Genomic DNA, 53783 nt, shown 5'->3' on the forward strand with positions numbered 1-53783 from the left:
CGAGTTCGGCTGCGCCGCGATACATCCGGGTGCTCGCCAGCCGGCCCGCCGCCACCACTCGGGTGAGCGATCCCGACCGGCGCAGCGCCCGGGCGATGTCCATATCCTCGACCGGGCTGCCCGCCACCGAGGCGTGCCCCCCGATCTCCCGATAGGCCCGCGCGTCGAACACCAGGAACTGCCCGCAGGACACCACCGTGCTCGGCCGCCGGTTCCGATTGCCCAGCAGCACAGGCAGACTCGCGGCCCACGACCAGCACAGCAACGGCTGCACCAGCGCTTCGGCGAGCGACCCCGCCCGCTGCCACGGCCACGGCGCGACCATCGCCGCACCGCTGTGACGCAGATCCGCCACCGCCGCCGCGACCGCCTGCGGCGCCAGCCGGACGTCGGCGTCGAGAAAGACCACCACGGACGGCCTCGGCACGGATTCCGCGTGGGACTCGGCGGCGCAAGCGCGGCATTCGCCGGATGCGGTGCCGACGGGCTCGCCGACAGGGGTGGAGAGTCGTTCGCTCACAACGGAATCGATCCGGCCCTCGGAGGCGGAGTCGGGCCGATCCCCGGTTCGGGGACCGGGCCGGCCGCCGTCGCTGCCGGGGTGGGTGGCCACGTCGGAGGCGTGATCGCCGGCGAGCGCGTGGGGCAGGGCGTCGGTGACCCCGGCACGGACGGCCAGACGCGCGCAGGCGGCGGCTTTGCCCGTCCAGCCGGGCGGCGGCGGAATCTCCGAGCGCAGCACCGTGATCCGCGGATCATCGCCCGCGGCGGCCCGGGCGACCTCGGCGGTGCCGTCGGAGGACCCGTCGTCGAGGATCAGCACGCGCAGCCGGGGAACGCCGACCTGGGCACGCAGATCACCGATCAGGTCGGGCAGCGTGCCCGCCTCGTCGCGGGCCGGAACACACACCGTGACCGGTTCGAGCACCGCCAGGCTCGGCGGCAACCGGGGCATGGTCAGCCGGTTGAGCAAGGCGACGGCACAGCCGGCCAGGGCCAGACCCGTGCCCAGCCGGGTCGTGGCGGTCACCGCCGGGTTCAGCGGAACTGCTTGACCGAGCGCCACCAGCGCCGCCAGGAGAACTGATGATCGGGAACCTCGGGCGTGGGATTGCGGTTCAGGTACGCCATTCCGGCCACGATGGCGGCGACCGCGAGGGTGACGCCGCCGACGATGCCGGCCCAGCCCGCGAAGGAGCGGGTGTTCGGGTCGGGATAGCTCACCTCGGCGCGCAGCGTCGAGACCTCGCCGGCCGGAAGCTTCCAGGACACCGTGTTGTCGCCCTCGCGGGTGCCGTTGGTCTTGGCGACCCGGGACGGGAAGGCGATGGTGAACTGCACGTCGGAGCCGTGCGGCGGCACCGATTTCAGGTCGACACGCCCGTTCAGCGACACCAGGTCGCCCGCGCGCTGGAACTGCAGCTGGATCATGCCCTGGGCCTGCTCGTTGAGCTGGGACAGCTGCTGCACGTCACCGAAGGACAGGTCATCGAAGAACACCTTGCTGCCGACATAGCCGTCCTGCTTGTACGGCTCCACGCGCACCTTGGAGGCCAGCGACTCCGGTGCGGTCAGCTGGGGGCCGGTGTCCTCCTCGGAGGCGGGCACCACGGCCGCGACGATCCGCCCGGACACGCGGTCGTTGGAGGAGACCCCCATCGAGACCTGCACCCGTAGACATCCGGCCAGCATCGGCACCAGCAGGGCCGCGAGCAGGACGGCGGCCGCGACGCGGACCCGCGCCGTCGGCCGCGAAACGACGGCGGATGGGGTGGCTGCACTGGATCGCACGGGTCACATCGTGCCAGGCCCGCCGCCGGCGGCGCCAAAGGGCAGCCGCGGACACGGTGATTCGGTGCGCTACCCCGGTAGACGCAGCACGTTCGAGGCCCGCCGCCGAGCCAGTACGACCAGCAGCGGGACGCCGAGCACCCCCATGCCGACGAAGCCGTAGCCCGCCGAGACGGGCAGCCCGAGGAAGGCCAGGTGCGCCAGCGCCGAGCCCAGCCAGGTCCACAGGAAGACCACCACCGGCACGGTGTAGTCCATGTCCCGGCGTTGCCCGGACGGCGGCGGCGCGGCTCGCTCCCACACCGTGAGCAGCAGGGCCATGCACAGCGCGACCACCAGCCAGCCGAGATAGTTGGTCAGCGGGATCTCGGGGAGGCCCGGCAACCCGGAATCGGTGTCGCACCAGGTCCAGCGGTCGTCGGTGACCATCTGCGGATCCAGGAACAGATCCCAGCCCAGTGCGCCCACCACGGTCAGCGCGATGCGCGCGGGCTCGCGGACCGCGCCCGCGCGTTCGGTCACCAGGGTGGCCACCATCCACACCGGGTACAGCCCGCCGGTCCAGGCCAGCGGGATCAGCAGCGGTACTTCGGCGAAGGACGGGCCGAGCGGGCCGAGGGCGTATTCGTAGCAGCCGTAGGGCAGGCCGGTCGCCACGCCGAGGATCTCCGAGGACAACCCGAGCCCGGAGATGATGACGAGCACGCCCGCGGCGTAGCGGAATCCGCGGGTCGTCGTGGCGTGCGCGAGCGCGGTCGCCGCCGACAGCAGCACGACGGCGATGGTCACCTGGTCGCGCGCCGAACCGGAGGCCAGCGGATAGGTGATCTGGGTGAGCACCAGCAGCACCGTGAGCAGCATCGGCAGCCGCCGCGCCCACCGCGCGGGGATCGAGGGCGATTCGCTCATCGGCGCCGCAGGAACGGGATGCGGGACCGGCGGTGATCACGCAGGAACAGCCGCGCCGCGCTGCGTCCGCTCGCGCCGCTGACCCCGCCGCCGGGATGGGTCGAGGCGCCGGTGAGATACAGGCCGGGCGCGCCGGGCACCCGCTGCCCGGACAGTTCCGGCAGCGGCCGCCACATCATCATCTGATCCAGCGACATCTCCACGTGCATGATATTGCCGCCGAGCAGTCCCATCTCCCGTTCCAGGTCCACCGGGGTCTGCACATACCGTTGCCGCACCGACCCGGCGAATCCCGGTGCGAGCGCCTCCACTTCGGCGATGATCCGGTCGGCTTCGCGTTCGGCGTGCGCGGCCCACTCGCTGCCGTCGGCCAGGCGATACGGATGCCATTGCGCCCACAGCGAGAGCTGGTGCTCGCCGGGCGGGGCGATGCTCGGATCCAGTGCGCTGAAACTCATGGCCAGCACCGCGGGCCGCGGCGGCAGGTCGCCCGCCATGGCCGCGCCGTGCGCGCGGTAGAGCTGCGCGCGGTCGGAGACCAGCAGTTGCAGTCCGTGCGCGGATTCCCGCGCGGTCGCGCCGGGATAGGCGGGCAGCGCGTCGGCGGCCACGCGCACCATCATCCCGATGCCCGGGCCGACCCGGATACGGGCACGCCAGTCCTCGATCACCGCGGCGTCGAATCCGCCGGCCGCCAGCAGATCCAGCGTGGTCAGCACGTGCGCGCCGGCGATCACCGCCGCCGCGCGGATCTCCCGGCCCGCCTCGGTGCGCACCCGCCAGCCATCGCCCTCGCGGCGCAGCGAGGTCACCGCCTCACCGGTGCTGATCGTGGCGCCGTCGGCGCGCAGCCGGGCTGCCAGTGCCTCGGTCAGCGCGCCGCTGCCGCCTATCGCGCGGCCCGGCGGCAGGGTGTGCATGAGCGCGGCGAACCCGACCATCGGCGCGGTCCCCGGCTCCGACATCGGCGGCCCGGACTGCGCGCCGAACCAGGCCAGCGCCGCCTTCAGTCGTTCGCTGTGGAAAAAGCTGTCCAGCAGCGCGTCCCCGGACTGCAGGAACTCCCGCGACAGCGCGCTGCCGCCCGCCCCGGTGTCCAGCCCCCAGAACGAGCGCAGCAGGTGCGGCGCCTGCGGCGCGGCCCCGAACGCGCGCATCACCCGGACGGTGCGCGGACCCCAGAGGCCGACGAAGCGGCGGTACGCGTCGGCGTCACGGGAGCCACAAGCACGCTCGATCGAGGCGCAGGTGGCGTCGAGATCGCGATGGAACACGATCGGCGGGGCATCCGCGGCGGGCGCGAAACCCCACGGATCGCAGTCGAGATAGCGCAGCCCGAAGCGAGCCAGCTCGAGATCCTCGACGATGCCGGTGTGCCGGATCATGATGTGCGCCGAGGAACCGCGATCGACCCGGTGCCCGGGGAAGCGCTCCACCGTGGACACCGCCCCGCCGAGCACCTCGTCGCGTTCGAGCACCTCCACGGGGTGTCCCGCCCTGGCCAGATAGGCCGCGGCGACCAGCGCGTTGTGGCCGCCGCCGACCACGACGACGCTCACAGCGGCAACCGCCTGCCCAGGATGGCGAACGGCCTGCTGTCGCCGGAGAACACGAAATCGCGGATCACGTCGTCGAATCCCTCGCGCCGGTACAACCGCCACGCCCGGTTCTGCTCCGCGGGCACCTCGGGCGTGGACAGCAGAACGGCCCGCTCCGAACGGCCGGTGAGCAGCCTGCGCAGCAGCGTCTGCCCGATTCCCAGTCCCTGCGCGCTCGGGTGCACATGCAGTTCGGTGAGCTCGAAATAATCCGAAAGCAGTTCGTGGGCGGACTGTTCGGGCCAGCCGCAGCGACGCATGCCGACGTGCACCTGCTGGTGCCACCACTGGTTCGGCGCGCCGTGGTAGCCGTAGGCGATCCCCAGCATGCGGGAGGTGCGCAGGTCGACGTAGCCGTTGTCGTCGGGCAGCAGCGCCGCGACGGCCTGCCAGCCCGCCCGGGTGGTGTGCTCGGTCCACATGGGTGCGCGGTGGTTCTCGGTGCCACGGGGGTACGCCATGGCAGCCACGTACACCGACAGCGCGTCGTGCAGCCGGTAGCGCAGGTCGGCGACCGAGAGGTCGACGACGGCGGGGGCGGGGGTGTGGTGTGGCGTGACGGCGGTCATGGCTCTCGTCGATGTCGCGCGGGGGCGGCGGGGGCGGAAGTTCGTTCGGCGGAACTTGTCGGTGGGTGTCCCTATATTCAAGCTCAATTCAAACGTTCGAATATCTGTTCGGTCCGCGCGGTGCGCGGAGCGGGGAGCGCGAGCGGTGGTGCCGGTGTCGTCCGCGGGGCCGGCGGCGGCGCCGCGCCGGTTCGGAAGGGGACGGCTGATGAGTCGCAACGCAGCACGGGAACGGCCGGGCAAGGCGGGCATGCTGCTCGACAAGGCCGACGGCCTGCTCCTGCAGGCGGCGGGTGAGCGCGACCCGCGCGAACGGTTCCGCACGGCGTACCTGGCGGCGCTGCGCGGGGCGGGCGCGGTGCTGGCCTGCACCGGAGCCGATGCCGCGCCGCGGGCCAGGTCGCGCAACGCCTGGGTGCTGCTGCAGCGCGCCGCGCCGGAATTCGTGATGTGGGCGGACTACTTCGCCGCTCGCTCGGAGTTGCGGGCCGCGCTGGAGGCCGGGCTCGACCGCGACGTCGGCGACGCCGAGGCCGACGAGTTCGGTTCGCGGGTGGGCGCATTCCTGCACGACGTGGCCGACCTGCTGCAGTCGGCGGCCCGGTTGCGCCTCGCGCCGGGCATGAGCGCGTAGCGGCTCGGCGACAGTTTCGTTCCACAGTGGCCATTGGGTGGTATGGCCCTGATCGAACTCGTATCATTGGGGGAGATGGCCGCCAAGGTCGGCTATCTGTCGTCGACCCGGAGGCGACAGTCACGCCTAGTGCCGGGGGAGGTACCGTGCCACTCTCCGAGCACGAGCAGCGCATGCTCGAACAGATCGAGAGCGCTCTCTATGCTGAGGACCCGAAGTTCGCCTCGTCCGTTCGAGGCGGACGACTTCGCACCACCACGAGTCGTCGTCGACTCCAGGCTGCCGCCCTGTTCGCCCTCGGCCTGCTGTTGCTGGTCGCGGGTATCGCCGGGCCCAAGCCGGGTGGTTTCCCGATCATCAGCCTGATCGGGTTCGTGATCATGTTCGGCGCCGGTGTGCTGCTGCTGGTCGGCGGCCCCAAGGCGACCGGCCCCGGTGGCGATGCGCACACCGGTCGAGGGGGCTCCGGTCGAAGTACCGGCGGCGGCCGTGGCCCGGGCGGACGTCAGCGCAAGTCGGGCGGGTTCTCCGATCGCATGGAGGACCGCTTCCGCCGTAGGTTCGAACAGGACTGACCCCGCGCGGGTGTGTTTCGCCACACCCGACAGCCTCATACGACAGGCGGCGCCGACCCTCACGGGTGCGGCGTCGCCTTCTCGCGTTCGCCGGACGATCGCCGGCTCGACCGGCGTGCGAGTCCGCTGACCGTGCCCGGCGGCGGACGGCCGCGCCGGGCCGTCCGCCCGGGCAGCGGCTCCCGGCCCGGCGCCGCGCGACACGCCGGAGCCGCCGACTTCGTTCACCGTGCGCCGACAGCATTCGGAGGCGGTCGGGCGGGGCCCGTCCGATGCTCCCCACAACCCTCCACCACGCACCCCCTCGCGCCCTCTCCGTGCCCGTAGCGCGGCGGGTTTGCTGACAGTTTCCGGGCCCTCGCCGGATGCCCCTCGCGTGTCGTCGGGACATGCGCAAAGCCCCCCACATCAGTGATAGCTGGAATGACCTGCGGAATCGTCGGCGCGGGGAGCCAGATCACCTCTTGTTTCGATTGAAAGTGGGGGAAAGTGGGGTAATGTGGAGCGCGCACTACAGGAGAGACCATGCAGGCGCGGTGATCCGGTAGAGAGGTGACGAGAGATGTTTCTCGGTACCTACACACCACGCCTGGATGACAAGGGGCGACTCACGTTGCCTGCGAAGTTTCGAGACGAGCTGGCGGGAGGGTTGATGGTCACGAAGAGTCAGGACCACAGCCTTGCCGTATATCCCAAAGAGGAATTCACCGCGCTCGCTCGCCGAGCCGCGGCCGCGTCTCGCACCAATCCGCAGGCACGGGCTTTCGTCCGGGCGCTGGCAGCCGGTACGGACGAACAGCGTCCGGACGCGCAGGGCCGGATCACGTTGTCGGCGGATCACCGTCGCTACGCCAACCTGTCACGGGAGTGTGTGGTGATCGGCTCGGTCGACTTCCTCGAAATCTGGGACAAGCAGGCGTGGGAGTCCTACCTCGCCGAGCACGAGGAGGATTACGCGCAAGCGAGAGACGAGTCGCTGGGCGGGATCTTCTAGCCGGGCGAGCGAGTGCCGCGCGGTCTCTGTCCGAGCACGGACCCTGGCGTACTTCCCCGACGCCAGGTGCCGGTTCGGACAGGGACCACGGGGCACTCGCCCTCGGCGATCACGACCGACACGGCCGGCCCCATCAGCATTCGATTCAGCATCCGAGGCGTGACATCCCCGACGAGAACGGCCCGAGTGGACCGCCCGGCGCCGCGTCTCCCGGCTCGCACGGATGCACAGGCAGGCGAAAACACAAGTGGAACAGGGCGACCCGTGTGCGCCGGCCGGAGATCACTCCACCGGATGCCCGTCACGGTACCGACGAACGCGAGGCAGAATCCGGGAGGTCGAGGTGAACCGTGAACAACGCGGCGCCCGTCATGTCCCGGTCCTGTTGCATCGTGCCGACGAATTGCTCGGCCCGGCGCTCACCGAACCGGGCGCGGTATACGTCGACGCCACACTGGGTTTGGGCGGTCACGCCGAGCACTTTCTGAGCACCTATCCCGAGCTGCGCCTGGTCGGCCTCGATCGCGACACCGAGGCGCTGCGCCTTGCCGGTGAGCGCCTGGCGCGGTTCGCGGACCGGATCACCCTGGTGCACACGCGCTATGACGGGATCGCCGACGCGCTGGAACAGGCCGGGCTCGATCCGGTCGGTTCGGTCGCGGGCATCCTGATGGACCTCGGGGTCTCCTCGATGCAGCTCGACGAGGCCGACCGCGGATTCGCCTACTCGGTGGACGCGCCGCTGGACATGCGGATGGATCCCACCACCGGCATCACCGCCGCCGACGTCCTGAACACCTACAGCCACGGCGATCTCGCCCGGGTGCTGAAGAACTACGGCGAGGAGCGCTTCGCGGGCAAGATCGCCTCCGAAGTGCTGCGCAGGCGCGCCCAGAAACCTTTCACCAGCAGCGGGGAACTCGTCGAACTGCTCTACGCGACGATCCCGGCCGCCGCCCGCCGCACCGGCGGGCATCCAGCCAAGCGCACCTTCCAGGCGCTGCGGGTGGAGGTCAACGGCGAGCTCGATTCGCTGCGGGCCGCGCTGCCCGCCGCGCTGGACTCCCTGCGGGTGGGCGGGCGGATCGTGGTCATGTCCTACCAGTCGCTCGAGGATCGGGTCGTCAAGCACGAGCTGGCGGCGCGCACGACCTCGCGCACGCCGGTGGACCTGCCGGTCGAATTGCCGGGCATGGGACCGGAATTCCGGCTGCTGACGCGCGGCGCCGAGAAGGCGACCGAGCAGGAGATCGAGGAGAATCCGCGCGCCGCGCCGGTGCGGATGCGGGCGGCCGAGCGGATCGAGATGCCCTCGTGAGCGGGTGGCCGGAGTCGACGGGGTGGGGATGTCCATGCGGAGCAGAGGAGACGACGACGCCATGAGTATTCGGACGCGCACGGTCCCTTCGCCGGGTCGTATCGCCCGCCGGGTGCAGGCCGCCGATCGGGTCAAATCCGGTGCCGCTCAACGCGCCTACGCCAAGCGGCGACTGCGCGTCGAACAACTCACCGACACTGCGCGCCTGCCGCGCACGACCTCGGCGATGTCGGGCCGGATCCCGTTCGTCGCCGCGATCATCGCGATGCTCGGCTGCGGTCTCGCGCTGACGCTGCTGCTCACCACCCGCGCCGCCGAGGACAGCTACCAGCTCAGCGACGCCAGGCAGCTCAATCGCACCCTGGCCGAGGAGCGCGCGGCGCTGCAGCGCGAGGTCGAGGCGGCCGACTCGGCGCCCGAACTGGCCGCGCGCGCACGCGAACTCGGCATGATCCCGGCCGACGACCCGGCTCGACTGTTGATCGCGCCGGACGGCGCGGTGATCGTGATCGGCAATCCGACTCCGGTCCAGGGCGCGCCCGCGCCGCCGCTGAACACCACCCCGCGGGATCCGTCGAACCCCGCCGCCCAAGGCGAACAGGTGGTTCCGCTGACCGCGGCGCTCACCCCGGTCCGCACCCCGGATCCGGCGACCGGCCCGCAACCCGCGCCCGCACCGCCCGCGCCCGCTCCGGCGCCGCCCGGTGATCCCGCCGCGCCTGCCGCGGGACAGCCCGCTCCGCCGGTCGCGGACGGTCAGCCCGTCCCGCCTGCCGAAGGACCGCCGGCCGAAGGACAGCCCGTCGAAGGGCAGCCCGTCGAAGGGCAGCCGCCCGCCGGGGAGCTGCCCGCCCCCGAGCCCGCCGTCGCGGCACCGGCTCCCGCGGTCGCGGAGGGTGTTCCGGCGCCGCCCACGCCGGTCGGAGCGCCCCGGTGACCCAGTCCAGGCCCGCACCGCCCCGGCGGCGCGGGCCGTCGGCATCCGGTAAACGTGCGCGCGCCGCCGGAGCGGATCATCCGATGCGCCTGCGGCTCGGCGTCGGCCGGATCGTCATGCTCGTCGCGTTGGTGATGGTCGCGCTCCAATTGCTGTGGGTGCAGAGCGTTTCCGCGCCGGGACTGTCCGCGCAGGCGGCCAGCCAGCGCACCACCCGGCTCATCGACGAGGCCACCCGCGGACCCATCGTCGACCGCAACGGCAAGTCGCTGGCATTCACGGTCTCGGCGAAGGCGCTGACCTTCCAGCCGGTGGCCGAGCGCGCGAATCTGCTGGAGGCGCGGGAGAAGGACGAGAAGGCTCCCGACCCCGAGCAGCGACTGCGTGATATCGCCAGGACCATTCACGAGAAGCTGGGCCCCGGCGGGCCCAAGGAATCGGAGCTGCTCGACAAGCTCAACAGCGACGAGTCCTTCGTGTATCTGGCACGCAGCGTCGATCCCCGGATCGCCACCGAGATCATGGTCGAGTTTCCGGAGGTCGGCTCGGAGCGCCAGGACATCCGCGAGTATCCCGGCGGCGCGCTGGCCGCCAATGTCGTCGGCGCGACCGGCTGGGACGGGCACGGGCTGATCGGCCTGGAATCGGCGCTGGACTCGGTGCTCGCCGGCACCGACGGCTCGCACACCTACGACCGCGGCTCCGACGGGGCGGTCATCCCCGGCAGCTGGCGCGACAAGCAGCCCGCCGTCGACGGCAACCGGGTCGAGCTGACCCTGGACTCGGATCTGCAGTACTACGTGCAGCAGCAGGTGCAGCTGGCCAAGCAGCGCTCCGGCGCGGCGGGAGCCTCCGCGGTGGTGCTCGACGCCAGGACCGGGCAGGTGCTCGCGATGGCCAACGACAGCACCTTCAATCCCATGCTGGAGTCCAAGGATTGGACCGCCACCGGCAATCCGTCGGTGAGCGACCCGTTCGAACCCGGCTCGGTGAACAAGATCGTCACCGCCGCCGCGGCCATCGAATACGGCCTGACCACCCCCGACGAGGTGCACCAGGTGCCCGGTTCGATCCGGATGTCCGGGGTCACCGTCAGCGACGCCTGGACCCACGGCGTCGCGCCCTACACCACCACCGGCATCTTCGGTAAGTCCTCGAACGTGGGCACGCTGATGCTGGCCCAGCGCGTCGGCGAGGATCGCTTCGCGGATATGCTCTCGCGCTTCGGCCTCGGCCAGCGCACCGGTGTCGGCCTGCCCGGCGAGACCGCGGGACAGGTCCCCGCGAGGGATCAGTGGTCCGGCGGCACCTTCGCCAATCTGCCCATCGGCCAGGGCCTGTCGATGTCGACCCTGCAGATGACCGGGATGTACCAGGCCATCGCCAACGACGGCGTGCGCATCCCACCGCGCATCGTGAAATCCATCGTCGCGCCGGACGGCTCGCGCACCGACGAACCGCAGCCCGAGGGCGTGCGGGTGGTCAGCGCGGAGACCGCGCGCACGCTGCGCACCATGTTCGAGTCGGTCACCCAGCACGATCCGATGGACGCCGATCAGAACGGCACCGGCATGCAGGCCGCGGTGGAGGGCTACCGGATCGCGGGCAAGACCGGAACCGCGCAGCAGATCGATCCGCGCTGCCAGTGCTATTCGTCGTCGAGCTACTGGATCACCTTCGCCGGGATGGCACCCGCCGACGACCCGCGCTACGTGATCGGGCTGATGCTGGACAATCCGCAGCGCAGTTCCGATGGCAGCGGCGGGCAGTCCGCGGCTCCGCTGTTCCATTCCATCGCCTCCTGGGCGCTGCAGCGCGATCGCATTCCGCCCACCGCGGAGCCCGCCAGAAGGTTCGTGTTGCAGGCCGGTGCGTAGCGGTCCGTGGGAGGATTCCGGCACGGTGGCGCGGGCGTCGGACCGTGCTCACGCGGGCGTGGGTGCGGGGAAGGTCGAGCCGCGTTGCCCGCCGATGGGCGCACGTCGGTAACCTGACTTGCCGCGACCTTCGCGGTGTCCGCTGAAATCCGCCCCCTCGGAGAGGAGCAAGGTGCCCCAGCAGTCCAGCCGGCCCGTGCTGCGGCCGGTCGATCCACCGACCACGCCGCTGTCCACGGTGTCGGCGCTGACCGGCGCCGAACCGGCCACGCCCGGCGTGCCGGTCGACGAAGTGAGTATCACCGGTATCGAGCAACGCTCCGATGCGGTGTTACCCGGCGATCTGTTCGCCGCGCTGCCCGGCGCCCGCGCGCACGGCGCCCGATTCGCCCGGGCGGCCGTCGAGCGCGGCGCGGTGGCGGTGTTCACCGACGCCGAGGGCGCCGCGCAGCTCGGCGAGCTACCTGTTCCGGTGCTGGTGCGTGAGCGCCCGCGCGAGGTGCTCGGCGAGCTCTCCGCCGCGCTGTACGGGCATCCGTCGCGGCGACTGCGGCTGGTGGGCATCACCGGCACCTCCGGCAAGACCACCACCTCCTATCTGGTGGAGGCCGCGCTGGCCGCCGCCGGACTGTCCACGGCGTTGATCGGCACCATCGAGACCCGCATCGGCGGAGCACGGGTGCCCAGCGCGCTGACCACCCCGGAAGCCCCGCAGTTGCACGCGATGTTCGCGCTGATGGTGGAGCAGGGCGTGCAGGCGGTGGTGATGGAGGTGTCCAGCCACGCGCTGGCCCTGGGGCGCGTCGACGGCGTGCGCTTCGACGTGGGCGCGTTCACGAACCTGTCCCAGGACCACCTGGATTTCCACGCCGACTTCGAGGACTACTTCGCGGCCAAGCGCAGGCTCTTCGAGGTGTCCTCGCCGGTGGCCGCGCGCACCGCGGTGATCTGCGTCGACGACGCGTGGGGCAGGCGGCTGGCCGACAGCCTTCCCGGCCCGGTGCGGGTCGCGGCGTCGGCGGGCGAGGAGATCGCCGCCGACTGGCGGGTCGCGGGTCCGGTCCGGACCAGGGGCGGCGAGCAGGAGTTCACCGCCACCGGGCCCGCCGGTGAGTTCCCGATGCGGTTGCGGCTGCCCGGCCGCTACAACGTCGCCAACGGGCTGCTCGCCCTGGCCGTGTGCGCGGCCGCGGGCGTCGATCCGGCGGTCGCCGCGCCCGCGCTGGGCGAGGTGGACGTGCCGGGCCGGATGCAACGGGTGGAGGCAGGCCAGGATTTCCTGGCCGTGGTCGACTACGCGCACAAGCCCGCCGCGCTGGAATCGGTCATCGCGACCCTGCGTGAGCACCTGGCCGCCGGTGATCCGGCCGCGCCGGGCAGACTGGCCGTGGTCGTCGGCGCGGGCGGGGACCGGGACGCGGGCAAGCGGGCCCTGATGGGCGCGGCCGCGGCGCGCGGCGCCGACCTGCTCGTCATCACCGACGACAATCCGCGCAGCGAGGACCCGGCCGCCATCCGGGCCGCGCTGCGGGCGGGCGCGCTCGACGTGCCCGCGCAGGTGCGTGGCGAGGTGCTCGAGGTCGGTGACCGGGCCGAGGCGATCGAGGCCGCCGTACGCTGGGCGCGCCGCGGTGACGCGGTGCTGATCGCGGGCAAGGGCCACGAGGCGGGGCAGGAGATCGAGGGGGTCAAGTACCCGTTCGACGATCGCGAGGTGCTGGCGGCGGCCCTGGCGCGCAAGACGGGCGCGGAGGCACACACGTGAACGGTGAAGCGGTACAGCATGTTCGGCACGATGGGTCCGAAAGTGGCCCGGGAGATGCCCGTTCGGATCGGACGGGCACGGAGGACTTGACGGTTTCATGATCGAGATGACACTGCGGGAGATCGCGGAGGTCGTGGGCGGCACGCTGCACGACGTCGCAGACCCGGAGGTGCGGGTGACCGGTACGGCCGAATTCGATTCGCGCCGTATCGGTGCGGGGGATCTGTTCCTGGCGCTGCCGGGTGAACGGGCCGACGGACACGATTACGCGCAGGCCGCCGTCGCCGCGGGTGCGGCGGCGGTGCTGGCCGCGCGACCGGTCGGCGTGCCCGCGATCGTGGTGACGCCGAGCCCGGGCACGGTGCCCGCGGGTGCGCTCGCGGTCGCCCACGACCCGGACGGTTCGGGCGCGGCGGTGCTGGCCGCCTTGGCGGCGCTGGCCCGGTACAGCGTCGAGAAGCTCACCGCGACAAGCGGTCTGGACGTGATCGGGGTGACCGGTTCCTCCGGTAAGACCTCCACGAAGGATCTGCTGGCCGCGGCGCTCGCGCCACTGGGCCCGGTGGTCGCGCCGCCCGGTTCGTTCAACAACGAACTCGGTCATCCCTGGACGGCCCTGCGCGCCGGCGCCGACACCCGGTTCCTGGTGCTGGAGCTGTCAGCGCGCGGACCCGGCCACATCGCCGCGCTGGCGCGGGTGGCGCCGCCGCGCATCGGCGTGGTGCTCAATGTCGGCACCGCGCATCTCGGCGAGTTCGGCAGCCGCGAGGCCATCGCCCGCACCAAGGGCGAGCTGGTCGAGGCGCTGCCCGAGCACGGTCTGGCAGTGCTCAACGCCGACGACCCGCAGGTCGCCGCGATGGCCACCCGCACGAAGGCCAGGGTGGTCACCTTCGGTCAGGCCGCGGGCGCGGACTTCCGGGCGAGCGAGGTGAGCCTCGACGCCGAGGCGCGCGCCTCCTTCACCCTGCACACCCCGGCCGGATCCACCGCGGTCCGGCTGGCCGTGCACGGCGAGCATCAGGTCGGCAACGCGCTGGCCGTCGCCGCCGTGGCCGCCGAGTGCGGCGCCGATCTGGACACCATCGCCGCCGCGCTGTCGGGGGCCCGCGCGGCGTCCGCGCGCCGGATGGATGTGCGCACGACTCCCGTGGGCGTGACGGTGGTCAACGACTCCTACAACGCCAACCCCGATTCGGTCCGCGCCGCGCTCAAGGCACTGGTCACCATGGCCAGGGCCGGCGGCACCCGGCGCCGCAGCTGGGCGGTGCTCGGCGAGATGGCCGAGCTGGGCGAAGAATCGGTGGTCGAGCACGACGCCATCGGCAGGCTCGCGGTGCGCCTGGATGTCGACCGGCTGGTCGTCGTGGGCACCGGACGCCCCTCCCGGGGAATGCACCAGGGCGCGGTGATGGAAGGCTCGTGGGGCGAGGAGTCGGTGCTGGTGCCCGACATCGACGCCGCGCTGGCCCTGCTCGACGAGGAAGTCGAGCCGGGTGACGTGGTGCTGGTGAAGGCATCGCAGTCGGTGGGCCTGTGGCGGGTCGCCGAGCATCTGACCCGCGCGGCGGGCAGCGACACGGAGGCAGCGCAGTGAGACAGATCCTATTCGCGGCGGCGATCGCGCTGACGGTGTCGATTCTGTTGACCCCGTTGCTGATCAAGTTCTTCGCCAAACAGGGCTTCGGACAGGAGATCCGGGTCGACGGCCCCGCCAGCCATCAGGCCAAGCGCGGTACGCCGACCATGGGCGGCGTCGCCATCCTCATCGGCATGTGGGCCGGTTACCTCGGCTCGCACCTGATCGGCATCGGCTACGACGCCGAAGGCCCCTCGGCCTCGGCGCTGCTGGTGCTCGGCCTGGCCACCGCGCTGGGCGCGGTCGGCTTCCTCGACGATTTCATCAAGCTGCGCAAGGGCCGCAATCTCGGTCTCACCGCCGCGGGCAAGTACATCGGCCAGCTCACCGCCGCCATCGTGTTCGGCATCCTGGCGCTGCAGTTCAAGGGCGAGAACGGACTCACCCCCGCCAGCACGCACCTGTCGTATGTCCGCGACATCACCACGGTGTCGATGGGCGTGATCGTGTTCGTCGCCTTCGTCTGCCTGGTCGTGGTCGCCTGGTCCAACGCGGTCAACCTGACCGACGGCCTCGACGGCCTGGCCGCGGGCTCGATGAGCCTGGTGCTCGGCGGCTACGTGATCATCACCTTCTGGCAGTACTACCACGCCTGCGCCATCAAGCCGGAAGCCGGTTGCTACAACGTGCGCGACCCGCTCGACCTCGCTCTGGTGTGCGCGGCGGGTACCGCGGCCTGCATCGGATTCCTGTGGTGGAACGCCGCTCCGGCCAAGATCTTCATGGGCGACACCGGTTCGCTCGCGCTCGGCGGTCTGATCGCCGGCCTGTCCATCACCACCCGCACCGAGCTGCTGATGGTCGTTATCGGCGCGTTGTTCGTCGCCGAGGCGGCGTCGGTGGTGCTGCAGGTGGCGGTGTTCCGCACCACGCGCAACCGGCTGTTCAAGATGGCGCCGTTCCACCACCACTTCGAACTCAGCAAGTGGGCGGAGACGACGGTCATCATTCGGTTCTGGCTGCTGGCCGCGATGGCCTCGGCGGTCGGACTCGGTCTGTTCTACAGCGAATACCTCTCCGCGGTCGGGTGATCCAGGATGGTCGAACATTCTCCGCGGGCCCTGCGCTCACCGGGGCCCATGCTGGAATTCCTGCGTGGCCGTGACGTTCTCGTCGCCGGCTGGGGCGTCTCCGGGCGCTCGCTGATCGAGCCGTTGCGCGATATCGGGGCGCACCCGGTGGTGACCGACAACGGCGCGGCCGCCCTGGCCGAAGCCGCCGGGCTGGGGCTGGAGGTCGCCACCGCCGTCGAGCTCGAATCGGCCGATCTGAGCCGGTTCGCGCTGGTCATCACCAGCCCCGGCTGGCGGCCCGACTCGCCGGTGCTGGTCTCGGCGGTCACCGAGGGCATCCCCGTCTGGGGCGACGTCGAATTCGCCTGGTGGGTCGATCAGGCCCGCATCTACGGGCCGGTGCGCAAGTGGCTGGTGATCACCGGCACCAACGGCAAGACCACCACCACCCAGATGACGCACTCGATCCTGCGCGCCGCGGGCATCCCCAGCGTGGCCTGCGGCAATATCGGCCTGCCGATCCTGGACGCGCTGCGCCGCAATCCCGGCCCGCAGGTGCTCGCGGTGGAGCTGTCCTCCTTCCAGCTGCACTGGGCGCCGTCGGTGCGTCCGGAGGCAGGCGTGGTGCTCAATGTCGCCGAGGACCATCTGGACTGGCACGGTGGGCTCGACGCCTACGCCGCCGCCAAGTCCAGGGCGTTGGTCGGACGGGTCGGCGTGGTCGGCCTCGACGATCCGGTGGCCGCCTCGCTGGCGCGGCGCTCGAAGGCCAAGCGCACGGTCGGCTTCAAGATCGGCGTGCCCGCCGACGGTGAACTCGGCGTGGTCGACGGCAAGCTCCTCGACCGGGCCTTCACCAAGGCCGCGATCCTGGCCGAGGTCGGCGACATCAGCCCGCCGGGACCGGCCGGGGTCGCCGACGCGCTCGCCGCGTCGGCGCTGACCAGGGCGATCGATGTGGCGCCGCAGTTCGTCAAGGAGGGCTTGCAGGAGCACAAGGTGGGCCCGCACCGGGCGGCGTTCGTGCGCGAACTCGGCGGCGTCGAATTCATCGACGACTCCAAGGCCACCAACCCGCACGCGGCGCGTTCGTCGATCCTGGCGCACCAGAGCGTGATCTGGATCGCGGGCGGGCTGCTCAAGGGCGCCGGTGTCGAGGACCTGATCGAAGAGGTCGCCGAACATCTGGTCGCCGCCGTGCTGATCGGGGCCGACGCACCGGTGATCGCCGACGCGCTCGCGCGACACGCGCCCGAAGTCCCCGTGGTCGAGGTCCGCACGGGTGACGATGCTGGGATGGCCGACGACCCGAACCGACCGAACCAGGCCGACGCCGTGATGGCGCACGCCGTGCGCACGGCCGCCGGGTTCGCCCGCAGCGGCGACACCGTGCTGCTGGCGCCGGCCGCCGCCTCGCTGGACATGTTCGCCGACTACACCCACCGTGGACGCAGCTTCGCCGATGCGGTGCACGCGCTGGAAGACGGTGACCTCGGGCGGGAGCCGTGACCGACCGGGGCCGGCGGGGACTGCGGCGCGCCAAGTCCGGTCCCGGTAAGGCCGGGCGCGCCGCCCGACCGGCCGGTGCGCGGGCACCGGCGGTCACCAAGTTCCTGACCTGGATGGCGCGCCCGCTCGCGTCGTTCCACCTGATCGTCACCATCGCCACCCTGCTCACGCTGCTCGGCCTGGTGATGGTGCTCTCGGCCTCCAGCGTCGAGGCCTACACCGCGGGCGGCTCGGCGTATTCGCTGTTCCGCCAGCAGATCCTGTTCGCCCTGATCGGCTGCGTGCTGTTCTACCTGGCGTTGCGCATCCCGATCCGCCGATTGCGGCAGTGGTCCTTCCCGGTGTTCGGGCTGTCGGTGGTGGCCCTGTTCCTGGTACTGATCCCGGGTATCGGCACCGAGGTGCAGGGTTCGCGGCGCTGGATCGACCTGGGCGTCGTCTCGGTGCAGCCCTCGGAGATCGTCAAGGTGACCCTGGTGGTCTGGGGCGCGCACCTGCTGGCCTCCCGGCGCAGCGAGCAGGCGCCGCTCAAGGACGTGCTGGTGCCGCTGGTGCCCGCGGGCATGCTGGTCTGTCTGCTCGTGGTGCTCGAGCCGAACCTGTCGACCACCATCGCGCTGGGCATCGTGCTCGCCGCCCTGCTGTGGTTCGGCGGCCTGCCGGTGCGGTTGTTCGTGACCATCGCGATCTCGGGCATCGTCGCCGCGGCGGTGCTCGCGCTGACCGCGGGCTACCGCTCCGACCGCATGCGCGCCTTCTTCAATCCCGGCGAGGACCCGCAGGGTATCGGCTATCAGGCCAGGCAGGCGATGTACTCGCTGGCCGACGGCGGGATCTGGGGCCGCGGCCTCGGCCAGAGCCGCGCCAAGTGGAGCTACCTGCCCAACTCGCACAACGACTTCATCTTCGCCATCATCGGCGAGGAACTCGGCTTCCTCGGCTGTGCGCTGGTGCTCGGCCTGTTCGCCCTGTTCGTCTACACCGGCCTGCGCATCGCCACACGTTCGGTCGATCCGTTCCTGCGCTTGCTGACGGCGACCGCCACGTCCTGGATCACCGCCCAGGCGCTGATCAATGTCGGCTATGTCGTCGGCCTGCTGCCGGTGACCGGTCTGCAGTTGCCGCTGGTCTCCGCGGGCGGTTCCTCGCTGGCCATCACGCTGTTCATGTTCGGCATCATCGCCAACGCGGCCCGACACGAACCCGAGGCGGTGGCCGCGCTGCAGGCCGGGCAGAACGGCAGGTTCAGCCGGCTGCTGCGACTACCCAAGCCCGAGCCGTATTCGCCCGCCCGAGCCGAGGCGGCCCGCGCCAGATCGGGACGAGCCGGTGACCGCGGGCGCGGCGGCGGTTCGCGCTCGCCGCAGCGCGCGGGTGCCAGACAGGCCAGGGGCGGCGGCCAGGGCAGGAGCGGTGTGCAGGGCAAGCCCGCCCCGCGCCGTCGGTCGGGGGAGAGCCGCGGCACCAGTTCGGCCAGGGCGACCAGGGCCTGGGAGCCGACCTATCCGATGCCGCACGCGAAGGAACGGGGAAGATACAGGTGAGTGACGGGCGACGTGCTCGACGGGCCCGGTGGAGGAGTATCAGGTGACCACGAAGGATTCCGGTTCGCTGCCCTCGTCCGCGAGGATCTCGGTGATCGTCGCAGGCGGTGGCACGGCAGGACATATCGAACCGGCTCTGGCGGTCGCCGACGCGCTGCGCAGGCTCGATCCCTCGATCCGGGTGACGGCGCTCGGCACGGAACGCGGGCTGGAGACCCGGCTGGTGCCCGAGCGCGGCTACCCGCTCGAGCTGATCCCGCCGGTTCCGTTGCCGCGCAAGCCGACTCCGGACCTGCTGAAGCTGCCCGCCCGGGTGCGGGCCTCGGTGCGGCGCACCCGCGCGGTGATCGACGCGGTCGAGGCGGACGTGATCATCGGCTTCGGCGGCTATGTCGCCCTGCCCGCCTATCTCGCGGCCGGGCCGGGTCTGCTGCGGCGCAGGCGCGCGGTGCCGGTGATCGTGCACGAGGCGAACGCGAAGGCGGGTATCGCCAACAAGATCGGCGCCAGAGTGGCGGCGAAGGTGCTGGCCGCCGTGCCGGATTCGGGACTGCCCGGCGCGGAGGTGGTGGGCATTCCGGTGCGCGAATCGATCACCGCGCTGGACCGGGCCGGACTGCGCGGCGAGGCGCGCGCGCACTTCGGGCTGCCCGGTGAGGGGCCGGTGCTGCTCGTGTTCGGCGGTTCGCAGGGCGCGCGCAGCTTGAACGAGGCGATCTCCGCGGCCGCCCCGCAACTGGCCGCGGCGGGCATCTCGGTACTGCATGCGCACGGGCCGAAGAACACTCTGGAGGTGGCGCCCTCGGCCGGGCCCGCGCGTTATGTCGCGGTGCCGTACCTGTCCCGGATGGACCTGGCCTACGCGGCCGCCGACGCGGTGGTGTGCCGCTCGGGTGCCATGACGGTGGCGGAAGTCTCGGCGGTCGGGTTGCCCGCGTTCTACGTGCCGCTGCCACACGGCAACGGCGAGCAGGAATTCAACGCCCGCCCGATCGTCACCAAGGGCGGTGGCAGAATCGTTCCCGACCAGGAACTGACGCCGAAGTATGTGATCGACGAGGTGATTCCGCTGCTGCTCGACCGAACCCGGTTGACCGAGATGGGCCGCGCCGCCGCAGGCGCCGGACATCGCGACGCCGCCGACGAGGTGGCACGCATCGCCGTGCGGGCCGCGCTGTGAGCGCCGTGAACGGTGTGAACGGCACGAACGCCGCGGGCGGCGCGAGCGACCCGCGCTCCGCACTGCCCCCGGAGCTGCAACGGGTGCACATGGTCGGGATCGGCGGCGCCGGCATGTCCGGCATCGCGCGCATCCTGCTCTCGCGCGGCGGCGAGGTGTCGGGTTCGGACGCCAAGGAGAGCCGCGGCGTGCTCGCGTTGCGGGCCCGCGGCGCGCAGGTCCGCATCGGCCACGATGCGACCGCGCTCGATCTGCTGCCGGGCGGCCCGACCGCGGTGGTGACCACCTACGCGGCCATCCCCAAGAGCAATCCCGAACTGGTCGAGGCCGATCGCCGCGCGATCCCGGTGCTGCTGCGTCCCACGGTGCTGGCCTCGCTGATGCGCGGGCACCGCACCCTGCTGGTGTCGGGCACACACGGCAAGACCTCGACGACGTCGATGCTCATCGTGGCGCTGCAGCACTGTGGGCTCGATCCCTCCTTCGCGGTCGGCGGTGAACTCAACGAGGCGGGCACCAACGCCCATCACGGCACCGGCGAGACGTTCGTCGCCGAGGCCGACGAGAGCGACGGCTCGCTGCTGCAGTACGACCCGGATGTCGCGGTCGTCACCAACATCGAGTCCGATCACCTGGACTTCTTCGGCACCGACGCCGCCTACACCCAGGTCTTCGACGATTTCGCCGACCGGCTGACCGAAGGCGGCCTGCTGGTGGTCTGCCTCGACGATCCCGGCTCGCTGGCCCTGGCCGAGCGGGTGGGCCCGCGGCTGGCGCAGCGGGGCGTGCGCGTACTCGGCTACGGCTCCGGGGAACTCGACGACGCACCGGTCCCGGTCGGGGTCCGGCTGCACAGCTGGGAACCCCGCGATGTCGGGGGAGTGGCGCAGTTCCAACTCGGCGAGGAGAGCACCCCGCGCTCGCTGCGGCTGTCGGTGCCGGGCAGGCACATGGCGCTCAACGCCCTCGGCGCACTGCTGGCCGCGCGGGCCGCGGGGGCCGACATCGACGAGATCATCCAGGGGCTGGAGGGTTTCGGCGGCGTGCACCGGCGTTTCCAGTTCGTCGGCAGGGAGAACGGCGTGCGGGTCTTCGACGACTACGCCCACCACCCCACCGAGGTGCGTGCGGTGCTCGGTGCCGCGGCCGCACTGGTCGAGCAGGAGGCGCGCGACGGCGCCCGCTCGCGGCAGGGCCGGGTGATCGTGGTGTTCCAGCCGCATCTCTACAGCCGCACCGCCACGTTCGCCGCCGAGTTCGGCGCGGCGCTGAGCCTGGCCGACGAGGTCGTCGTGCTGGATGTCTACGGCGCGCGGGAGGAACCGCTGCCGGGGGTCAACGGCGCGCTGGTCGCCCAGGCCGTCACCGTGCCGGTGCACTACCAGCCGGACATGTCCCGGGTTGGTCGTCAGGTGGCCGGGTTGGCGCAGGCCGGTGACGTGGTGATCACCATGGGCGCAGGCGATGTCACCATGCTCGGCAGCCAGATCCTCGACGGCCTACGGGCACGGCCCCAGTACGGGCGGTGAGCCGCGTGCGCGCCGCGGGGGAGTTGCTCGGGCCCGGTGGTCTGCGGCGGGTGCGGTGGTGGGCGCTGGTCGCGGTGATCGTGCTCACCGCCCTGCTGTCGGTCGCATGGTTCACGCCCGCCCTGTCGGTGCGCACCATCGAGATCAACGGTATCTCCGCCATTTCCGAGGAACAGGTCCACGAGCAGCTCGACATCCCGGACGGGTTGTCGTTGATGCGGATCGACACCGTCGCGATGGCCGAGCGGGTGGCCTCGATCGCCAAGGTGCGCTCCGCGCGGGTGGAACGGGTGTACCCCTCGACGGTCCGCGTCACCGTGGACGAGCGCCGCGCGGTGCTCTGGTTCGACGCGCCCGAAGGCGCGCACCTGCTCGACCGCGACGCCGTCGAATTCGCCATCGAGGCACCGCCGATCGGATTGCCGCGGCTGGTCACCGACCGTCCGAGCGGAAGCGACCAGGTCACCCGCGCCGCGGTGGCGGTGGTCGACGCCATGCCGCCCGCCCTGAACATCCAGGTGGACGAGGTTCTGGCGCGGTCGATTTCGGACATCTCGTTGAAGCTGGCCGACGGTCGCACGGTAGTGTGGGGCGGAGCGGACGACGCCGAACGCAAGGCGGCGGTGGTGTTGCCGCTGTTGACGCGAGAGGGCACGGTGTTCGACGTTTCGAGTCCGAATCTGGTCACGGTGAAGTGATCGATTCCATCTGTGTCCAGGGAGATTCTGTTCTCCGTTTCGGCGCGCCTGCGCCCGTATCGCGGCAGCGGCGAATAGCGTTCCGCAGCAGTCGGATACTTGACATAACACTAACCCTATGGTTGAGGTTCAGGGTTTTCCGAAATGACAGGCTTGGATCGAAGGAAGGCGAGAGCCCATGACGCCCCCGCACAACTACCTTGCGGTGATCAAGGTCGTCGGTATCGGCGGCGGCGGCGTGAATGCCGTCAACCGGATGATCGAACAGGGACTCAAGGGAGTCGAGTTCATCGCGGTCAATACCGACGCGCAGGCGCTGCTGATGAGCGATGCCGACGTCAAGCTCGACGTCGGCCGTGAACTGACCCGGGGCCTCGGCGCTGGCGCCGACCCCGAGGTCGGCCGCAAAGCCGCCGAGGACCACAAGGACGAGATCGAAGAGGTGCTCAAGGGCGCCGACATGGTCTTCGTCACCGCGGGTGAGGGCGGCGGCACCGGCACCGGCGGCGCGCCCGTCGTCGCCAGCATCGCGCGCAAGCTCGGCGCCCTGACCATCGGTGTGGTCACCCGGCCGTTCTCCTTCGAGGGCAAGCGCCGCGGCAACCAGGCCGAAGTCGGCATCAACCAGTTGCGCGAGTCCTGCGACACTCTCATCGTCATCCCGAACGACCGGCTCCTACAGCTGGGCGACGCGGCGGTCAGCCTGATGGACGCCTTCCGCTCCGCCGACGAGGTGCTGCTCAACGGTGTCCAGGGCATCACCGACCTGATCACCACCCCGGGCCTGATCAACGTCGACTTCGCCGACGTCAAGAGCGTCATGTCCGGCGCGGGTAGCGCGCTCATGGGCATCGGTTCCTCGCGCGGCGAAGGGCGTTCGGTGAAAGCGGCCGAGGCGGCGATCAATTCGCCGCTGCTCGAAGCCTCGATGGACGGCGCGCACGGCGTGCTGCTGTCGATCGCGGGCGGATCCGACCTGGGCCTGTTCGAGATCAACGAGGCCGCTTCGCTGGTGCAGGAGGCCGCGCACATCGAGGCCAACATCATCTTCGGTACGGTCATCGACGATTCGCTCGGCGACGAGGTACGGGTCACCGTCATCGCCGCGGGCTTCGACGGCGGCGGCCCGGCCAGGCGCACCTTCGACGCACCGCACACCAGGGGCTCCATCGGCTCCGGCCGCGCGGGCGAGATCAGCAGCCGGGCAGGGGAGCTGTCCTCCTCGTCGAGGAGTCCCGAGCCGATGAGCGGTGCGACGGCCTCGTCCTCGTCGGGCTCGCTGGGTTCCGGCCGGGGCGCGGTGCCGAACTACCGCGACACCGAGCGCCCGCGGCCGACCGAACCGACGGTCGCACACAACAGCCGTTCGCACATCCAGGACGCCGACCCGGACGACGACGACGTCGACGTGCCGGACTTCATGCGTCGCTGATCCGAGCCGGACACCCGGGCGTGCTCGTAAACGATGGTGCGGGCACGCTCGCGCGCCTACTACGCTCGGACGTATGACTGCTCCCACGCTCACCGTCCGCCGGGTCACCACCACGCGCACCGGTGGCTTCTCCGCGCCGCCGTACGACTCGTTCAATCTCGGCGACCACGTGGGCGACGATCCGGAAGCCGTGCGGCGCAACCGGCTCCGGCTGGCCGAGGGGATCGGCCTGTCCCCGGACCGGCTGGTGTGGATGGAGCAGATCCACGGCCGCAATGTCGAGGTGGTCGACGGGCCGCGCGCGGAGCCGGTGCCGGCCACCGACGCGCTGGTGACCACCGAACCCGGTTTGGCGCTGGTCGTGCTGACCGCCGACTGCGTCCCCGTTCTGCTCTCCGACGACGAGGCCGGGGTGATCGCCGCCGTGCACGCCGGACGCATCGGCGCCCGCATCGGCATCGTGCCGCGGGTGCTCGAGGCGATGATCGCCCAGGGCGCGCGCCCCGAGCGTATCGGCGCTTTCCTCGGCCCGGCGGCCTCGGGACGTCGATACGAGGTGCCCGCCGCCATGCGCGCCGATGTCGAGGCCCACCTGCCCGGCAGCGCCACCACGACGGTGCGCGGCACTCCGGGCCTGGATCTGCGTGCGGGCATCCGCAGGCAGCTGACCGAGGCGGGCGTGGGCGGTATCGCCGAGGACCCGCGCTGCACCATCGAGGACACGACCCTCTTCAGCCACCGCCGCGGCGCGCCGACCGGTCGCATCGCCGGCGTGATCTGGATCGACACCCGCGACAGGGCCTGACCGGGCCGCGCAGTCGGGCGGGGTCCGCCGGGCCGGAAGTGAGGCCCGCAGCGGCCGGATGTGATCAGAGCGACAGGGCGTCGCGGGGGACGACGCGAGAACCGCGGGTATCCCGCGCTCGCCGGGGACAGGACACGGAGGACGAAGTGAACAGCGTGACGGGAGCGGCGCAGTCGCAGGCCGCCGCGGCGGAGCAGGCCCGCATCGCGGAACTGGCCGCGAATCTGGCGTCGCTGAACAAGCGGATCGACGAGGCCTGCCGCGCGAGCGGTCGCGACCGCGATTCGGTGCGGCTGCTGCCGGTGACGAAGTTCTTCCCGGCCTCCGATGTGGCCCTGCTGGCGGGCCTCGGGTCGAGTGAGTTCGGCGAGTCGAGAGAGCAGGAGGCCGCGGCCAAAGTGGCCGCCGTGCGCGAGCTCGGATTCGAGGGCATCCGCTGGCACATGATCGGCCGCTTGCAGCGCAACAAAGCCAATGCGGTGGCTCGCTGGGCGCACACGGTGCACTCGGTGGACAGCGAACGGTTGGCAACGGCCCTTGACCGCGGTGTGCGCGCCGCACTCGACGCGGGCGAGCGTGTCGCGCCGCTGAATGTGCTGATCCAGGTCAGCCTGGACGACGATCCGGCTCGCGGCGGGGTGCCCGCGGCGAGCCTGGAGGCGCTGGCCGACACGGTCGCCCGCGCCTCGAACCTGCGGCTCGCAGGGCTGATGGCCATCCCTCCGCTGGGTGTCGAGGCCGATAGCGCGTTCGAGCGACTTGCGAGCTTGCACACGCGTGTACGCGAGCGCCACCCCGGCGCGAGCGAACTTTCCGCAGGAATGTCGGGCGATCTGGAGTCGGCCATCGCACACGGTTCGACGTGTGTGCGTGTCGGTACCGCTCTGATGGGCGCTCGACCGATAACCTCTGGCTAGCAAAGAAACCTCATCAGTCACATATGACACATAAGATTGGGACGGACGAGGAGCTGAGCAAGTCTTCAACACCCGGCCGCCACCGGGGCCGAAGGAAGGTCGACCAGATGAGCACGCTGCACAAGTTCAAGGCGTACTTCGGCATGGTTCCGCTCGAGGATTACGAAGACGACTACGTCGACGATCGCGCCTCGCGCGCGAGCGAGCGCGGTGGCGCGCGCGGACCCCGTCCGTACTCGGAGCGGCCGGGCTACGGCGCCGACCGCTACGGCGAAGATCGTTACGGTGCCGACCGTTTCGGCGCGGAGCGTTTCGGTGCTGAGCGTTTCGGTGCCGATCGCTTCGACGACGAGGCCGACTACCCGGAGCCCGCCTACAAGTCCTACAAGCCGGCCTACCCCCCGCGCCGCGAGGAGTACCCGGAGGACAACTACGGCGAGGATCCCTACGAGCCGCCGCGTCGGCCCACCCGGATCGACGCCGCGCCCTCCTCGGGCCGGTTTCGCGCGGGCGGTGGCGCGTCGTCCCTGCGCGGAGCCACCCGGGGTGCGCTCGCCGTGGATCCCGCGGCCGAGGAGCGCCGCCTCGAGGAGCGGCTGCGTCCCGAGCCCGCGCCCGCTCGCCGGCCCGGGATCTTCGAGGACGGAGGTCCCTTGTCCAAGATCACCACCCTGCGCCCGCGCGATTACAGCGAGGCCAGGATCATCGGCGAGCGCTTCCGTGAGGGCAACCCGGTGATCATGGACCTGGTCGAGCTGAGCAACGCCGACGCCAAGCGCTTGGTGGACTTCGCCGCCGGGCTGGCCTTCGCGCTGCGTGGCTCGTTCGACAAAGTGGCCAGCAAGGTGTTCCTGCTCTCGCCCGCCGATGTGGACGTCTCCGCCGAGGAACGCCGCCGGATCGCGGAAACGGGCTTCTACAACCAGAAATAGCGACCTGCTTCCGGGGCGCCTCGACGGGGGCGGCGCCGAACGGGCAGGTCGGCGGGCAAGTCTTGCGGACATGATGTCCGGTTCGCGGCGGTGTGGCCATTTTGCACACCGCCGTTTTTCGGGCAGAGTGACATGGTGGCCTTGTTCGCGGTGTTGTACTTCGTGCTGTTCATCTTCTGGCTGTTGCTCATCAGCCGGGTGATCGTCGAGTTCATCCGTAGCTTCGCCCGGGACTGGCGCCCGACCGGAGTCGTGGTCGTGATCCTCGAAGTGATCTTCACGATCACCGATCCGCCGGTGAAACTGTTGAGGCGCTTGATTCCGCCGGTGTCATTGGGGGGAATCCGCCTGGATCTGTCGATAATGGTCCTGCTCTTCATCGTGTTCATCCTGATGTCCATCGTCAGCAGGCTCGGCCAGCCGGTCGGGCCGGTGTGACAGAATGGGTCGCGATACCTTGCAAGATCTGCTCGATCTCCAAAAGACGCGTGAAGGGATCCTTCCATGCCGCTGACTCCAGCCGATGTGCACAACGTCGCGTTCAGCAAACCGCCGATCGGGAAGCGCGGCTACAACGAGGACGAGGTCGACGCCTTCCTCGATCTGGTCGAGCAGGAACTGTCGCGGCTGATCGAGGAGAACGCGGATCTGCGTCAGCGGGTCGCGGAGCTGGACGCCGAGCTGGCCGACGCCAAGAAGAACCGCGGTAGCGGGCCCGCGGCGGTCAAGCCCCCGGTGCCGCAGCCGCAGCCGGATCCGATCAAACCGCCGGTGCCGGTCACACCACCCGCGCCTATCGCGGCCGCGCCGCCGGCCAAGGACAACTCCGCGGACGCGAACCTGCAGGCTGCCAAGGTCCTGAGCCTGGCCCAGGAGATGGCCGATCGTCTCACCAGCGACGCCAAGACCGAGTCGGAGAACCTGCTGTCCAACGCGCGGGCGAACTCCGAGCGTCTGGTCACCGATGCGCGCACCAGGTCGGAATCGATGGTCGCCGAGGCGCGCCAGAAGGCCGACGCCCTGCTGTCCGACGCACAATCCCGGTCCGACAGCCAGCTGCGGCAGGCCAAGGAGAAGGCCGACGCCCTGCAGGCCGACGCCGAGCGCAAGCACACCGAGATCATGGCCACCATCACCCAGCAGCGCAGCGTGCTGGAAAGCCGTATCGAGCAGCTCAAGACCTTCGAGCGTGAGTACCGGGTGCGGTTGAAGTCCTACCTGGAGTCGCAGCTCGAGGAACTGGAGAACCGTGGTTCGGCGGTTCCGGTGGACGGCGGCGAGCCCTTCGCCGACAGCGGTTCCACCGGCAGCCTGCCCGCAGCGTCGTTCGCCAAGGGCGGCAAGTAGGCCCCCCGCGGGCAGCAGGGCAACGGTCGCGCACGCACATCTGGCCTTGGGATACCTGAGGGGTCGGCATGCTCGTCCTGACGCTCGTTCTCGCCGCGGTCGGCTTCGCGCTGCTGGTGACCGCGTTGACCACCGGGTCGGTGCTGTGGGCCTGGGGGTGCATCGTGGTCTGTGTCGTCGGCGCGGTGCTGTTGCTGGTGAGCGCACTGTCCACCCGAAGACCCGACGGCGGGACTCCGCCGCCGGGCCGGCACATCCGGCGCTGAGCGGGGCCTGCCCGAACGAGACGTGGCCGAGCGGGATGTGGAAATAACCGCTCGACAGCGCCCGTTAGAATGGACACACAACAAGCGGCGACGATCCGGCCATCACCGGGGAGCCTTCGGAAGAACGGCCCATCCGCGCAGCGAGGCGGGGAGGCTCAGTAGAACCGAACGGGTGAGCCCGTCACAGCTCGCAACGAGAGGTCCGGTGCGTCCGACGCCGGACAAACGGGGTGGTACCGCGGTTTCGGCGCACCTGGCGCCGATGTCGTCCCCGTGCCCACATCGAAACGCGCTTTGCGGCGCGGTGGCACGAGGAGACGGATCCGCGATGGCGGACAACAACAGCGCATATCCCCGCGTCGACTACGGCGCGGGTTCCGGGGCGTCGTTCCCCGATCTGGAACGGCGCGTGCTCGACGCCTGGGAGGCCGACGACACCTTCCGCGCGAGCATCGAGAACCGTTCCGGCGCAGCGGAGTTCGTCTTCTACGACGGTCCGCCCTTCGCCAACGGCCTGCCGCACTACGGCCATCTGCTCACCGGCTATGTCAAAGACCTGATCCCCCGTTTCCAGACGATGCGCGGCAAACGCGTCGATCGGCGATTCGGCTGGGACTGTCACGGCCTGCCCGCGGAAATCGAGGCCGAGAAACAACTCGGTATCACGGACAAATCACAGATCGACGCGATGGGGCTGGCGGAATTCAACGCCGCTTGTAAGTCCTCGGTACTGCGATACACCGGGGAATGGCGCGACTATGTGACCCGCCAGGCGCGCTGGGTGGATTTCGACAACGATTACAAGACCCTCGATGTCGACTTCATGGAGTCGGTGATGTGGGCATTCAAGTCGTTGTACGACAAGGGTCTGATCTATCAGGGCTTCCGGGTGCTGCCCTACAGCTGGTACGAGCAGACGCCGCTGTCCAACCAGGAGACGCGCCTGGACGACGCCTACAAGATGCGCCAGGACCCGGCGGTCACCGTCGACATGCGGCTGCGGGTATCCGAGGACCATCCGCTGCGCGAACTCGACGGCGCCAACGCCCTGATCTGGACCACCACGCCGTGGACGCTGCCGTCGAACCTGGCGATCGCGGTGCACCCGGATGTGCGCTACGTCCACCTGAAGGCCGCCGACGGCAAGCGCTACGTGCTCGCCGCCGAACGGGTTTCGCACTATGCCCGTGAGTTCGGCGAGGACGTCGAGGTGCTCGGGGAGTTCGACGGCGCGGCACTGGCCGGGCTGTCCTACGCCCCGCCGTTCGACTTCTTCGTCGGCCACCCGAACGCGCACCGCGTGCTGAACGCCGACTACGTCACCACCGACTCGGGCACCGGCGTCGTGCACCTGGCGCCCGCCTTCGGTGAAGAGGACATGGACGTCTGCGCGGCCAACGGCATCGAACTGGTGCAGCCGCTGGATCCGGGCGGCAAGTTCACCTCGATGGTGCCGCCGTACGAGGGCCTGATGGTCTTCGACGCGAACCCGGTCATCATCAAGGATCTCAAGGCGGCGGGCCTGCTGCTGCGCCACGAGACCATCGAGCACTCCTACCCGCACAGCTGGCGTTCCGGCCAGCCGCTGATCTACATGGCGGTGCCGTCCTGGTTCGTCGCGGTCACCTCCTTCCGCGACCGGATGGTGGATCTGAACAAGCAGATCACCTGGGTGCCCGAGCACATCCGCGACGGCCAGTTCGGCAAGTGGCTGGAGGGCGCGCGCGACTGGAACATCAGCCGTAACCGGTACTGGGGCAGCCCGATCCCGGTCTGGGTGTCCGATGATCCGGCCTATCCGCGCGTGGACGTCTACGGTTCGCTCGACGAGCTCGAGCGCGACTTCGGCGTGCGTCCGGCCGATCTGCACCGGCCCGCCATCGATGAGCTGACCCGGCCGAATCCTGACGATCCGACCGGCAAGTCGACGATGCGCCGGGTGCCGGAGGTGCTGGACTGCTGGTTCGAGTCGGGTTCGATGCCCTACGCGCAGGTGCACTACCCGTTCGAGAACAAGGAGTGGTTCGACTCCCACTTCCCCGGCGATTTCATCGTCGAGTACAACGGGCAGACCCGCGGCTGGTTCTACACCCTGCACGTGCTCGCCACCGCGCTCTTCGACAGCCCCGCCTTCAAAACCGTTGCCGCGCACGGCATCGTGCTCGGCGACGACGGGCTGAAGATGAGCAAGTCGAAGGGCAACTACCCCGACGTCAACGAGGTCTTCGACCGCGACGGCTCCGACGCGATGCGCTGGTTCCTGATGAGCTCGCCGATCCTGCGCGGCGGCAATCTCATCGTCACCGAGCGCGGTATCCGCGAGGGCGTCAGCCACGCGCTGCGCCCGCTGTGGAACGCGTGGACGTTCCTGCAGCTGTACGCCTCGACTCCCGGTCAGTGGCGCACCGACTCGCAGAACGTGCTCGACCGCTACGTCCTGGCGAAGCTGGCGCAAACCCGCGACGTGATGACCGAGGCGCTCGAGGTCTACGACATCGCGGCCGCCTGCGAGGAACTGCGGTCCTTCGCCGACGCGCTCACCAATTGGTATGTGCGCCGGTCGCGTTCGCGGTTCTGGTCGGAGGAGCGCGATGCCGTCGACACCCTGCACACCGTGCTCGAGGTGGTCACCCGGCTGGCGGCGCCGCTGCTGCCGCTGATCAGCGAGGTGATCTGGCGCGGGCTCACCGGTGGCCGTTCGGTGCACCTGACCGACTGGCCCGCCGAGGGTGAGCTGCCCGCCGATCCGGAGCTGGTGGCCGCGATGGACGAGGCGCGGGTGGTCTGCTCCACGGTGCTGAGCCTGCGCAAGGCGAAGAACCTGCGCGTGCGGCTGCCGCTGGCCGAGGTCACCATCGCCGCGGCGGACGCGGATCGGCTGGCGCCCTACGCCGACATCATCGCCGACGAGGTCAACGTCAAGAAGGTCGATCTGACCTCCGATGTCGATGTGCACGGCCGTTTCGAGCTCGTCGTCAACGCCCGCGCGGCCGGCCCCCGGCTGGGCAAGGACGTGCAGACGGTGATCAAGGCGGTCAAGGCCGGGCAGTGGAGCGAGGACGCCGAGGGTGTGGTCAGCGCCGCGGGCATCACGCTGCTGCCGGAGGAGTACACCCAGCGTCTGGTTGCCGCCGAGCCCGAGTCGACCGCCGCGCTGCCCGGCAACGCCGGCCTGGTGGTGCTCGATTCGGTGGTCACCGAGGAACTGGAGGCCGAGGGCTGGGCCCGCGACCTGATCCGGGAACTGCAGGAGACCCGCAAGTCGATCGGCCTCGAGGTGTCCGACCGGATCTCGGTGGTGCTCGAGGTGCCCGAGCAGCAGCAGGGCTGGGCGCGTGCGCATCGCGACCTGATCGCCGGGGAGATCCTGGCGACCTCGCTGGAGTTCGGTGCGGCGGGGGCGGGCGCCGCCGAGTTGGCGGGTGGTGTGCGCGCCGCCGTCGCCAAGCAGTGACGGCCCGGCCGTGGCGGACCGGGGCATGCCCCCTTCCGCCACGGCCGCGCACGGTCCATTCCTGATCGTGTGTGATCCAAATCACATGCTGAATATTTGCTGAACCCTGGTTGTGGGGCCGGGCGGAACGGCAGAATCGCCGATGTTGTAGTTGGGGCACATGCTAACCGCTGGTGCCGGTGTGATTCGTCGACGAGTTCCACCTGACGTTCCCCGAGCCGTCCGAGAGCGACGGCGGCGGGAGTGAGCTGAGGGTCCGCTACGCCGCCCCACCGACGTGCCGACGTCGCGGACCGCCTGGCCGACAGGGAGGCCGCGTTCGCATGATCAGACGTTCTCGCGTTCGACATCGCTCGGCACGACACGACATCGCACGACACGGCGCCGCACGACAGCGTCGGCGGGCACGTCCGGCGGATCCCCGGACGCGGGTGCGGCGGCCGCTGCGGCGGATCGCCGCGGGCTTCCTGGCTACCACGGTCACCACGGTCGTCCTCGGCGGCATGGCCTGGGCCGATCCGGGCCCTGTGTTCGGCGGGCTGAGCAGTGGCTCCGGCTCGGGCAGCGGCTCCGGTTCGGGCACGGGCTCCGGGTCGGGATCAGGCCTCGGCTCCGGCAGTGCCAGCGGCTCCGCCGCGATCCCGGTGCCCAGCCTCGCCGGGCTCGGCGCACTGGCGGCGGCCACCACCCAGGTCGGCAAGCCCTACGAATGGGGCGCGACGGGACCGTACTCGTGGGACTGTTCGGCCCTGGTGCAGTGGGCGTTCCGGCAGGTGGGCGTCATGTTGCCGCGCACGACCTGGGAACAGGCCGAGGTGGGCGCCGCGGTGCCGATGTGGGCGCTCTCGCCCGGCGATGTGGTCGTCCTCAACGCCGACGGCTCGCACGTGGGCATCTACGCCGGATTCGGGCAGGTGCTCAATGCCTACGGCCGCGGTGTCCCCGTCGGACTGACCCCGCTGGACCAGTTCGCGATCTACACCATCCGCCGCTTCTAGCCGAGCCGGCCCACCGGACCCGAGTCGGCTACCGCCCCAGTCGACCGCTCAGCCCAGTTCGCCGGCCATCGAGCGCAGCAGCGGGCCGTACTGCGGATGGGCCAGCGCGGTCGCGAACTGCGCCACCAGGTAGTCCGCCGGATTGCCGGTGTCGTACCAGCGGCCGCGGATGACCTGGCCGAAGACCGGGTTCTCGGCGGCGTGGACGTTGATCGCGTCGGTGAGGTAGACCTCGCCGGTGCGGTGCTCGTACCACTCGTCGGTCTGGCGGCGTAGCTCGGCGATGATGCCGGGAGTGACCACGTAGCCGCCGATGGCCGCGTAGTTCGACGGCGCGTCCTCGGGCTTGGGCTTCTCCCGCAGGCCGGTGATGCGCAGCAGTCCGTCGCCCTGATCGTCGGTGACCACCGGGACGCCGTAGCGCTGTGAATCGGCCGGATCCATCGGCATGAGCGCCAGCACCGGTGCGCCGGTGCGCTCGTAGGCGTCGATGAGCTGCTGGGCGCGCGGGATCTCGGCGACGAACACGTCGTCGGGCCACAGCACCAGCATCGGCTCGTCGCCCATGCTGCGCGCGGCGTTGAGCACCGGGGTGCCGTTGCCGTAGGGGCCGTGCTGGTCGAGGTAGGTGATGTGGCCGAGCCTGGACAGCTCGCCGACCTCGGCCACCGCGTCGGCGTAGGCGGTCTTGCCGTCGGCGCGCAGCTGCTCGACGAGGGCCGGGTTGGGGCGGAAATGGTCCTGGATGACGTGCTTGCCGCCGCTGACCACGATGGTGATGTCGGTGATGCCGGAGGCGACCAGCTCGCGGACGGTGTGCTCGATGACCGGTTTGTCGCCGACCGGAAGCATCTCCTTGGGGATCGCCTTGGTCAGCGGAAGCAACCGGGAGCCGATACCTGCGGCCGGAATGACGGCCTTGCGGATCTTCATGCCTTCGATCATCACACATCGCGGCCGGGGAAACGGGCCAACCGGACCCGCGATCCGTGTCAGTCCTTCCGGCTATCACGGCTGGTGAATGCCGGTATACGTGGCGTTCGATGGCGCGAGAGGGCCCGTTCATCCACAGCTGCCGGACAGCAAGTCCACAGCCATCGCCCAGGGTGCGCTCGGTCGTCGGTGCGCGGGCGTAGATTCCGTTACGTGAGTACCGTGCGGGGATTGCCCGAGGCCGGGCGCACCGCGCGCCGGTGGGTGCTGCACATCGACATGGATGCCTTCTTCGCCTCGGCGGAGCAGCTCACCCGGCCCACCCTGCGCGGCAGGCCGGTGCTGGTCGGTGGAACCGGCGGTCGCGGCGTGGTCGCGGGCGCCAGCTACGAGGCGCGGGCGTTCGGCGCGCGTTCGGCCATGCCGATGCATCAGGCCAGGCGGCTCGTCGGGGCGGGCGCGGTGGTGGTTCCGCCGCGCGGGGCGGTCTACGCGCATCTCAGCGGGCGGGTCTTCGAGGCGCTGCGCGAGATCGTCCCGGTACTGGAGACGCTGTCGTTCGACGAGGCGTTCGGCGAACCGGCCGAGCTGGCCGGAGCGAGCGTGGCGCAGGTCCACGAGTTCTGCGCCCGGTTGCGGGCGGTGGTGCGCGAACGCACCGGACTGGTCGCTTCGGTCGGCGCGGGGACCGGCAAGCAACTCGCCAAGATCGCCTCCGGTCTGGCCAAACCCGACGGCATCCGGGTGATCGCGCCGGGCGAGCAGCAGGCCCTGCTGGCCGGGCTGCCCGTGCGCAAGCTCTGGGGGATCGGCCCGGTCGCCGAAAGCCGGCTGCGGTCGCTGGGGATCGAGACGGTCGGCGCCTTCGCGGCGCTGCCGGAATCGGAGGCGGTCTCGCTGCTCGGCGGCAGCGTCGGTGCGGCGCTGCACCGGCTCGCCCGCGGCATCGACGACCGGCCGGTCGCCGAACGCGCCGAGGCCAAGCAGATCAGCGCGGAGAACACCTACGAGACCGATATCGTCACCCTTTCCGACCTGCGCAGAGCCATCGCCGCCATGGCGGAGTCCGCGCACGCGCGGCTGCGCAGGGACGGCCGCGCGGCCCGCACGGTGGTGCTCAAGCTCAAACGCGCGGACATGAGCATCGTCACCCGCTCCTCCACCCTGCCGTATGCGACCGTCGACCCCGCCGTGCTCGCCGCCGCGGCCCAGCGCTCGGCCATCGATCCGGTCGAGCTCGGACCCATCCGGCTGGTCGGCGTGGGCTACGCCGGGCTGTCCACCGTGCAACAGGAGTCACTGTTCCCGGAACTCGATCGCGGACAGTTCGCTGACGAACCGGATCCCGTCGCCGACCCGATCGCGGCGGGGCAGGCGGTGATGGTCGCGGGCGGGGGCTCTGTCGGGCCGGGCGGCGCAGTCGCCGCCGCCGACCCGATTCGCGCCGGGAGCGGAGCGGATATCGGGGAAGCGGGCACCGGCGGCGCGGATGGGCGTGCGGGCGCGCCGGTCGGTGCGCCCGCATCGCCGACGGTGCGAACGTGGGTCGCGGGAATGGATGTGGCGCATCCGGATTACGGGCACGGCTGGGTGCAGGGGGCCGGTCACGGCGTGGTGACCGTGCGGTTCGAGACGAGTTCGACAGGACCCGGCCCGGCGCGTACTTTCAGCGCCGACGACATCAGTCTGTCCCGGGCGGATCCGCTCGGCAGTCTCGGCTGACCGGTAGCCTGGGTGACCGGGCAGCGCTGCCGGTTCGAGCGCGTGCTGTCCCGGTACCGACACCGACCCCTCACTCGAACGCAAAGGACGAGCAGTTGAAGCTTCGTACGACTGGACGCATCGCGATCGCCGGCTTCGCCGCCATCGCAGCCCTCACCCTCACCGCGTGCGGCGGTGACGACAGCGGGAACGAGGCCAAGTCGACCAGCACGACGACCAGCGCGGCGGCGGCCACCACCGCGGCGGACACGCCCGCGGTGCCGACGGCCGCGGAGCTGAACGCCCAGCTGCAGCGGGCGCTCGACCCCGCGGTGCCCAACTCCGAGAAACTGGAGATGGTCCAGGGCATCGAGGCCGATCCCGAGCTGCCCGGGCGTCTGGCCCAGGCCTACCAGCAGACCGGCGCGACCGTCACCGTCAACGATGTGACCGCGTTCGGCGACACCGTCAACGCCAAGGCGACGATCGTGCTCAACGGCCAGGAGAACATCGCCGACGTGCCGTTCGTCAGCGAGGACGGCAAGTGGAAGGTCCAGAAGGAATGGGCCTGCCTCATGCTGACCAACCTGGGCCAGCAGTCGCCCGCCTGCGTCTGATCACCGCGTGCTGAGCGTGCGCGGCCCGGCCCGGACCGGGTCGCGCACCTCTTGGCGTCCGTCCACGGCAGCCCTTCGCCGCCGCGCGCATCGGCCGTCACCGGTCCGAGCAGCGCCCGTTACTATCGGTCGCCGTGGCTGACACTTTGGTCCGCCCGCGGACGGCTTCCGCGGACGATTCGGAAACCCCACCGCCGCACCGAGATTCCCGGTCCGCGTGGGCGCGTCCGGTCGCTCTGCTCGCCGCGCTGATCGGTGTCGTGTGCGCGATCGCGGTGCCGTTGTTGCCCGTCCGGGTCGACGCCGCCACCCTGAACTGGCCGCAGAACGGTTCGGCCGAGAGCATCGAAGCGCCGCTGGTCGGCTACGCGCCGCTGACCTTCGAGGCGAGCGTGCCGTGCGCGGCCATCGCCCAGCTCGGCCCCGGCGGCGGCGTGCTCGTCGCCAGCGGGCCCACCGGCTCGCCCGATCTGGAACGCCACGGCTTCCTCGCCCGGGTGACCGCGGCCACCGACGAGGATCCGTCCCGTTTGGATGTGGTGCTGCGCAATCAGGCTCTCTTCAGCGTCCCGGTCACCGAGCTCGCGCCGGGCTGCGCATTGTCGGTGCGCGCCGACGTCACCGCCGCCACGGCCGAGCTCACCGGCTTCGACGGGGAGTCGACCGTCCGGCTCGACGGCGACTACCGCCCGCAGCTGGTCGGCATCTACAGCGATCTGGCCGCCGCCGACGGCACCGTGGTCACCGCCGAGATCGACAGCCGCTTCTCCTCCACCCCGACCCCGGTCAAGCGCGCGGCCATCTGGCTGGCGCTCATCGCCACCGCTGTGGCACTGGTCGCCCTGCACTTCATCGACCGCGAGGACGGCAGGCGCAATCGCCGCATCACCCCCCGTCTGCGCAGCGTGACCGTACTCGACGGCGTCGTGATCGGTGTGCTGGTGCTCTGGCATTTCATCGGCGCGACCACCTCCGACGACGGCTACCAGTTCGGTATGGCCCGCGCCTCCGGCGTCTCCGGCTACATGGCCAACTACTTCGCGTATTTCGGTGTGCCGGAGAACCCGATCGGCACCCCCTACTACGACCTGATCCGACTGATGTCCGAGGTGACCACGGCCAGTCCGTGGGTCCGGCTGCCCGCCCTGCTCGCGGGCATCCTGGTCTGGCTGTTGCTGAGCCGGGAAGTGGTGCCGCGACTGGGCGTCGCCGTGCGCAACAACCGGCTCGCGCTGTGGACCGGCGCGCTCGGCTTCCTCGCGGTGTGGCTGCCCTACAACAACGGCCTGCGCCCGGAACCGCCGGTCGCGCTCGGCCTGCTGCTCACCTGGGTCTCGGTGGAGCGCGCGATCGCCACCCGCAGGCTGCTGCCCGCGGCGGTGGCGATCCTGATCGCCGCGTTCACCATCACGGCCGGGCCCTCCGGCGTCATCTGCATCGCGGCACTGGTCGCGGGCATCCGCCCGGTGGCGCGGACGATGATGCGCCGGGTCGGCGACGCGGGCTCGCGGTGGCGGCGGATGCTCGGCTATGCGACCCTGCTGGCCCCGCTGGGCGCCGCCGGTTTGCTCGTGCTCGCGATCTCCTTCGCCGACCAGCCGTTGAGCGCGGCCGTGGAGATGCAGCGGGTGCACCACGCGATCGGTCCCGACGTGCCCTGGTTCCAGGAGTATCTGCGCTATCAGTACCTGTTCCAGCCGGAGATCGATGGCTCGATCGGCCGCCGGATCGGCATCTTCATGATGCTGGCCGGGCTGGTGATCAGCGTCGCGGTGCTGCTGCGCCGGGGTGGCCGGATCCCGCTCACCGCTACCGGCCCCGCGCGCCGCCTGCTCGGCACCACCGCGGCCGCGCTGCTGCTGATCATGATCACGCCGACCAAGTGGACCCATCACTTCGGCGTGTACGCGGGTGTGGCCGGTGGCGTGGCGGTGCTGGCCGCGATGGCGGTCAGCCCCCGGGTGCTGCGCGCGCCGCGCAACCGCGCGCTGTTCGCCGCCGCCGTCGCCTTCCTGCTCGCGCTGGTGTTCTCCGGCACCAACGGCTGGTGGTACGTCTCCTCCTACGGCATGCCGTGGTGGGACAAGTCGCCCTCGATCGCCGGGATCGGCCTGAACAAGGTGTTCCTCGCGCTGGCGCTGGCGCTGCTGCTGGTGACCGCGTGGTGGCATGTGCGCACCCCCGACAACGGTGTGCCGCATCGGGTCTCGCGCGGCATGTGGCGGGTTTCGGCGCTTCCGCCGCTGACCATCGCCTTGGCGGCGCTGGTGCTGTGGGATCTCGGTTCCTTCGCCAAAGCCGCGGTCGCCCAAGGTGAATCGTTCTCGCTCGCCCGGTCCAATATCGAGGCCGTGACCGGCAATCCGCACGCGCTGGCGGGTTACGTGCTGGTGGAGCAGGACCCGAACGAAGGCATGCTCGAACCGCTTTCCGGCGATGCGCTGTCGACGTTCACCGGCGTGGGCGAGGGTTTCACCCCGGCCGGTGTGGCCGAGGATCTGCGTCCCGACGCCGAGGACAATTCTTCCGGCAGTATCGCCGACGCCCTCGGCGCGGACTCCTCCGACAACGAGGAGGCCGGAAGGTCCACCGCCGCACTGCCGTTCGGCCTCGACCCGGCGCGGGTGCCGGTCATGGGTAGTTACCGCTCCGGTGACGCGGGCCCGGCCGAACTCACCACCGGCTGGTACCGGCTGCCGGCTGCGGCCGATCGCCGCGACATCATCGCGCTGAGCGCGGCGGGCCGGATCAGGTCGGTCGACGCCGACGGCGTGGTGACCTACGGCCAGCAGGTCGAAATCGAGTACGGTGCCGCCGATTCCGCGGGTGACGCCCGGCCGTTGGGCCGGGTCGCCCCGATCGATATCGGCCCGGCGCCCTCGTGGCGCAACCTGCGGGTGCCCTTCACCGCCATCCCGGCCGAGGCCGATGTCATCCGGATCGTCGCCGTCGACCGCGACCGCAACCCCGCCCAATGGCTCGCGCTCACCCCGCCCCGGATGCCGGAGACCGTCACCCTCGACGCGTTCGTGGGCAGCGACCAGCCCGTGCTGATCGACTGGATGGTCGGCCTGCAGTTCCCGAACCAGCGCCCGTTCGACCACCGGCACGGCATCGCCGAGATCCCCGCCTACCGCATCCTGCCCGACCGCGGCGGCGCGGCGGTCACCAACCTGTGGCAATCCCACGACAGCGGCGGCCCGCTCGGCTGGACCGGCAAACTGCTCTCCACCCGCGCCCTGGCCACCTATCTCGACGGCGACTGGGATCGCGACTGGGGTGAGCTGCAACAGCTCACCCGCATCGACGACTCCGCCGTCCCCGCCGAACCGGAGATCACCCGGCGCGACCACAGCGGTCTGTGGTCGCCCGGGCCGATCAACAGCGCGTACTGACGGGAGCAGCCAGCAGCGGCCGGCCCGGGTGTCCCGACCCGCTTGTCCGACCGGCGGTCCCGGCAACCCCGCCACCCGGCGTCGCCGGGTAGCCGCCGCGACGCGATCCGCGGCTCGGGTGGCGGTGATCTCGTCACCCGAGCCGGGCAGGTCGGTGACCGCCCCATGGCGGCCTCGGCGGCCCCGCCCGAACGAGCACTCCGGCGGAGACGACAGCCGGTCTGCCGACGGAGATCCGGGTCAGCCGACCGCGGGCCGGACTTGCGGGGTGATGCGTCCGGCGAGCGCGACCAGGTCGGCGCCGGTGAGGCCGGGGTAGCCGTGCAACATGTCGCGCCAGCGGGCGGGAACGGCGGACGCGCCCCAGCGTGCGCCGAGCAGTCCGCCCGCGATGGCGGCGGTGGTGTCGGTGTCGCCACCCGCGCGCACGCAGAGTTCCAGCGCGGCGGGCAGGTGATCGGGTGAGCTCGCGTCGGTGTTGGTGATGGCCCACCAGGCGGTCTGCAGAGCGTGCACCACCCAGCCGTTGTTCGGAAAGTGTTCGGGCACACCGGATTCCGCCTCGTCGAGGAGGCGGTGCCAGTCCGGGGCGGTGTCCAGGCTGTCGACCGCCGCGCGCACGCCGTCGAAGTCGGCGGCGAGCACAGCGTGGCGGATGCCCAGTGTCCAGAGCCTGCAGGCATCGGCGGCCTGCGGGTCGCTGTGGGTCAGCAGGCTGACCAGGGCGGCGGAGCGGTCGCACGCGCTCGGGTCGTCGAGGTGGACGAGCGCGACCGGGGCGGTGCGCATGAGCGAGCCGTTGCCGCCGGTGCGGCCCTCGAGCGCATCCGAGCGGGCACGCATCGCGGCAGCCGAAGCCGGGCGCCCGGAGAGAACCTTCGATGTCTGCACGCCGATATCCGGCGGGCCCGACTGGTACCAGCGCACGAAGCCCGCGGCGACCGCATCGAGGTCCAAGCCCGGACCGTGCTCGTCGGCGGCGATCGCGACGGCCAGCGCCATGGAGGTGTCGTCGGTCCACTCGCCCGGCGCGAAGTTCCCGAGCCCGCCGCCGATCATGTCGATCGGCACGTCCGGGCCGGGGCGGGTGAATTCGTAGCCCGCGCCGAGCGCGTCTCCCGCCGCGGTGCCGAGCAGCACCCCCGCGATCCGGTCCCGCAGCGCGGCCTGCGCTGTGTCGGCGAATCCGTCCATGGTCTGGATACCCTCTCGTGTCGCGGCGCGCCCGACGGCGCGCGAACTCGAATCTACCTGCGGCAGCGGCGGATCAATCCCTGCCGCCGGCGTCGCCCGACGGGGCGGGCTCGGTGGTGGACTCCAGCCGGGAGCGGGTCTCGCGGCGGTTGCGGCGGTTGCGGCGCAGGGCGTCGGCGGAGAAGACGGCAAGGGCGATCCAGATGAGGGCGAAGCCGGCCCAGCGGGAGGCGGGCATCGGCTCATGGGCGACCGCGACGCCCCAGGCCATCTGCATGGCGGGGGTCAGATATTGCAGCAGGCCCATGGTGGACAGCGGGACCCGCTGGGCGGCGACCGCGAACAGCAGCAGCGGCACCAGCGTGACCGGGCCGGTGGCGACGAGCAGTCCCGCTTCGATCGGTCCCGCGAACACGGTGTTGGCGCCGGTCGCCGCCAGGAACACCAGGAAGGCCAGCGCGAAAGGCGCGGAGACCAGCCCTTCGGCGGCGAGGCTGCGCATGGCATCGAGCCGGATCACCTTCTTCACCAGGCCGTACAGCGCGAACGACACCGCGAGGACGAGCGCGATGTAGGGCGGCCTGCCGTAGTCGACGGTCAGCACCAGCACCGCCGTCGCACCGAGGCCGAGCGCCACCCACTGGGCGACGGCCAGGCGCTCCCGGAATATCAACACTCCGAAGGCGACGGTGACCAGGGGATTGGTGAAGTAGCCGAGGGCGCATTCGACCACATGCCCGGAGGTGACACCGTAGACGTAGACACCCCAGTTGATCGAGATGGCCACCGAGGCCAGTGCGGCCAGCCGCCAGGTGCGGGCGTCGATCTCGCGCAGCTCGCGCAATCGTCCGGCCACCGCCAGCACGGCGAGCGCCGCCACCAGCGTCCACACGATCCGCTGCGCCAGGATCTCGACCGCGCCGGCGAAGGCCAGCAGGCCGAAGAAGGCCGGGAACAGGCCCCAGAAGAAGTAGGCGCCTATGCCGAAGGCGACTCCGGGTACCGAGCTGGCTGCGCGCACTCGGCCGAGGTTACCGCTGTGGCGATGTTTGATTCCCGCCGCAGTGGCGATCCGAGAGGGGCGCCGGCCACTGGAGCGCCGCCACCATCAGCAGCGCCGACGTCGCCGAGTTCCTGCACGCGAAGACGCGCACCGATCCGGCCTCCCCGATCCTGACGTGGATGGCCACCGCCGGGGAGTACGCCGCCGACGGCACGCCCCAGGACCGGGGCACCGCGCGCATCCCCGGAGTGCTCGGCACCAAATGGGGATGGTCCGACGTCGGCGCGCCGGAGGTCTCCTTCGGCCCCGGTTTCACGGTGGCCGCGCACACCTACGGCACCTCCGCCGAGCAGACCGCCGACGTGCTCGCCGCACTGCCGCAGATCCTGGCCGGGTTGACCGGCATGCCGCCGGAGGCGGTGCGGCAGCTCGGCATCGCCACCGGCGGGGCCGCGGGGCAGCCCGCGAGCACGCCATGACGCGTCGAGCAGGCGCGCCCGTCGAGGTGCGTCAGTCGAGGGCGGCCACGGCGGCTCGGGCGGCATCGGCGATGAGCGCGTTGTCGGCCTCGGCGCCGGGGTCGGTCGTGGCCGACAGCACCGCGATGACGATCGGCGCCCGGCCCGGCGGCCAGGCCACGGCCACGTCCAGCGCCGATCCGTAGGCGGGCGAGCCGGTCTTGTCGCCGACGGTCCAATCGTCGGGCAGGCCGGCGCGGATGCGGGTGTCGCCGGTGGTGTTGGCGACCAGCCAGGAGGAGAGCTGCTCGCGCTCCGGCTCGGCCAGCACATCGCCGACGACGAGCGCGCGGTAGTCGGCGGCGAGCGCGGCCGGGCTGGTGGTGTCGCGCTCGTCGCCGGGGATCGCGGAATTCAACTCGGTCTCCCAGCGATCCAGGCGCGAGGTCTCGTCACCGAGGGAGCGCAGGAAGGCGGTGAACCCCGCCGGACCGTCGAGCAGTTTCAGCAGCTGGTTGCCCGCGGTGTTGTCGGAGAGCGTGATCGCGGCCTCGCACAGTTGCGCCACGGTCATGCCGGACTCGACGTGCTGCTCGGTGACCGGCGAATACTCGACGAGCTCGGTGGCCGGGTAATGGATCACCTGCTCGAAATAGCCTGTCGAGAGCGGATGTTCGCGCAGCAGGGCGCCGCAGGCCAGGCCCTTGAACGTCGAGGCCATCGGAAACCGCTCGTGCTCGCGATAGGCGACGGTGCGTCCGGTCCCGGTGTCGACGGCGAAAACGCCTAGGCGCGCAACGGTATTCGCCTCCAGTTCGGCGAACGACGGGCCGGGGGACGCGGAGGTGCTCGTAGCGTCCGGCGGGGCGGCGGTGGTATCCGACTCGCCGCCGCAGGCGGCGGACAGTACGAGGGTGGGCGCCAGGAGCGCGGCGGCGAGCGATCGCCTGCGGCGGAAGGAGCGGAGGTCGGGTGCGGAGATGTTCACCCGGCGACCAGATCACGTCCGCCGGGGGCACGGCCAATATCGCGAGGTCCGTCCCGCGAGTCGTTCTCGATATCGCCCCAGGTGAGAACCGGACCCGGCGCGAGGAACACGGTGCGGCACACCGGATCGGGGCGCCGTGTCCGCGCCGGTTGGTTCAATGGCCCGCATGGATCTGATCCGCCACCTCCGCTTCTTCGTCTCGGTCGCCGACGAGGGACATTTCGGGAGGGCGGCGGCCGCGCTCGACATGACCCAGCCGCCGCTGTCCCAGGGGCTGCGCCGGCTCGAACAGTTCCTAGGCGTCGAACTCGTGCACCGCACCAGGCAGGGCGCGCGGCTCACCGCCGCGGGCAGGCAGCTGCTGCCGCGGTCCCGGCTGCTGGTCGACGACGCCGATCGGCTGTACGCCGAAGCCCAGCGCATCGCCCACTCGCGCGGGCAGGTCCACCTCGGTGTCGCCGCGTCCGTCCCCGACCCGCTGGTCACCGCCTGCGTCGGCGCGCTGCGGCGGCGCGCGGGCACCACCGTGTCCACGACCGTCGGTTCGACCGTGGAACTGCTCGCCGATCTGCGCGCGGGGTTGTGCGATGTGGCGGTCATCGAGCACCCGGCTCTGGTCGACGGCGTCGAGGCCGGGCCGGTGGTGAAGATCGCGCGCCGGGTGATCGTGCCCTCGGACCATCCCAGCGCGACCGCCGAACGTCCCACCTTCCGCATGCTCGCCGACCTGACCTTCGCCCATCCGCCCCGCGCCACCAACCCGCCCGCCTTCGACACGATCCTGGACCTGCTGCGCGAACGCGGGCTGGACCCGCAGGTCGGCGTCGCCCGCGACGACCGTGCGGTGCTGGCCGCCGTCGCGGCGGGGACCAGCTTCGGTCTCACCACCATCGCGCCGTCGAGCGCGCCGGGCGTCACCTGGCTGGATCTGGCACCCCGGGCGCTGGCGCTGCGCGCCCGCGTGGTCCGCCGCCGGGACGACCGGTCCCGACCAGGCGCGGGCGCGCCGTCTCCCGACGCGGCCGAGTCGCACGCCGAGGCGTTGGACCGCGTGCTGTACCGGGAGCGACTGCGGTGAGCCGCGAACCGGGTCGAGTGGACGCGCGGTCCCGGCGTACGCGTGTCGGGCCACCTCTCGCATCCGACACCGGGCGACTCGATCCCGCGGACGCCGGGCGTTCGGCGGCCGAACGCATTCGTGACGTCTTCGCCGACGCGGGCTGCACCGGCTGGTTGCACGCCCGACGCTGCGGCGGCGCCGCCGGGATCGGCGCGGTTGAGACCTGCGGGGTTGTGACCGGCGCGGTTGAGACCGGCGCGGTTGAGACCGGCGCGGTTGAGACCGGCAGGAGTGAGATCGGTGCGGGCGAGATCCGCGAGGCCGAGATCTCCGTCGGCGGTCATGCCCGGGTGGTCACCGCCTCGGTCTACAAGCTCGTGGTGCTCATCGCCTTCTGCCGCGCGGTCGACGCCGGGACGATCGACCCCGCTGCCCGGCTCACCATCGACCCCGCCGAGTGCACGCCGGGTCCCACCGGCATCGCCGCGCTGCACGACCCGGTGACGATGAGCCGACGCGACCTGGCGACGTCGATGATGACGGTGTCCGACAACGCGGCGGCCGATGTGCTGCTCGGCGAGGTCGGCCTCGGCGCGGTCGAAGACGTGCTCACCGACCTCGGCCTCACCGAGACCAGGATCGTCGGCGGCACCGCCGATGTGCATCGCAGCCTGCTGCGCGACACCGACACCCACACCACCGCCGAGGCGTTCGCCGCACTGGCCGACAACGACGAAGCCCGCTCGGTTTCGGCCTACGACCCCGCCTACACCAGCGCGACCACACCGGAGGAGATGACCCGGCTGCTGCGCGCGCTGTGGTCGGGCCGGGTGCTGTCGCCGGAGCAGACCGCGTTCGTGCGCGCCGTCATGGCGAAACAGGTCTGGCCGCACCGCATCACCGCGGCGTTCCCGCATCGCGGTGTCACGGTGGCGGGCAAGACTGGGACGATCGGGGTGATCCGCAACGAGGTGGCGGTGGTGGAGTTCCCGCACGAGTATCCGGTCGCTGTGGCGGTGTTCACGCGTGCGGCGCGCGCCGACCCGCAGCTCCCCGTGGTGGACGCCGCGATCGCCGAGGCGGCCCGGATCGCGGTGACCGCGCTGCGTCACCCGCGAAATCAGTCCGATCGGTCCGAACCCGGCGCTCGCCGGTGAGCAGACCCACCGCGACGGCTTAGGCTGGCGCTCATGACGACAACCGAGCAGATTTCCGGGTCGGCCGGACTGTCCGCGGCGCAGGTCGAGCAACGGCGCCGCGACGGGCTCACCAACGATGTCCCCGATCGCGCCAGCCGCTCGGTGCGCGAGATCGTGCGCGCCAATGTCTTCACCCGCATCAACGCGATCCTCGGTGTGCTGTTCCTGCTGGTCCTGAGCACCGGCTCGGTCATCGACGGGATGTTCGGCCTGCTCATCGTCGCCAACAGCGCGGTCGGCATCATCCAGGAGGTGCGGGCCAAGCGCACCCTCGATCAGCTCGCCATCGTCAGCCAGGCCAAGCCGACGGTGCGCCGCGACGGGGTGGCCGCGCAGGTCGCGCCCTCCGAGATCGTGCTCGACGACCTCATCGAGCTCGGGCCGGGCGATCAGATCGTCGTCGACGGCGTGGTCGAGGAATCCGAACTGCTCGAGATCGACGAGTCGTTGCTCACCGGTGAGGCCGATCCGATCGACAAGCAGATCGGAGCGCATGTGATGTCGGGCAGCTATGTGGTCTCCGGTTCCGGCGCCTACCGGGCGACCAAGGTCGGCCGCGATGCCTACGCCGCGCGCCTGGCCGAGGAGGCCAGCAAGTTCACCCTGGTGCATTCGGAACTGCGCACCGGCATCGACCGGATCCTGAAGTTCATCACCGTCCTGCTGATACCCGCCGGCCTGCTCAGCATCTACAACCAGCTGTTCTCCAGCGGCGAGTCGTGGCGGCCCGCGGTCACCGGCATGGTGGCCGCGCTGGTGCCGATGGTTCCCGAGGGCCTGGTGCTGATGACCTCCATCGCCTTCGCGGTCGGCGTGGTGCGACTCGGGCAGCGCAAGTGCCTGGTGCAGGAGCTGCCCGCCATCGAGGGCCTGGCCCGGGTGGACGTGGTGTGCGCGGACAAGACCGGCACCCTGACCGAGAACGGCATGCGCCTGGCCGAAATCCGGGCACTCGGCGGGGCCGACGAGGCGGGCGCGCGTGCGGCGCTGGCCGCGCTCGCCGCCGCCGACCCGCGGCCCAATGCCAGCGTGCAGGCGATCGCCGAGGCGCTGCCGGACGCGCCCGCGTGGCAGCGGACCGCCGTGGCGCCGTTCTCCTCGGCCAAGAAGTGGAGCGGCATCTCCTTCGGCGAGCACGGCGACTGGCTGCTCGGTGCGGCCGATGTGCTGCTCGACCCGGCCACCGCCGACGCCCGCGCCGCCGAGGAGCTGGGCGCCAAGGGGCTGCGGGTGATGCTGCTCGCCCACAGCGACCGCCCGGTGGACGATCCGGACGCACCGGGCGTCGTCACGCCCGTGGCGCTGGTGGTGCTGGAGCAGAAGGTGCGCCCGGACGCGCGCGACACCCTGGAGTACTTCGCCCAGCAGGATGTCGGCATCAAGGTGATCTCCGGCGACAACGCGGTCTCCGTCGGCGCGGTGGCCGCCTCCCTCGATCTGCCCGGCGGCGAGCACGCCGTCGATGCCCGCAAGCTGCCCGAAGACCCCGAGGCGCTGGCCGAGGTGCTCGACGGCGAGACCACCTTCGGCCGGGTGCGCCCGGAGCAGAAGCGGGCCATGGTCGGCGCCCTGCAGTCGCGCGGGCACACCGTCGCCATGACCGGCGACGGCGTCAACGACGTGCTGGCGCTCAAGGACGCCGACATCGGCGTGGCGATGGGCTCGGGCAGTCCCGCCACCCGCGCGGTGGCCCAGATCGTCCTGCTGGACAACAAGTTCGCCACCCTGCCGTATGTGGTGGGCGAGGGCCGTCGGGTGATCGGCAATATCGAGCGCGTCTCGAATCTGTTCCTCACCAAGACGGTCTATTCGGTGCTGCTGGCCTTCCTGGTCGGTCTGGCCGGACTGGGCTCGCAGATCTTCGACTACGACCCGATCGGCTACCCGTTCCTGCCTCGCCACGTCACCATCGCCGCCTGGTTCACGATCGGCATCCCGGCGTTCATCCTCTCGCTGGCCCCGAACAACGAGCGCGCCCGCAGCGGGTTCGTCTCCCGGGTCATGCGCCAGGCCATCCCGTCCGGCATCGTCATCGGCGTGGCGACCTTCATCTCCTACCTGATCGCCTATCAGGGCGCCGACGCCACCGAACAGGAGAAGATGCAGGCCGGGACCACGGCACTGATCACGCTCATCGTCATCGCGGTGTGGGTGCTGGCGATCGTGGCCAGGCCGTATGTCTGGTGGAAGGTGGTGCTGATCGGGGTGTCGGTGCTGGCCTACGTGGTGTTGTTCACGGTGCCGTTCACCCGCGAGTTCTTCCTGCTCGACCCGTCGAACCTCGTCCTGACCGGCTGGGCGCTCGCCCTCGGCGCGATCGGCATCGTGCTCGTGGAGATCGCCTGGTGGTTCGGTGCCACCGAAGGGGGCGAGCACAGGCTGATCCCGGCCTCGCCCGGCGGGGCGGCCTGATCGCCGGACGGCCCGGCCCGGTCGCTACGCGGATCGCGGCGCGGCGCAACATGGTCGTCCGACCCGCCGCGCCGCGAGAACCCTTGGGCCGAGCGGGCATTCGCCGGTGGGGTACCTTCTGGGGAATGGAGGTCTTGCTGCACCAGATCGACGCGTTCGCCGACGCACCGTTCTCCGGCAATCCGGCGGCGGTGATGCCCTTGCTGTCGTGGTTGTCCGACGAGCTGCTGCAGAGCCTGGCCGAGGAGAACAACCTCGCCGAAACCGCCTTCTACACCGCGCAATTGCCGCCCGAGGCGGCCGACGCGCCCGCCGGCCGCCCGGTCTTCCACCTGCGATGGTTCACTCCCGGCGCCGAGGTGGACATGTGCGGCCACGCCACCCTGGCCTCGGCCGCGCAGATTCTCGAAGACCTGCACCCGGGCGAGGATCGGGTCAGCTTCTACACCCGCAGCGGCTGGCTGCACGTCGACCGCACCGACGACGACGAATACGTCCTCGACCTGCCCGCCGTCGGCTCCGTCGAGACCGACCCGGATCCCGCCCTCGTCGACGCGCTCGGCGTGCGCCCGGTCCGCGCCTACACCGGCGCCGATGAAGTCCTGGTGCTGGCTTCGGAAAGCGAAGTGCGCGAGGCCACTCCGGTGCTGAGTTCCTTCCCGCCGCTGCCGCGCGGCGCGATCATCGCCGCTCCCGGCGACGAGGTGGACCTGGTCTCCCGCTTCTTCGCTCCCGGCGTCGGCATTCCGGAGGACCCGGTCACCGGTTCGGCCCACGCCCAGCTCGTCCCGCTGTGGGCCGAACGCACCGGCAGCCCGTTCGTGCTCGCCCGCCAGCTGTCCCGCCGCGGCGGCACCTTGCGCTGCGAACTGACCGGCGACCGGGTGCTGCTCATCGGGCGCTGCCGCCGCTACCTCGATGGCGTCGTCAACCTGCCGGACTGAACGATCCGCTCGGCGGATGGAGCTGCCCGGCTGGCGAGAACCGTGCCCGCCCGGTCACGGATTCGGGGTATTCCCGGCTGCCCGGGCAAGCAGCATCGCCGGGCGTGGACGTCGCGAGGTGCTCGTCGCCGGATCGAGCTGCGTTTCCGGCGGGCCGGGCTGCGCGCCTGCGGCGCCGAGCTGTGTGCTTGCCGAGCGAGCCTGCGCGTCCCCGGGCCGTCGAAGCGGTCGATCAGTTGTCCGGGACGGGCCCGTCGTCGGGGCCGGGCAGCACCGCGTCGGTGTGTTCGGGCAGCAGCGGGGCGACCCCGTAGTGCCCGGCGACCGCGTCGGCGGGCAGCGCCTGCACCGCGCGGATCGCGGGATCGGCGCTCAGCTGCCGGAGCCGGTCCAGTGGGCCGCGTACCACGACCGCCACCGCGCAGGCGCAGCCCGCCTCGAGCCGGTTCGCGCTCACCTCGAGGATCCGGCGGTAGCGCTCGTCGGCGAGATCGCCGGTCGAGGCGGAGCGCATCAGCCCCGCGGCGGCCGATGCCGAGTTGCGCACCGCGGTTTCGTTGGCAGGCACCGGGATCGTGGTCAGCGGGGTGCGGACGCGGGGGAGCGGCACCTGGTAGAGCACCTGCCCGATCCGCAGACCGCCGGTGTGCGCGGTGAGCTGGTCCGGCGGCAGCGGCTCGGTGAACGACAGCAGCGCCCAGTGTTCGTCGCTGTCCGTGCCGTTCAGCGAATTCGCGGCTCGCGCGAGGTAATCGGATACCCGCTCGGCGTTCTCGGGGCCGAGCCGATCGGTGCGTACACCGAGATCGCGCGGCGGATTCAGCACGCCGAGCACGGCGAAGAAGGCGACGATCAGCGCGGCGGCCACCACCATCGTGAGGACACGGACCGAGCCGCGGCCCGACTGCTGGTCGGGTTCGCTCCCGCCGAACTCGTCGGCGGGATCGGAGGGCGAGCCCCCCTCATGCATCGCGCAGCACGTCCAATGCGTGGCTCAGGTCGGCCGGGTACTCGCTGGTGATCTCCAGCCACCGGCCGTCGGCGGGATGATGGAAGCCGAGGGTGTGGGCGTGCAGCCACTGCCGTTCCAGGCCGAGGCGGGCGGCGAGTTTCGGGTCGGCGCCGTAGGTGAGGTCACCGCAGCAGGGGTGGCGGATCGCGGAGAAGTGCACGCGGATCTGGTGGGTGCGGCCGGTCTCCAGATGGATGTCGAGCAGACTGGCCGCCTGGAACGCCTCGAGCGTGTCGTAATGGGTGACGCTCGGACGCCCGTCGGCGGTGACCGCGAACTTCCAGTCGTTGCCGCGGGCGCGGCCGATCGGGGCGTCGATGGTGCCACTGCTCGGATCGGGATGCCCTTGGACCAGCGCGTGATAGCGCTTCTCCACCGTCCGCTGTTTGAAAGCGCGCTTGAGCACGGTGTAGGCGTGCTCGGACTGCGCGACGACCATCACCCCGGAGGTGCCGACGTCGAGGCGGTGCACGATGCCCTGCCGCTCGTGCGCGCCGGAGGTCGAGATGCGGTAGCCAGCGGCGGCGAGCCCGCCGACCACCGTCGGGCCGGACCACCCGACGCCGGTGTGCGCCGCGACGCCGACCGGCTTGTCCACCGCGACGATGTCGTCGTCGGCGTAGAGGATCTTCATCCCCTCCACCGGCGCGATCTCGACGGTCAATTCGCGCTTGGGTTCGGGGAATTCGACCTCGAGCCAGGCGCCGGCGGTGAGCCGGTCGGACTTGCCCGCGGCGACCCCGTCCAGGAGTACCGAGCCGTCGGTGGTCAACGCGGCCACCGCGGTGCGCGAGAGCCCGAGCAATCGGGACAGACCGGCGTCCACCCGCATGCCGTCCAGCCCGTCGGGCACCGGCATGGCCCTGGTTTCTCTCACGTGGTGTTCCCCTTTCCCGTGTGCTCGGTGTCGCGCTCGTGCGCGCTGTCGTCGTCTTCGTCGTCGTGCCCGACGCGGGTGCCGTCGAGTTCGAACCCGAACACCGTCGCCACGACGAGCAGCGCCGCGCCACACACGATCGCCGAGTCGGCGACGTTGAACACCGGGAACGAGCCCACGGCGACGAAGTCGACCACGTGGCCCTGCAAGGGGCCGGGCGCGCGGAACAGCCGATCGGCCAGATTACCCACCGCGCCGCCGAGCACCATGCCCAGGCCGATCGCCCACCACAGCGAACGCAGCTTCCGGCCGATCCGGATCACGCCGATCACCACGCCGAGCGCGACCAGTGACAGCAGCCACGTCATGCCGGTGGCCATCGAGAACGCCGCGCCGGGATTGCGGACCAGCGCGAAGCGGGCGAAGTCGCCGATGATCGGGATCGGATCGCCCGGGGTGATCGTGGCCACCACGATGCACTTGGTGAGCAGGTCGAGCGCGAAGAGGATCACCGCGAGCGTCAGCAGGGTGTGCAGCCGCAGCGGCGGAAGGTTCTCGGCGGGCTCTTCCCCCGATCGCACGGAATCGGCCTCGACAGCGCCTGCGTCGTCGGTACCGGCGTCGGCGGCACCGATGTCGGCGGCGTCGGCAGCGTCGTTTTCGGGGCGCCGGTCGTCATTCACACTCTCCATCATCGCTCGAGGCCGCGCACACCCGTCCCGCGACTCCTCCGACCCCGCGCGCGACAGCCGGTGTCGTGCGCGTTCGCCTCGCCGCGGGTAACGCTCCGGCCCCGCCCCGGCGGAGTCTGAGCCCACGCTCAGGAAGCGGTCGTACCCTGTTGCTCGTGACGGTGTTGTCTTCTCCCCACCTGCCCCGGATCGCGCGACCGGGAGCACTGCTCGTCGCGCTCGCCCTGGGCTTGTCGACCTTCGCCGTCGGCTGCGCCGATGACTCCGAATCCCCGGCGAGCACCGAGGGCACCGAGCCGCTGGGCATCGGCAAGGAGGTGACGGTGCCCATCTCGGTGGCCGCCGCCGCGCTGGTCTCCCCGGGCGCCGAGCCGCGGGCCGTGCTGCGGCCCACTTTCGCGCCGGGCACCGAGCAGCGGGTCACCCTGCACACCGAGCACCGCATCGAGCAACAGATCAACGACCAGGCCCCGCGGGACTTCTCGACCCCGGCGCTGACCATTCCGATGACCGCGCTCGCGAGCAACGGCGGCGTCGACCTCACACTCGGCGAGGTGACCACCCCCGACCCGATGCTCAGCGAGGCGCTGACCGCCGCGGGCGGCTCACAGGCCGGCCTGGACTTCAGCGACGAGGGCGCGATCACCGCCCTGCGCCTCGCCCCCACCCCGGACACGCCGAACACCGCGCGCGCCGCACTGGAGAACGCCTTCTATCAGGCGGTGTACCGCTCGATCATGTTCCCCGACGAGGCCGTCGGGGAGGGCGCGGTGTGGACGGTGCGTCAGGAGGTGACCGGCGGGGTCACCCTCGACCAGGTGACCACGGCGACGCTGACCAAGCGCGAGGGTGACCGGCTCACCATCGAACTGACGGTCGAGCAGACCCCGAAGTCCTCCTCGTGGGCGCTGCCCAACGACACGGGCACGCTCTCCATCGAGGACTACCTCATGGAGGGCAACGGCACCATCACCTTCGATCTCGGGCTGCCGCTGCCGGTCGCCGGATCGATCAGCGTGGGCGGTCATCAGGTCTACCGCGATCCGCGCAGCGTCAGCCTGCTGAGTCAGAGCATCGTCACACAGGTGTCGTGGGCCGAGTGAAAGCGTTCGCCTCCGTGCGCACAACCGCATACGCCGCCGCCGTGGTCACCACCCTCGCCTTGCTGACCGGATGCGGATCCTCCGAGGGCGCCGGTTCCGAGGCCGACCAGGTGGACCTCGGCGCCCTCGGTCCGATCGTCCCCGCGGCGCCCGTGACCGACCCGGTCTTCACCGACGCCGACAACCTCGCCCTGCGACTGCTCGGCGAGGACGATCTGCCCGCGGGCATGGTCGCCGCCTACGATCCCGCCGACCCGTCCACCCGCCCGGCCTCCGTGCCCAGCCCGACCACCCCGGCCGGATGTGGCAAAGTGCTGATGGCACTGGGCTATCAGCGTCCCGAGGCGATCGCCTGGACCGGCGTCGCCTACGACGGCCCCGAGTTCGCCGGCATCGACATCGACGCCGCGAGCTACGCGGAGGCGGGTCCGGCTTTCACCGCTGTCCAGGAGACTCTGCACAACTGCGCCGAGTACTTCGGCGAGGACGGCGAGGGCGCCCGCATCGATTACCGGCTCGGCGCGCTGGACCAGCCGCCTGCCGGTGACGCGAGCACATCGTTCCAGTTGCACATGACCAGCGAGGGCGCGACCCTGGTGGCGCAGGCGACGCTGGTCCAGGTGGGTAGCACCCTCGTGCAGATCGCGGTCACCGCCCCGGAGGCCTCGGACCCGGCGCTGCTGGCCGAACTCACCGCCGCCCAGGTGCGCGCGCTGCGCGGGGAGTAGTCGTCACCGAACCGTAGCCGTGACAACCCTCCCCGAGGGGTCGTGCCGTGGCCGGGGCGGGCATAGGCTCGCCGGGTCAGACGAATTGCCTCGACCTGGAGGTCGACCATGTCCGATGTCGAACCCGTCCCCGACGGATACCCGGCGCTTTCGCCCGGGCTGGCGATCGACGGCGCGGCGGCCGCCGTCGAGTTCTACAAGCGGGTGTTCGGTGCGACCGAGCGCATGCGCCTGCCCCGCCCGGACGGCAAGATCGCCCACTGCGAACTGCTGATCGGCGAGTCCGTACTGATGCTCGGCGACCCTGCTCCCGAGATCGGCTTCTTCGATCCGAAGACCGTCGGCGGCAGTCCGGTGAGCCTGCACGTCTACGTCCCCGACGCCGACGCGGCGTTCGTCACGGCCATGGAGCTGGGCGCCCGAGAGGTCGAGGCCGTCAGCCTCCGGTTCTACGGCGACCGCTCCGGCTCCTTCGTCGACCCGTGGGGACACCGCTGGACGATCGCCACCCACGTCGAGGACGTCCCGCCGGACGAGATGGACCGCCGCATGGCCGAACTCTTCGGCGAATCCTGATTCGCCGGCGTACCCGATCCCCCTCATGCGACCGGGTACGCCGACTCGCGGCGGTTCAGCTGCGCGCGATGGCCTCGAAGACCGCCGGGTCGACCAGGGTGGAGGTGTCGCCGAGTTCGCGGCCTTCGGCGACGTCGCGCAGCAGACGGCGCATGATCTTGCCGCTGCGGGTCTTCGGCAGTTCCGGCACGATGTGGATCTCGCGTGGCTTCGCGATGGGACTGATCACGCGGGCGACCTCGGCCTTCAGGTCGTCGACCAGTGCCGCGCCGGTGTTCTCGGCGTCGGCGGTGAGGATGACGAAGGCGACGATGCCCTGACCGGTGGTGGCGTCGGTCGCGCCGACGACCGCGGCCTCGGCCACACCGGAATGCCCGACGAGCGCGGATTCGACTTCGGCGGTGGAGATGCGGTGGCCGGAGACGTTCATGACGTCGTCGACGCGGCCGAGCACCCAGAGCGCTTCGTCCTCGTCCACTTTCGCGCCGTCACCGGCGAAGTACCAGCCCTGATCGGCGAAACGGGCCCAGTAGGTTTCGCGGTAGCGGTCCATGTCGCCCCAGATGCCGCGCAGCATCGATGGCCACGGCTGGTCGAGTACCAGGAGCCCTGAGCTGCCGCTCTCGAGGACGGCGCCGTCGTCGTCGACCACCGCCGCCGA

The 53783-nt window shown here is 71.0% G+C and carries 47 protein-coding genes; 34 read left to right on the top strand and 13 right to left on the bottom strand.

The window, feature by feature from the left end:
* The 5 genes from ON26_RS32155 to ON26_RS08155 all read right to left on the bottom strand — a co-directional run.
* The coding region (locus ON26_RS32155; RefSeq protein WP_245545771.1) for a glycosyltransferase family 2 protein at positions 1-955 on the bottom strand (955 nt) is incomplete at its 3' end.
* An 83-nt stretch (positions 956-1038) separates the two neighbouring features.
* Entirely contained in the window at positions 1039-1692 is a 654-nt protein-coding gene (locus ON26_RS08140; RefSeq protein ID WP_245545772.1) for an LppM family (lipo)protein, read from the bottom strand.
* Positions 1693-1860: 168 nt separating this feature from the next.
* Positions 1861-2700, bottom strand: coding sequence for a carotenoid biosynthesis protein (locus ON26_RS08145; RefSeq protein ID WP_051026825.1), 840 nt, complete (start codon positions 2698-2700; stop codon positions 1861-1863).
* Positions 2697-4259: a phytoene desaturase family protein gene (locus ON26_RS34165; RefSeq protein ID WP_040795404.1), complete on the bottom strand. Its 1563-nt coding sequence runs from the start codon at positions 4257-4259 to the stop codon at positions 2697-2699. The genes ON26_RS08145 and ON26_RS34165 overlap by 4 nt, the downstream gene beginning before the upstream one ends.
* Positions 4256-4867: a GNAT family N-acetyltransferase gene (locus ON26_RS08155; RefSeq protein ID WP_040795405.1), complete on the bottom strand. Its 612-nt coding sequence runs from the start codon at positions 4865-4867 to the stop codon at positions 4256-4258. Before ON26_RS08155 ends, ON26_RS34165 begins: the two co-directional genes overlap by 4 nt.
* Positions 4868-5117: 250 nt before the next feature.
* On the opposite strand from ON26_RS08155, the gene ON26_RS08160 reads away from it, so the two are divergent.
* The 23 genes from ON26_RS08160 to ON26_RS08270 all read left to right on the top strand — a co-directional run bounded on the left by ON26_RS08160 (position 5118) and on the right by ON26_RS08270 (position 32230).
* Complete coding sequence (locus tag ON26_RS08160; protein ID WP_040795431.1) at positions 5118-5501, top strand: SAV_6107 family HEPN domain-containing protein; 384 nt, start codon at positions 5118-5120, stop codon at positions 5499-5501.
* Between the two features lie 146 nt (positions 5502-5647).
* Positions 5648-6076, top strand: a complete 429-nt coding sequence (locus tag ON26_RS08165) for an SCO2097 family morphological protein (RefSeq protein ID WP_040795406.1) — start codon at positions 5648-5650, stop codon at positions 6074-6076.
* A 562-nt stretch (positions 6077-6638) separates the two neighbouring features.
* On the top strand, positions 6639-7070 hold the full coding sequence (mraZ, locus tag ON26_RS08170; RefSeq protein WP_040795407.1) for a division/cell wall cluster transcriptional repressor MraZ: 432 nt from the start codon (positions 6639-6641) through the stop codon (positions 7068-7070).
* Positions 7071-7413: 343 nt separating this feature from the next.
* Complete coding sequence (gene rsmH, locus ON26_RS08175; protein ID WP_040795408.1) at positions 7414-8388, top strand: 16S rRNA (cytosine(1402)-N(4))-methyltransferase RsmH; 975 nt, start codon at positions 7414-7416, stop codon at positions 8386-8388.
* Between the two features lie 61 nt (positions 8389-8449).
* On the top strand, positions 8450-9325 hold the full coding sequence (gene ftsL / locus ON26_RS34025) for a cell division protein FtsL (protein ID WP_174375383.1): 876 nt from the start codon (positions 8450-8452) through the stop codon (positions 9323-9325).
* 83 nt (positions 9326-9408) lie between these two features.
* Positions 9409-11202, top strand: coding sequence for a peptidoglycan D,D-transpeptidase FtsI family protein (locus tag ON26_RS08185; RefSeq protein WP_157171822.1), 1794 nt, complete (start codon positions 9409-9411; stop codon positions 11200-11202).
* Positions 11203-11374: 172 nt separating this feature from the next.
* Positions 11375-12967: a UDP-N-acetylmuramoyl-L-alanyl-D-glutamate--2,6-diaminopimelate ligase gene (locus ON26_RS08190; protein WP_040795409.1), complete on the top strand. Its 1593-nt coding sequence runs from the start codon at positions 11375-11377 to the stop codon at positions 12965-12967.
* Positions 12968-13064: 97 nt separating this feature from the next.
* Complete coding sequence (locus ON26_RS08195; RefSeq protein ID WP_040795410.1) at positions 13065-14564, top strand: UDP-N-acetylmuramoyl-tripeptide--D-alanyl-D-alanine ligase; 1500 nt, start codon at positions 13065-13067, stop codon at positions 14562-14564.
* The gene (gene mraY / locus ON26_RS08200) at positions 14561-15637 is read left to right on the top strand and encodes a phospho-N-acetylmuramoyl-pentapeptide-transferase (RefSeq protein ID WP_040795411.1); all 1077 of its coding nucleotides are present in this window, start codon (positions 14561-14563) and stop codon (positions 15635-15637) included. The genes ON26_RS08195 and mraY overlap by 4 nt, the downstream gene beginning before the upstream one ends.
* Before the next feature lie 48 nt (positions 15638-15685).
* Positions 15686-17128 carry a UDP-N-acetylmuramoyl-L-alanine--D-glutamate ligase gene (murD, locus tag ON26_RS08205; RefSeq protein WP_040795412.1) on the top strand — a complete coding sequence of 481 codons (1443 nt, stop codon included), beginning with the start codon at positions 15686-15688 and terminating at the stop codon, positions 17126-17128.
* Positions 17129-17241: 113 nt separating this feature from the next.
* A complete protein-coding gene (gene ftsW, locus ON26_RS08210; protein ID WP_085998971.1) occupies positions 17242-18672 on the top strand; it encodes a putative lipid II flippase FtsW in 1431 nt (476 codons plus the stop codon).
* Positions 18673-18700: 28 nt separating this feature from the next.
* Positions 18701-19852, top strand: a complete 1152-nt coding sequence (gene murG, locus ON26_RS08215; RefSeq protein WP_174375384.1) for an undecaprenyldiphospho-muramoylpentapeptide beta-N-acetylglucosaminyltransferase — start codon at positions 18701-18703, stop codon at positions 19850-19852.
* An 89-nt stretch (positions 19853-19941) separates the two neighbouring features.
* Positions 19942-21381, top strand: coding sequence for a UDP-N-acetylmuramate--L-alanine ligase (gene murC / locus ON26_RS08220; RefSeq protein ID WP_051026827.1), 1440 nt, complete (start codon positions 19942-19944; stop codon positions 21379-21381).
* A complete protein-coding gene (locus ON26_RS08225; RefSeq protein WP_306307243.1) occupies positions 21378-22079 on the top strand; it encodes a cell division protein FtsQ/DivIB in 702 nt (233 codons plus the stop codon). The genes murC and ON26_RS08225 overlap by 4 nt, the downstream gene beginning before the upstream one ends.
* Before the next feature lie 178 nt (positions 22080-22257).
* Entirely contained in the window at positions 22258-23511 is a 1254-nt protein-coding gene (gene ftsZ / locus ON26_RS08230) for a cell division protein FtsZ (protein WP_040795414.1), read from the top strand.
* Positions 23512-23584: 73 nt separating this feature from the next.
* Complete coding sequence (gene pgeF, locus ON26_RS08235; protein WP_040795415.1) at positions 23585-24316, top strand: peptidoglycan editing factor PgeF; 732 nt, start codon at positions 23585-23587, stop codon at positions 24314-24316.
* A 155-nt stretch (positions 24317-24471) separates the two neighbouring features.
* Complete coding sequence (locus ON26_RS08240; RefSeq protein WP_040795437.1) at positions 24472-25233, top strand: YggS family pyridoxal phosphate-dependent enzyme; 762 nt, start codon at positions 24472-24474, stop codon at positions 25231-25233.
* Positions 25234-25340: 107 nt separating this feature from the next.
* A complete protein-coding gene (locus tag ON26_RS08245; RefSeq protein WP_040795416.1) occupies positions 25341-26165 on the top strand; it encodes a cell division protein SepF in 825 nt (274 codons plus the stop codon).
* A 135-nt stretch (positions 26166-26300) separates the two neighbouring features.
* Positions 26301-26603, top strand: a complete 303-nt coding sequence (locus ON26_RS08250; protein ID WP_040795438.1) for a YggT family protein — start codon at positions 26301-26303, stop codon at positions 26601-26603.
* 66 nt (positions 26604-26669) lie between these two features.
* On the top strand, positions 26670-27512 hold the full coding sequence (gene wag31, locus ON26_RS08255; RefSeq protein WP_040795417.1) for a DivIVA-like cell division protein Wag31: 843 nt from the start codon (positions 26670-26672) through the stop codon (positions 27510-27512).
* Positions 27513-27580: 68 nt separating this feature from the next.
* Positions 27581-27778: a hypothetical protein gene (locus ON26_RS08260; RefSeq protein ID WP_040795418.1), complete on the top strand. Its 198-nt coding sequence runs from the start codon at positions 27581-27583 to the stop codon at positions 27776-27778.
* A gap of 328 nt (positions 27779-28106) precedes the next feature.
* A complete protein-coding gene (ileS, locus tag ON26_RS08265) occupies positions 28107-31232 on the top strand; it encodes an isoleucine--tRNA ligase (protein WP_040795439.1) in 3126 nt (1041 codons plus the stop codon).
* Between the two features lie 503 nt (positions 31233-31735).
* Positions 31736-32230 (top strand): NlpC/P60 family protein, encoded by a 495-nt coding sequence (locus tag ON26_RS08270; RefSeq protein ID WP_085998972.1) that lies wholly within the window; start codon positions 31736-31738, stop codon positions 32228-32230.
* A 48-nt stretch (positions 32231-32278) separates the two neighbouring features.
* Here the strand turns inward: ON26_RS08270 and ON26_RS08275 are convergent, their stop codons facing one another.
* Entirely contained in the window at positions 32279-33163 is an 885-nt protein-coding gene (locus tag ON26_RS08275; RefSeq protein WP_083883924.1) for a UTP--glucose-1-phosphate uridylyltransferase, read from the bottom strand.
* A gap of 279 nt (positions 33164-33442) precedes the next feature.
* Here ON26_RS08275 and ON26_RS08280 point away from each other — a divergent pair, with 279 nt between their 5' ends.
* The 3 genes from ON26_RS08280 (at position 33443) to ON26_RS08290 (ending at position 38876) form a co-directional block, all read left to right on the top strand.
* Positions 33443-34885 carry a DNA polymerase IV gene (locus tag ON26_RS08280; protein ID WP_040795440.1) on the top strand — a complete coding sequence of 481 codons (1443 nt, stop codon included), beginning with the start codon at positions 33443-33445 and terminating at the stop codon, positions 34883-34885.
* Positions 34886-34980: 95 nt separating this feature from the next.
* A complete protein-coding gene (locus ON26_RS08285) occupies positions 34981-35481 on the top strand; it encodes a WKL family lipoprotein (protein WP_040795421.1) in 501 nt (166 codons plus the stop codon).
* 134 nt (positions 35482-35615) lie between these two features.
* Positions 35616-38876, top strand: coding sequence for an arabinosyltransferase domain-containing protein (locus ON26_RS08290; protein ID WP_040795422.1), 3261 nt, complete (start codon positions 35616-35618; stop codon positions 38874-38876).
* Positions 38877-39116: 240 nt separating this feature from the next.
* On the opposite strand, the gene ON26_RS08295 is transcribed toward ON26_RS08290, so the two are convergent.
* Both ON26_RS08295 and rarD read right to left on the bottom strand, forming a co-directional pair.
* Entirely contained in the window at positions 39117-40070 is a 954-nt protein-coding gene (locus tag ON26_RS08295) for an ADP-ribosylglycohydrolase family protein (RefSeq protein ID WP_040795423.1), read from the bottom strand.
* A gap of 73 nt (positions 40071-40143) precedes the next feature.
* Positions 40144-41091, bottom strand: coding sequence for an EamA family transporter RarD (gene rarD, locus ON26_RS08300; protein ID WP_083883912.1), 948 nt, complete (start codon positions 41089-41091; stop codon positions 40144-40146).
* A 161-nt stretch (positions 41092-41252) separates the two neighbouring features.
* On the opposite strand from rarD, the gene ON26_RS08305 reads away from it, so the two are divergent.
* A complete protein-coding gene (locus tag ON26_RS08305) occupies positions 41253-41552 on the top strand; it encodes a hypothetical protein (RefSeq protein WP_174375385.1) in 300 nt (99 codons plus the stop codon).
* Between the two features lie 31 nt (positions 41553-41583).
* Here ON26_RS08305 and bla read toward each other — a convergent pair whose 3' ends face one another.
* On the bottom strand, positions 41584-42456 hold the full coding sequence (bla, locus tag ON26_RS08310) for a class A beta-lactamase (RefSeq protein WP_373280930.1): 873 nt from the start codon (positions 42454-42456) through the stop codon (positions 41584-41586).
* Between the two features lie 220 nt (positions 42457-42676).
* Here bla and ON26_RS08315 point away from each other — a divergent pair, with 220 nt between their 5' ends.
* The 4 genes from ON26_RS08315 to ON26_RS08330 all read left to right on the top strand — a co-directional run bounded on the left by ON26_RS08315 (position 42677) and on the right by ON26_RS08330 (position 48134).
* A complete protein-coding gene (locus ON26_RS08315) occupies positions 42677-43597 on the top strand; it encodes a LysR family transcriptional regulator (RefSeq protein ID WP_174375386.1) in 921 nt (306 codons plus the stop codon).
* 215 nt (positions 43598-43812) lie between these two features.
* Entirely contained in the window at positions 43813-44736 is a 924-nt protein-coding gene (locus ON26_RS08320; protein ID WP_218000557.1) for a serine hydrolase, read from the top strand.
* A gap of 33 nt (positions 44737-44769) precedes the next feature.
* On the top strand, positions 44770-47190 hold the full coding sequence (locus tag ON26_RS08325; RefSeq protein ID WP_040795424.1) for a cation-translocating P-type ATPase: 2421 nt from the start codon (positions 44770-44772) through the stop codon (positions 47188-47190).
* Positions 47191-47315: 125 nt separating this feature from the next.
* Positions 47316-48134 carry a PhzF family phenazine biosynthesis protein gene (locus tag ON26_RS08330; protein WP_040795425.1) on the top strand — a complete coding sequence of 273 codons (819 nt, stop codon included), beginning with the start codon at positions 47316-47318 and terminating at the stop codon, positions 48132-48134.
* Between the two features lie 232 nt (positions 48135-48366).
* Here ON26_RS08330 and ON26_RS08335 read toward each other — a convergent pair whose 3' ends face one another.
* Genes ON26_RS08335 through lspA form a run of 3 tightly spaced genes read right to left on the bottom strand, consistent with a single transcriptional unit; the run spans position 48367 to position 50715 of the window.
* Complete coding sequence (locus tag ON26_RS08335) at positions 48367-49104, bottom strand: hypothetical protein (RefSeq protein WP_245545769.1); 738 nt, start codon at positions 49102-49104, stop codon at positions 48367-48369.
* Positions 49097-50023 (bottom strand): RluA family pseudouridine synthase, encoded by a 927-nt coding sequence (locus tag ON26_RS08340; RefSeq protein WP_040795426.1) that lies wholly within the window; start codon positions 50021-50023, stop codon positions 49097-49099. Before ON26_RS08340 ends, ON26_RS08335 begins: the two co-directional genes overlap by 8 nt.
* Positions 50020-50715 carry a signal peptidase II gene (gene lspA / locus ON26_RS08345; protein WP_245545770.1) on the bottom strand — a complete coding sequence of 232 codons (696 nt, stop codon included), beginning with the start codon at positions 50713-50715 and terminating at the stop codon, positions 50020-50022. The genes ON26_RS08340 and lspA overlap by 4 nt, the downstream gene beginning before the upstream one ends.
* Before the next feature lie 161 nt (positions 50716-50876).
* Between lspA and ON26_RS08350 the strand changes: the two genes are divergently transcribed.
* The 3 genes from ON26_RS08350 to ON26_RS08360 all read left to right on the top strand — a co-directional run bounded on the left by ON26_RS08350 (position 50877) and on the right by ON26_RS08360 (position 53122).
* Positions 50877-51818, top strand: a complete 942-nt coding sequence (locus ON26_RS08350) for a hypothetical protein (protein WP_051026831.1) — start codon at positions 50877-50879, stop codon at positions 51816-51818.
* Positions 51819-51832: 14 nt separating this feature from the next.
* Positions 51833-52546: a sensor domain-containing protein gene (locus ON26_RS08355; RefSeq protein ID WP_040795449.1), complete on the top strand. Its 714-nt coding sequence runs from the start codon at positions 51833-51835 to the stop codon at positions 52544-52546.
* A 108-nt stretch (positions 52547-52654) separates the two neighbouring features.
* A complete protein-coding gene (locus ON26_RS08360; protein ID WP_040795427.1) occupies positions 52655-53122 on the top strand; it encodes a VOC family protein in 468 nt (155 codons plus the stop codon).
* 55 nt (positions 53123-53177) lie between these two features.
* On the opposite strand, the gene ON26_RS08365 is transcribed toward ON26_RS08360, so the two are convergent.
* The coding region (locus tag ON26_RS08365; RefSeq protein WP_157171823.1) for an AMP-binding enzyme at positions 53178-53783 on the bottom strand (606 nt) is incomplete at its 5' end.

Origin of the sequence: Nocardia higoensis NBRC 100133 (genome assembly GCF_000308595.1) — a bacterium.
GTDB lineage: Bacteria > Actinomycetota > Actinomycetes > Mycobacteriales > Mycobacteriaceae > Nocardia > Nocardia higoensis.

Bases quoted from the DNA above. Each gene is read 5' to 3' on its own strand.
- ON26_RS08315 (WP_174375386.1), top strand. From the start codon at position 42,677: ATGGCCCGCATGGATCTGATCCGCCACCTCCGCTTCTTCGTCTCGGTC.
- ileS (WP_040795439.1), top strand. From the start codon at position 28,107: ATGGCGGACAACAACAGCGCATATCCCCGCGTCGACTACGGCGCGGGT.
- ON26_RS08275 (WP_083883924.1), bottom strand. From the start codon at position 33,163: ATGAAGATCCGCAAGGCCGTCATTCCGGCCGCAGGTATCGGCTCCCGG.
- pgeF (WP_040795415.1), top strand. From the start codon at position 23,585: ATGACTGCTCCCACGCTCACCGTCCGCCGGGTCACCACCACGCGCACC.
- ftsL (WP_174375383.1), top strand. From the start codon at position 8,450: ATGAGTATTCGGACGCGCACGGTCCCTTCGCCGGGTCGTATCGCCCGC.
- murC (WP_051026827.1), top strand. From the start codon at position 19,942: ATGGTCGGGATCGGCGGCGCCGGCATGTCCGGCATCGCGCGCATCCTG.
- ON26_RS08330 (WP_040795425.1), top strand. From the start codon at position 47,316: ATGGAGGTCTTGCTGCACCAGATCGACGCGTTCGCCGACGCACCGTTC.
- ON26_RS08145 (WP_051026825.1), bottom strand. From the start codon at position 2,700: ATGAGCGAATCGCCCTCGATCCCCGCGCGGTGGGCGCGGCGGCTGCCG.
- mraZ (WP_040795407.1), top strand. From the start codon at position 6,639: ATGTTTCTCGGTACCTACACACCACGCCTGGATGACAAGGGGCGACTC.
- wag31 (WP_040795417.1), top strand. From the start codon at position 26,670: ATGCCGCTGACTCCAGCCGATGTGCACAACGTCGCGTTCAGCAAACCG.
- ON26_RS08260 (WP_040795418.1), top strand. From the start codon at position 27,581: ATGCTCGTCCTGACGCTCGTTCTCGCCGCGGTCGGCTTCGCGCTGCTG.
- ON26_RS08140 (WP_245545772.1), bottom strand. From the start codon at position 1,692: ATGCTGGCCGGATGTCTACGGGTGCAGGTCTCGATGGGGGTCTCCTCC.
- ON26_RS08325 (WP_040795424.1), top strand. From the start codon at position 44,770: ATGACGACAACCGAGCAGATTTCCGGGTCGGCCGGACTGTCCGCGGCG.
- ON26_RS08160 (WP_040795431.1), top strand. From the start codon at position 5,118: ATGCTGCTCGACAAGGCCGACGGCCTGCTCCTGCAGGCGGCGGGTGAG.
- ON26_RS08295 (WP_040795423.1), bottom strand. From the start codon at position 40,070: ATGGACGGATTCGCCGACACAGCGCAGGCCGCGCTGCGGGACCGGATC.
- ON26_RS08360 (WP_040795427.1), top strand. From the start codon at position 52,655: ATGTCCGATGTCGAACCCGTCCCCGACGGATACCCGGCGCTTTCGCCC.
- ON26_RS08155 (WP_040795405.1), bottom strand. From the start codon at position 4,867: ATGACCGCCGTCACGCCACACCACACCCCCGCCCCCGCCGTCGTCGAC.
- ON26_RS08335 (WP_245545769.1), bottom strand. From the start codon at position 49,104: ATGCATGAGGGGGGCTCGCCCTCCGATCCCGCCGACGAGTTCGGCGGG.
- ftsW (WP_085998971.1), top strand. From the start codon at position 17,242: ATGGCGCGCCCGCTCGCGTCGTTCCACCTGATCGTCACCATCGCCACC.
- ON26_RS08270 (WP_085998972.1), top strand. From the start codon at position 31,736: ATGGCCTGGGCCGATCCGGGCCCTGTGTTCGGCGGGCTGAGCAGTGGC.
- ON26_RS08245 (WP_040795416.1), top strand. From the start codon at position 25,341: ATGAGCACGCTGCACAAGTTCAAGGCGTACTTCGGCATGGTTCCGCTC.
- lspA (WP_245545770.1), bottom strand. From the start codon at position 50,715: ATGGAGAGTGTGAATGACGACCGGCGCCCCGAAAACGACGCTGCCGAC.
- ON26_RS08280 (WP_040795440.1), top strand. From the start codon at position 33,443: ATGGATGCCTTCTTCGCCTCGGCGGAGCAGCTCACCCGGCCCACCCTG.
- ON26_RS08195 (WP_040795410.1), top strand. From the start codon at position 13,065: ATGATCGAGATGACACTGCGGGAGATCGCGGAGGTCGTGGGCGGCACG.
- ON26_RS08185 (WP_157171822.1), top strand. From the start codon at position 9,409: ATGCGCCTGCGGCTCGGCGTCGGCCGGATCGTCATGCTCGTCGCGTTG.
- murD (WP_040795412.1), top strand. From the start codon at position 15,686: ATGCTGGAATTCCTGCGTGGCCGTGACGTTCTCGTCGCCGGCTGGGGC.
- ftsZ (WP_040795414.1), top strand. From the start codon at position 22,258: ATGACGCCCCCGCACAACTACCTTGCGGTGATCAAGGTCGTCGGTATC.
- ON26_RS08305 (WP_174375385.1), top strand. From the start codon at position 41,253: ATGGCCACCGCCGGGGAGTACGCCGCCGACGGCACGCCCCAGGACCGG.